This is a genomic window from Rhodocyclus purpureus (genome assembly GCF_016653115.1).
Taxonomy (GTDB): domain Bacteria; phylum Pseudomonadota; class Gammaproteobacteria; order Burkholderiales; family Rhodocyclaceae; genus Rhodocyclus; species Rhodocyclus purpureus.
Map to the genome: position 1 here is coordinate 81,820 of NZ_NHRX01000038.1, position 57,671 is coordinate 139,490.

A 57,671-nucleotide genomic window follows, 5' to 3' on the forward strand; every position below is an offset into this window, starting at 1 on the left:
GTTATTAACCCGGCCCTTAAATACACTGGTTCGCATAGGCCGCAGCCGGGTGCCTGAAATATGACATTACGTGTGCCGGCAAGGCCTGCAGCTTGTTCATGAAGGCGGTGGTCTTGGCGAGCAAGGATGCCTTGTCGCAACTGACCGGACCGGTACGCAGGGCGGTCTTGAAATCCCGGTTGAGATACTCGTCCGGATTCGACTCGGGTGCATAAGGCGGCAGGAAGACAAGCTCGATCTTGTCTTTCTTGTCGGCCAGCCATTCGGTGACCTGCTTGGTGTGATGCACACGCAGGTTATCGACAACCAGAAAAATCTTCTGCTGCGCACTTTGCAGCAGCGCTTCAAGGAACTCGATGAAGCGCTCAGTGTTGATGCTCCCCTCGACGATCTTGAAGGCCACCTGGCCGCGCGCCGAGATGGCTGAGATCATCGACAGTTTCTCCCAGCGGGTCCGCGTTCCGAGTACCGGCGTTTTGCCGCGCGGCGCGAAGCCGCGTACCCAGTTCGCGTCCTCCTTGACCGCCATCTCATCGCCCCAGAGGATCGTCGCCCCCTCGGCACGCGCGCGCGCCAGTAACTGCGGCCAGGTCTCCTCCAGCCATGTTTGCACCTTGACCGGGTCTTGCTCCAACGCCCGCTTGACCGGACGTTGCGGGGTGAAGCCCCACCGTTTGAGATACTTGCCGATCAAGCGGTCTTGCATCACGAACCCAAAACGCTGCTCGACCAGCGCCTTGATCGCAGGGCGAGTCCACAAGGCAAATGGCAGCTCCAGCTGCGCCGGCGACAGTCCGACGATCTGTTCGCGCAACCACACCTCGTCGGTCATCGTCAGCTTGCGCCCACTCCCAACCGGGCGACCCCGCTTCTTTTCCGAATCCAGCGACCCCTCTCCGGCGTGACGTGCTTGCGCCAACCATGTCTCCACGGTCCGGAAATGCACTCCCGCCATCGCCGCCAGTTCCTTGACCGGCATCTTCGACTGCTGACGCAGCCGAATCACCATCCTGCGCAATGTCGCGCGACTGTCCGCCGATAGCCTGCGTGCATCTGTCTTTTTCATCCCATTATTCTACAACAACCAGCTTATTTTTGGGCCGGATTAATAAACTGCTCGACCGCCAGAATGACGCCGTTCTGGCCGGCCTGGCCGTTGTCCGAGTTGCGATCGCTGAGGCCGCCGATGAAGCCGACGCGGATCGGCTGCTCCTGAGCACAGGCAGCCAGCAAGGCGCAGAGCATGGCCGCCAGGATCTTCACCAAAATCGTCTTCATGAGTCCAGTCACCGTCGAAAACCAGGATTTTCAGGCAGTCCGGCAGGCAAAGGCAATGGAAGCTGCGTCGCGCACGGCGCCTTCTGCTCCGGCAGTGGCATGAAGCTGCTTGCGCAGGCTGGCTGGCTTGGCAGACTGAGGCGCGCGTGGAAGGTTTCGCTGCGTTTCCGTCTGATCGTACTCGGCCTGATGCCGGTGTTGCTGGCGTTTCCGCTGGTGATCGGCGTGCTGGTCGTGGTCGGCGGTCAGCGTGCCGATGCGCTGCTCTCGGCGCAGATCAACGGCGAACTCTCCGGCGTCCGTAATTTCCTGGAGGCGGCCAAGTCCGATACGCAGACGCGAATCGGCGAGATGGTCCGCTCCGGGCGTCTGGACGCCCTGTCGAATGGTCGGGGCGATGCGGCCGCACTCGGCGAGGCGCTTGCCACCCTGGCCCGTGGCAGCGGACTCGACTACCTGCTGGTCGCCGGCGCCGATGGCACGGTGCTCGCCTCCAGCAGCGGCGTTCTCCCCGGAGTCAAGCTGCCCGACTCGCACGTCATCCGCCAGGCGCGCATCGGTGTCGCCAGCGCTGCCTTCGAGCGCTTCGAGGCGAGCGAGCTCAAGGCGTTTTCTCCCCGCTTCCGGCAACAGCTCGGCATTGCAGCGGGCAGCGATGCCGATCTCGTCGCTGCGACCGAAACGCGCGGCCTCTTCATCAACGCCGCCGTGCATTTTCCGCTGTCGATCGACGCGCCCGACCGGATCCTGGTCGGCGGCATCGTGCTCAACAAGAATTCGGCGCTGATCGAGCGCATGCGCGACGTCATTTTTCCGGTCGGCGCGCTGCCCGACCAGGGCGAAGGGATGACCGCGATCTTCCTCGACGACGTCAGCGTCGCCGCCAGCCGGCAACGGCTGCAGGGGATGCGTCCGCTCGGCCTGCGCGCGCCGACGGCCGTTGCCTCCATGGCGGCGAACCCATCCGCTTCCTGGATCGGCGTACAGCGCTTCGGCGGCGTCGATTACATGACGGGTTACGCGCCGCTCGTCGATGGCGACGGCCGGAACATCGGCCTGGTCAGCGTCGGCTTTCCCGATGCGCCGTACCGGCGCATGATCGATGACCTTTTGGCAGCGATCGGCGCCCTGCTCGGACTGACCCTGCTCGGGGTTTCGATCGTCTTCCTGCGCGCCGGCGACGACCTGACGCAGCGGCTGGCACAGATGGCCGCGACGATGTCGGCGGTACGCCGGGGCGATCGCCTGGCGCGCGTCGGCAGGACGCAGCGTCCGGACGAGATCGGCATCCTGGGCAAACACTTCGACCGCCTGCTCGACACCATCTCCCGACAGGATGCGCGCCACCTGGCGGCACAACGGGTGATTGCCGACGAGGCCTCGCGCTGGCGGGCGCTGTTCGAGAATACCAGCGTCGGCGTGGTGATCATCGACGCCGACGGCAGCGTGTTCGCGCTCAACCCCAAATTCGCCGCGATGCTCGGCTACGACGACGTCGATGCGGTGAAGCGGCTGCGCCTTGAGGATTGGGACGAGCTCTTTTCGCTCGAAGAACTGGTCCGGCGCCTGGAAAACTCGGCGGAGCCGCTGGTCGAAACGCGGCACCGGCGGCGCGACGGCAGCACCTATCCTGCCTTGGTCTCGCTGAGCCGTGCGCACTGGCAGGGGCGGCTGCTGGCGCTGCTGACGATGCGCGACATCAGCCAGCAGAAGATCGCCGACGCCGAGCTGGAGCGGCGCACCGCCGCGCTGCGGCAGAGCGAGGCGCGCGCCCGCGCCTTCCTCGATACCGCCCTCGACGCGGTGGTGGTGCTCGACGAACAGGCGCGCATCGTCGAATTCAACCCCGCCGCCGAGCGCATGTTCGGGCGAGCCAGCGACGAAGTGCGTGGACAAGCGCTGGCGCTGCTGGTCACTCTTCAGGCGGATTCGGCGACGCTGGCCGAGCTCGGCGAGGGCAGCCACGAGGGCATCGGAACAGACGGGGACGGGAGGACCTTCCCGATCGAGCTGACCCTCGGCAGCATGGACGACGACGAGCATTCCTGGCACGTCGCGATCATCCGCGACGTCACCGAGCGTAAGGCGGCCGAGCAGGAGATGCAGCGTCTGGCCAACGTCGACGGGCTGACGCAGGTGCTCAACCGGCGCGCCTGGAGCGACGGCGCGAAGATCCTGCTGGCGCAGGCCAATCGCACGCTCGCCCCGATGTCGCTCTTGAGCATCGACGCCGACCACTTCAAGCAGATCAACGACACCTGGGGACATCTCGGCGGTGACGCGGTCCTGCGTGCGCTCGCGCAAACGCTCTCCGCCTGCCTGCGCGAGAGCGACCTGCTTGGCCGCCTCGGCGGCGAGGAATTCGCCATCCTCCTGCCCGACACCGACGCGCTCGGCACGAAAGCGCTGATCGAGCGGCTGCTGCAGGCGGTGCGTGCCTGCCGCGTCGATTACGAGGGACAAACGCTCAGCTTCACGGTCAGCATCGGCGTCACCCTGCTCGATCCGGCGCGCGACGATGAACTGCGCAGCGCCTTCAAGCGTGCCGACGATGCCCTCTACCGGGCCAAGCGCGAGGGGCGCGACCGTGCCTGCTGGGGCTGACGCGCGCCGCCGGTTCAGCTTGGCGGGAGCAAGGGCGGCAAGCCGATGCCGGCGCGCAGGCGCTGGCATTCAGGACTCGGTGATCCGTCTTCCAGCCCGTTGGCGAACTCGCGACAGGTCGAGGGGCGATTCGCGTAGATCGCGCAGCCGATTCCGGGCTGGCCCAACTCCCCCTGCAGGGCGATGCACCTGCCGTTGCCGGCCTCGGTGCCCTTCATGCAGGCGATGAAGGCATTGACCTTGCTCGTCAGTTCGACCGGGACGACGCCGCCTGAACCGTCCGACAGTTCGCCGCAATGCGGTACCTGGCGCAACACGCGCCACAAGCGGTGCAGGGATTGTCCGGCATGTCGATGAAGACCCGGTCGCCGTCCCGAATGCGCCGCAGCGGAGTTGTCTTTGTCATTATTAACCCGGCCCTTAAATACACTGGTTCGCATAGGCCGCAGCCGGGTGCCTGAAATATGACATTACGTGTGCCGGCAAGGCCTGCAGCTTGTTCATGAAGGCGGTGGTCTTGGCGAGCAAGGATGCCTTGTCGCAACTGACCGGACCGGTACGCAGGGCGGTCTTGAAATCCCGGTTGAGATACTCGTCCGGATTCGACTCGGGTGCATAAGGCGGCAGGAAGACAAGCTCGATCTTGTCTTTCTTGTCGGCCAGCCATTCGGTGACCTGCTTGGTGTGATGCACACGCAGGTTATCGACAACCAGAAAAATCTTCTGCTGCGCACTTTGCAGCAGCGCTTCAAGGAACTCGATGAAGCGCTCAGTGTTGATGCTCCCCTCGACGATCTTGAAGGCCACCTGGCCGCGCGCCGAGATGGCTGAGATCATCGACAGTTTCTCCCAGCGGGTCCGCGTTCCGAGTACCGGCGTTTTGCCGCGCGGCGCGAAGCCGCGTACCCAGTTCGCGTCCTCCTTGACCGCCATCTCATCGCCCCAGAGGATCGTCGCCCCCTCGGCACGCGCGCGCGCCAGTAACTGCGGCCAGGTCTCCTCCAGCCATGTTTGCACCTTGACCGGGTCTTGCTCCAACGCCCGCTTGACCGGACGTTGCGGGGTGAAGCCCCACCGTTTGAGATACTTGCCGATCAAGCGGTCTTGCATCACGAACCCAAAACGCTGCTCGACCAGCGCCTTGATCGCAGGGCGAGTCCACAAGGCAAATGGCAGCTCCAGCTGCGCCGGCGACAGTCCGACGATCTGTTCGCGCAACCACACCTCGTCGGTCATCGTCAGCTTGCGCCCACTCCCAACCGGGCGACCCCGCTTCTTTTCCGAATCCAGCGACCCCTCTCCGGCGTGACGTGCTTGCGCCAACCATGTCTCCACGGTCCGGAAATGCACTCCCGCCATCGCCGCCAGTTCCTTGACCGGCATCTTCGACTGCTGACGCAGCCGAATCACCATCCTGCGCAATGTCGCGCGACTGTCCGCCGATAGCCTGCGTGCATCTGTCTTTTTCATCCCATTATTCTACAACAACCAGCTTATTTTTGGGCCGGATTAATAAACTCGGGTTAACGGCGAGCTCTCGACGCCGCCAAAAAACGCCACCAGATTTCTGCGGATTTAGGCAGCCGGTAATAGTTAATGCCGTTTGAAAATTCCGGGCGGTTATCGACTTATTTTCGTATGACAAATCCCTGTATAAATCGCAAAGTCATTTTTGGGTTTTTTTGGCTTCGAGCGGACGGTTTTTGTACTCTTATGTGAGTTTTTGAAAACAAATGTTATCCATTGATCTGAAAAGGCAAGAAAGCGCTGGTTTTAATCGGTTTTTACAATCAGGTTGCGTGCTCCCCGATGATTTTCAGGGCGGCTCATACCTTGATTGAATGAGTCGGCGGTTTTTGGCAAAGCCTTGCTTTGATCGAACCCGCCCGACAAGTGCCATCGGCGCCTTGAGACCCTCATGGCGCGAAGCATAGAGCGAAGCATTGATGCCTTCCTTCCGTTCTTCCCTTTCTGCTCTCCCTGCTCCTCGCCGCCGGCCCAGTCCACCTCTCAGGCCGCAGCGCCGACCGCTGTCCTGGCCAGCCTGCCGGTCAATGCCGTCACGCAGGCAGCCTTGCAGCAGGGGGTGCTCAACTGCGCCGTGCGCATCAACCAAGGTGAGCACTTTCTCTGCTTCAACGCGCAGGCCGGCGCCGTGCTGATGACGCCGTCGGCGCAGCCCGACCGGCAGCTCGTCGATGCGGCGGCGAGCGAGCAACATCCGTTGCGCTGGAAGCGGCGCCCCCGCGCTTGGACGGCGCCTGAGCACGTCTGGCTCAACCCGCCGGCGAAGGCTGACGAGGCCGCTCAGACGAGAAAAGCTGCATGAGCGCGCCGGGGTCAAGGGCGCGGCCCCGGCGGCGGCGAACGCCGGCCCCGGCTGCCTCACGGCGAGTGCGTGGTTTGCGGCAGCGCCCCAAGGTGCTTGGAAAATGACGTGGGTTTTTAAAGAGCAGCAACGTTTTTAGCGACATCTATCTTGACAACGACCGCGAGGAACTCCTCACCATGAACATAACCCACCGCACCGTTTGCTCGCAGGCGCGCATAGCCATCGCGGCAAGCATGTTGGGCGCGACGCCCGTGACGTATGCTGATACGGCCGTGAAGCTCGTGGCAAACGATAACGTAACTGCCAGCGGCACCATTGCAGGGGATGTTCTGTTTGGTGGAAACAATGCGACTTACCGCGTACCCAGCAGCGCAACCGTAACCGGCGACTTCGTCGTTGCAAGCGGAGTGACCGGTTCCACCTTGTTGTTCCAGGACAGCAGCAACTATGCGGGAAAGATAGGCAGCGAATCCTCGCCGCTGGCAACCGTAACATTCAATTCCCAAGGCAACGGCGCCAACGTGGTCTTGCCGACGAGTGTTTGGGCTGCCACCACCAATCTCGGTAACGGCGTCAGCAATGCAACCAACGCGATCATTCAAGGCAATGGCATAACATTTGGTGGCGACCTGGTGTTCGTGAACGCCAATACCCGCCTCGACGCAGGCGTGAGCCGCGACACCGTCAATGGCCGACTGAATACCAATGGCGGCGATCTCGCCTTCACTTTGCGACCCCTGGCAACGTCAGTCACCACCACTTACGCCGCCGATAATTTCCAGTTTCTGGATGCCGCGGGGTCAGGAAAGCTGACCGTGGGCTCTCTCGTCATGACCGGTGGCGAACGCCTGAACCTGAGCTATCAAGGCAGCTTGAAAGACGGCGCCAGCTACACGCTGATCTCCAACCCCGGAACGCTGACTGGCTCATACAGCCAGACAGAGGCTTCCACGCGCGTTGTCGACAACAGCTATGTGATGAACAGTACGGCCAGCACGGTGGGAAAGGATCTGGTGCTGACTGTTTCGCGAGCCAACGACGAGTACATCACCAAGTCGAACACTCAGGGACATTTCTCCAATAACGCGGCCTTGGCGCTGGGTAGCATTGCGGCAGGGGGCCGGCAGTTGGGTGATCTGGTCACTGCCATCAATACCCTCGAACTCGATCAAAACGGCTACGGCAACAACCAGATCAATCTGGCCCGTGAGGTCAAGCGCCTGGCCCCGATTGCCAATAACGCGTATTCATCCGCCATGTTTTCCGCCAACGACGCGGCCATGGCGCAAGTGGAGCACCGCTTGATTGCCCGCAGCGGTGACAACTTTTCCGGTTTTGGCCACAACCGCGGCGCCTTGTGGAGCAAAGCCTATATGCAAAAGGCCCGTCAAAGTGGCGTGGATGACTACGACGGATACCAGACGCACACCACTGGCTTGGTCGTAGGGGCGGATGCCAACTATGACTTCGCGCGTGTCGGTGTCGCGTTTGCCTACGGCCGCACCGATATCGATCAGGACGATTTCCGCCAGGGCGATTCCGCCACGCTGAACAATTATCTCTTCAGCCTTTATGGAACCAGACAATTTGGTTCCGCCTTCGTTGATGTCTCCCTTGGTGCCGGCAAAGGCCAACTCAATGGATCACGCGCCACGGCCATTGGCCGGCGGGCCACCACGGACATTGACTACGATTTCCGCCGCGCAGGATTCACTGTCGGCTACCGCCTGAAACTGATCGACGGCAAGAGCGCCATCACCCCCGTCGCCGGCATCGAATCGGCGCGTATCGATCAGCCCGCATACACGGAAACCGGCGCGGGCGATCTTGGGCTGAACGTGGATGCCCAAAGCTTTCATCGCGTGCGCAGCAAACTGGGTGCGTATTTCACTACCACCGGACAAATCGGCACGCGCAGATCCCTCCTTTCCCTTTATGCCTTCACCTTGCGCGACAAAGGACTCGACGGTCACGACATCAAAGCCCGCTATACCGGTCCCACCGGCGCCGCTGATCCCTCGCTCGTCACCTTCACCACGCCGACCAGTGCCCCCCAGGACCAACGTATACAGCTGGGGGCCGACCTGACGCTGGTCAGCGGCAAATTTTCCACTTGGCAGTTCGGCTACCAGCTCGAGCACGCGGTTTCCTACAACATCCATCTGGCCAATATGAGAGTTTTGTGGAAATTCTGACGCAGCAAGTTGCGCCAGCTCCCCTCCACACAAGCACGAGATGATTATGACCAAGACATTGACAAGCGCGCTGGTTAGTGCATCTTTACTACTCCCGTTTGCCGCCATTGGGCAAGTGAGCGGTCTGGATGCGGCAAAACGCCAAGCCGAAATTCTTCTGCGGCAGGAGCAACTCCGCTTGCAGGAAGACCAGGAACGGCTGCGCCAGACACAACCCCCGTCCGGAATGGATCTGAACGAGGTGCGTCCCTCAGAAGGCGTGGGACGACTGCCCGGAACCTGCGTCGACATCAAGGAAATCGACATCAAGGGCGCCGACCTGATCGATGAAGAAGACAAGATGTCGATCATCGAAAAGTATCTCAACCGATGCCTTACGGTACGCGATATCGAAGAGCTGCTGGGCGAGGTCAACCAGCACTACATCGGACGCGGTTTCATCACCACTCGGGTTTATCTGCCCAATCAAGACCTGAAGTCCGGCACCTTGACCATCATCGTCCTTGAAGGCCGCATCGAGTCACTCAAGATTGAGGGCGACCCGGAGGGTCGAATCAATCTGGCAATGGCGGTTCCTGCCCAGGCGGGTGACCTGCTGAACATCCGCGACCTGGAACAAGCCGTGGACCAGATCAACAGCGCCCAGGGCAACAAGGTCAAGCTCGACATCATGCCTGGCGCCGAGCCGGGGCGAAGTGTCGTCGTGTTTCGCAACAGCGCCTCGCGTCCCTACAAGGCCACTGTCTCCGTTGACAACCAGGGAACCGAATTCACCGGCCGTAATGGCATGAGCGCCTCGCTCCGCAGCGGTATCGGATTGGGCTTGGGTGAAACCCTGAGCGTCACGGCGCGCACCTCCTTGCCGGATCGCGCCGAAAAGCGCTCCCGCAGCGCCTCGGTCGACCTGAGCATTCCCGTTGGCTACGCCACGTATGGCGCGGGCTATTCGGAATCCGACTACACCAGCGCTCTGACCCTTCCTCACGGCAATACCATTGTGCCCAGCGGGCACTCCAGCAACTGGAACCTCAGCGCGGAACGCATCGTTGCCCGTGACCAATCGAGCCGCCATTCCGTTTTTGCCAAATTTTCCAACAGCGACTCGAAAAACTACATCAACGACAGTCTGGTGACGGTCAACAGCCGTCGTATCAACAGCCTCGCCATGGGGATGAACAGCATCATGTTTGTTGGCGCCGGTACTCTGGTGCTTCGACCCGAAGTCTCGGTCGGGCTGAGCGACCTCGACAACCGGCCTGCCGGCGTCAATGGCGCCAGCACAGGGCCGCAAGCGGAGTTCACCAAATACGCTCTCTTCGGTCATTTCAACCTGCCCTTTACCCTCGGCCGCCAACAATTCAGCTGGACCAGCCAACTCCAGATGCAGAGCAGCAGGGAAGCCCTGTTCGGATCACAGCAGATATTGATCGGCGGGCTTTCCTCCGTGCGCGGCTTCTACAACACCTCTCTGGTGGGCGACAGCGGTTACTACTGGCGCAACGAACTGGCCTGGCACAGGCAATTCGAATGGGCCGGCATGCCGGTCAGGGGGCGACTCTACGTGGGCTATGACACAGGCGAGGTTCGCAACCACTTGGCGGGCGCGGCCGAGGGGCAGCTGTCCGGCTATGTGGTGGGGGCGAACGCCAAAGTGGATGACGCTGAAATCGATGTCTTCTGGACGCGCGCCGATCGTGTCGCCGCAAGCATGAAGCGCGAGCCGGACCAAGTCTGGATGCGCATGGGTCTGGATTTCTGAGGTGCCTGCCATGAATCGAATTTATCGCGTAGTCAAGAACAAAAAGACCGGCTTGTGGGTCGTCGCTTCCGAGATCGCGCGCAGCGCATCGGGCGGCGCCAGGACGGTACTCGGCGTGGCCTTGCTGGGAATTCCGCTGGCGACCGGTGCGCAGACTCCTACTGTGCTTGCGGGGGGAACGAGTGCGCCGACGGTCAACACGCAGGCATACACTTCAGGTTCGGTGACGACAAATCCCACGGTGGTGAATATCGTCGCCCCCAACAGCAACGGGCTTTCACACAACACCTATAGCCGCTTCAACGTCGGCGCGGACGGTGTCGTGCTGAACAACGTCGTCAGTGGCGCCTCGGCCGAAACCGTCGTGGCGGGCACGGTTGCGCGCAATACCAATCTGTCGAGCGCCGCATCGGTGATCCTCAACGAAGTGCTCTCCGGCGGCAGCGCCTCGTCCTTGATTGGGCAGATGGAAGTCGCTGGCGCCAAGGCGGATGTCATCCTCGCCAACCCTTATGGAATCACCTGTGACGGCTGCGGCTTTATCAACGTCGATCGGCTGACGCTCACCACGGGGACGCCAACGGTGACCAATGGAAGCCTGGCATCGTTTGCCGTGAACGGTGATGGAACGATCACAGTGGGAAGCAAGGGGCTGAATGCCACCGGGACCACGCTGCTGGATCTGGTGGCGCGCGGGATCACGGTGAACGGTCCGGTCAATGGCTCGATTGCCAGTGCCGCCGGTACAAATGGCATCCGTGTCGTCACCGGGGCAGGCACTTGGGATTACGCCAGCGGCGAGCTAACTACCACCGCCGGCACTGGAACAAAGCCGACCTACGCCATCGACGTCGCCGCGCTGGGGGGCATGTACGCCCAGACCATCAAACTGGTGGCCACCGAGGCGGGGGTCGGGGTGAGGATGTTGGGCAACATGGCCGCTTCGACGGGCGACTTCATCTTGACCTCGGAAGGCAAGATCGAAGTGGGCGGCACCGCGACAGCGGGACGCGATCTCGCCATCACCACGACCGCCAGCGACAGTGGCACGGGAACTGACGCCGCACTCTATGCAAACGCCGCAGTCCTCAAGGCCAGCCGGGATATCGCCGTCACCGCCGCCAGCGGAACCCTGAACAGCGTCGGAGGGCAACTCACCGCCGCAGGAAACTTGACAGTCATTGCCAATAAGCTGGTCGATGCGAGCACGGCCGGCGTGCCGCCGAACAATTTGCGCAGCGCCAATGGCAACCTGAGCATCACGGTGACAGACGACAGTTCGCTTGCCGGCACCGACTGGCAGGCAGGCAAGGCGATGAGCGTGAGCGCGACGGGAAAGGCGTTCTCGATCGACGACAAAGCGCGGGTGCTGGCGACCGACCAGACGACCGTCTCGGTGGGAACCCTGAGCAATGCGGGCACCCTGCAACTCTCGTCAAATACCTCGGCCCACGACAGCGTCACCGCCACCAGCCTCATCGACAACAGCGGAACGATCAGCAGCAGCGGGACGGCGGCGCTGACTGCCGGCACGCTGACCAACAGCGGCAAGGTGACCGGTAGCGGCGACCTCACCGTCACCGCCGACAACCTGAGCATGACCGAAGCGGCCGAAATCCAGGGGGCGACCTCGGGCACGGGAACCCTCAAGGTCACGCTTGCGAATGCCCTGACCAACCCGGGCAAAATCGATTCGGGGAACGACCTCTCGATTGGCGCAGCGTCGATCAGCAACACCGGCAGCATCACGGCCCAAAGCGATCTCGCCCTCACCGCCACGGGCGCGATTGAAAACAAGGTGGTGTTGGGCAGTCCTGGTACCGGGCGCAGCCTCGGCAAGCTGTGGAATGGCACGAGCGCAGCGACGGACGAGACCATCGAGCAGAATCAGACCGTCACGAAATCAGGGACGATCGACGCGGGTGCTGCGGTATCGCTCAGTGGCGCCAGCGTGCTCAACGAGGGCGTCATCAACGCTGGCACGACGCTGGGCGTTGCGGCGGCTTTCATCAGCAATCAGGTACAGGGCGGCGACACGCGCAGTTCCGTCCTGAAATTCGATCACCAGAATACGGGCACCATCGAAAGCTGGTACGAAGACCGCTATTTCAGCGGCGGCCGGCCGGCCAATGCCCCGTCAATGACGGCGGGCACCTCCGTCACCTTCTCCGACAATACAAGCGCAAAGAACATCGGTGGCAGCATTACCGCGCCGACGCTGAACCTCGGCAGCGGTTTTGCGGACACGCCCCTGACCACCACGCGCGTTTATCAGGAAATCGTCACCGCTCCGACGCCGATCCCCACCCCACCCAGTACGCCGGGCGAGCTGACCGTCAAGGTCAAGGACACGCCGACCACCGTCGAGCTGGCGCCCAACGGCAAGGTCAATGTGGTCAACATCGCCGCGCCAGACCGTGCTGGCGGCTTGTCGCGCAACACCTATACGCGTTTCGACGTCAATCCGTACGGGCTGATCCTGAACAACGCCGATTCCGCCAAGTACCTCACGGTACAGACCGAACAGGCGGGCCAGATCCTGTTCAACCCGAATCTGCCCTATGCCGCCGGCGTCATCCTCAACGAAGTGTTTTCGCTTTCGTCGCTGTATGGCTTCATCGAGGTCGCCGGCACCCGCGCCGACGTGGTGATCGCCAACCCCTACGGCATTACCTGCGGCAATTGCGGCTTCATCAACGTAGACCGGCTGACCCTGGCGACCGGCACGCCGACGGTGGCGAATGGAAGCCTGTCGGGTATCGGCATCACCTCGGGGACGATCACCGTGCAGGGCAGCGGCCTGAATGCCCTCGGCGCCAACCAGACCGACTTGCTGGCACGGAGCATTTCGCTCGATGGTCCGGTGAACGCGCACGACCTGTCCATGGCGGCAGGCGTGAACACCTGGAACTACGCCAACCGGGTGGCCAGCGCCGGCGGAACGCCGAACGGCAACGCTCCGGCGTTCTCCATCTATACCTCCGTGCCCGGCGGCATGTATGCGGACACGATCCGCCTGGTGTCCACCGAAGCGGGAGCAGGCGTTCGCCTGATGGGCGAGGCAGCGGCGAGCGCGGGCGATTTTGTCCTCGATTCCAACGGCGTCGTCGCACTGAGCGGCAAGACCTCGGCCAGCCGCGACCTCAAGGTGAGCACCACTTCGACGGCCACGGGCAGCGATTTCGCCAAGGCCGCCCTGCAGATCAATGACGCTGCGGTCAGCGCCGGCAGAGACGTGGACATCGCAGCGTCCTCGGGCAAGGTGGCCATTCGCGGCGGACAGTTGTATGCCGCGCAGGACGTGAAAATTTCCGCCAGGACGCTGACCGACGAAAGCACCACGCATCCCCAGGTCAGCAACAACCAGCGCTACGCCGCCCGCGACCTGAGCCTGACGCTTGGCGACTCCGGCCGGCTGGCAGGCACCAACTGGCAAGCGGCTGACAATCTTCTGGTCAACGCCTCGGCATCGGGCAACGCGGGCAGTCTCTTGATCGATTCGTCCGCACTGCTCTCGGCGGCCAACGGCACCACCATGAAACTCGCCGCCCTGGACAACTACGGCAAGCTGCAAACGTCGACCGGCGCGGGCACGGCAAGCACCTTGTCGGTGACCAAGCTGACCAACCGCAGCGGCGGCAAGATCGCCAGCGAGGGCGACATCACCTACGACGTCAGCGACACCTTGTTGAACGACAGCACCTTGCAGGGCCAGTCCAACATGACGCTCAACGTCGGCACACTGACACTGGGCGATACGAGCGACCAGATTCTCGGTGCACAGTCGGGGAGCGGCACACTCACGATCAAGGTCGCCAATGATTACAGCAACATCGGCCTGGTGCACTCAGGCCAGGATTTGCGCATCTCGGCGCCGGGTATTACCAACGAAACCACCGGCGGCATGGTTGCCTCGCGCGACATGAGCCTCACCGCAAACACCTCGAACATCAACAACTACGGCGCCTGGTATGCCGGCCAAGAGCTGAAGGCGACCGCCACCAAGGGCGCAATCTCGAACAACCGCACCTATCACCTGGTGCGAGGGCGCTTTCTGGGCGTGGACGACAGTGGCACCGGCGTCTATGAGCAGAACCAGGTGACCGATACGCGCGCCACGATCGACGCGGCACGCGACCTCAGCCTGTCCGCAGAACAGATCGTCAACAGCAGCCTGATCAATGTCGGCGGCAACGCGACATTCGCCGCGCCGACCATCCTGAACCAGGTACAAGGCGGGGATACCCGCGTCATGACGGGGAATCTCGACACCGCTGTCGCGAGGAGCACCAACTGGGGTTATTCATTTCCCGACGCTTACGACGCGATCACCACGGTGACAACCTGGCATGTGGAACAGTATTTCGCCGGCGGCAAGCCGGATGAGCAGGCCAAGCCGCAAATCAACGCCGGGAACACGCTGACCTGGTCCGGTTTCACTGACGCCGGGAATCTCGGCGGCCTGTTGCAGGCGCCCACCATCAACATTGACGCATCGGGCAGCGCGACCTTTACCAATGACGCCCTCGCGACCATCAGCGAAGCCTGGAAATGGGAAACCCTGCAGAAGATCAAATATATCGCCCTTGGCCCCCTGAAGTACTCTGACACGACGACCGGGGACTATCCCACGGCGCCAGATTCCACGACGACCAGTTCCTCCTTTGGCGCCACGGTGACGGCGAACACACTGACGATTACCGGCCCCAAGGTGGTTAACAATGGTAGTCCGTGGGCGAGCAATCCTGCTTCCGTCAGCGTAGGCGGCAAACCTAACGCACTGGGCTTTACGATCAGTCTGCCCTCCAATCCCAACGGCTATTTCGTCACCAATCGCGATCCCTCCGCGCTGTTCCTGATCGAGGCCAATCCCAAGTTCAATGTCGGCGTTTCGACCCTGGGCTCGGATTATCTGGCCAGCCAACTCGGGCTCGATGTCGGCACCACCCAGAAGCGCCTGGGCGATGCCAGCTACGAAGCCTATCTGGTGCAGCAGCAGCTGGTCCAGCAAACCGGAGCCGGCTTGCTGAGCGGCTTTGTCAACATGGCGGAATTGATGCAGGGCATGTTCAACAATGCCGCCGCCGAGGCCGGCAGCCTCGGCCTGACCTATGGCCAGGCCCCGACGGCGGCGCAGTTGGCCAATTTGTCCGAGCCCATCGTCTGGATGGTGGAGACGGTGGTCGATGGCCAGAAGGTACTGGCGCCGGTCGTCTATTTGCCGGAAAACCTGAAACAGGAAATCGACAGCAAATCGGCCGTGCTTTCGGCGAAAGACATGACCCTGAATGTCGCTTCGCTCAGCAACACCGGCGGCACCCTCGCGGGCAAGGACAAGCTGGACATCACCTCCAAGGGCGACGTCGAAAATCTCTCGGGCAGCATCACCGGCGGCAATGTCAGCGTGACGTCAACCGAGGGCAGCATCGTCAACAAGACCGTGTCGCAGGGCGGCGGCAATGAGCTGAGCTACAGCACGACCATCGGCAAGGAGGCCTCGATTTCATCGACGGGCGACCTGTCGCTCGACGCGAAGAAGAACATCGAGAACATCGGCGCGCAAATGTCCGCCGGCGGCAACGCCACGCTCAACGCCGGCGAGAACATCGTTTTCGACACCATCGAGGACAAGACGACCCGATCGTCGGTATCCACGGTCAGCGATGGCAATGCCTCGGGGCTGGAAACCTCGACCACCACGACCGTCAACCAGGTCAAGTCGGGGCTGACGGTGGGCGGCAATCTCGATGCCAAGGCAGGCAAGGACATCAAGCTGGCAGGCACCGATGTCAATGTCGCCGGCAGCGGAAGTCTCGACGCGGGCGGCGATCTCAACATCCTCGCGCGCGAAAACACGGTCGAGACCAACACCAGTTCCTCGATCTCGGGCATGGGCGTGGGCGGCGGCGTGTATGGGACGACCGAGACCACCACCAACAGTTTCTCCAGCCGCAACGTGGGCACCGAGCTGAACATCGGCGGCGACGCCAAACTGGCGGCCGGCAATACGCTGACCGTGCAGGGCTCCAAGCTCAATGTCGGTGGCGATACCGATATCTCCGCAACCGATATCAAGGTGCTTGCCGGCAAGGATGTGGACCGGACGACCACCACGACCCGGACCACCTCGTATCTGCAGGCCGAATCCGTCGGCGATGATGCAGACAGCAGTGCGGACAGTGCCGAAGACTCAACGGATTCGGGCGGCGAGCCGGAAAGCAGCGCCGAAGGCAGCCGCGCGGAGGCGAAGGCTTCGGTCGGCACTTCGGCCGAGGGCGAAGCGAATGTATCCGCCTCGAAATCCGCCGGACTGACCCTGGCCAAGACGAAGACCACCGAAACCTCGTCGCTCTCGCAGCGCAGCGTGGGTTCGGAGCTGAACCTGGGCGGCAACGTCAGGATCAACGCCAAGAACAAGGTCACCTTGCAGGGTTCCGATCTCAATGCCGGCGGCGATCTGGATTTGCAGGCGAAGAATGTCGAACTGCTCGCCGCTCAGAACATCGAGCGCACGACCAGCACCACCACGACGACGCGCCTTGGCCTGTATGCGACCACCGAAAACGAGGCGGGAGCAGGGGGCTCGGCGGGTTCGGGCGCGGAGGCCGGCGCGGAAGCCTCCGCCAAGCGAGGGGGCGGTCAGAAAAACGATGCCGAGGCATCCGCCGCCGCCGGTTCTCAGGCAGGGGCAGAGGGTCAAGCCTCCGCGTCGAGCAAAAACACCGTCGATGTGATGCGGGTGGACAGCCAGTCCTCGGAGTCGCTCAACATCACGAATACGGGTTCCAACATCCGCGCGGGCGGCAACACCAGGATTACCGCGCAGGAGAAACTGCGGCTGCAAGGCTCTTCGATCGAATCCGAAGGCGATATCGACCTCAAGGCCAAGGACATGACTTTCGAGGCCGCGCAGGACATCAGCTACACCAAGGAGACCAGCAGCACAACCCGTGTCGGCCTCTATCTGGACGCCAACGCCAACGCGGAAGGCAAGGCGGGAGCAGAAAGCAAGGCCAGTGCGGACGCCCAGGCCGGCAATTCCGGTCTGGCCGGATCGGCCCAGGCCGGCGGAAGCGCGGAAGCTTCCGCCGAGGCCGAGGGTTCGGCCGAGGCGAAGATCGGCGCCGGTATCCAGGTGAAGGTCAATACGACGACCACCGAATCGGGCAGCAGCACGGCCGTGACCTCGGCGATCAAGTCAAGATCCGGCAGCATCAGCCGAACCGCCGAGGGCAAGATCCTCGATGTGGGCACTTCGATCGAGGCTGCCGGCGACTTCAACCAGTCGGCCAACTCGATCGTCAGTCTGGCTGCCGAAAATTCGCAGTTCTCGAAGACCACGACCGAGGAAACCACGGCACGCCTCGGCATTTATGCCGAGGCTGGCGCCAAAGGCGAGGCCGGCGCCAAGGCTGGCGCCAACGCCGGGGCCTCAGGCGGCACCGGAGCGCTGGATGCCGATGCCGAGGCCAAAGCGGAAGCCGGAGCTTCCGTCGAGGCATCGGCCAAGCAGGGTATCGAGACGACGGTCGATCGCACCGTCGACACGGAAACCACCGAGGCGACGCAGGCAGTCGTTTCGAATATCAAGGTGGGCGGCAACTTCAACAGCAAGTCGAAAGAGAAAACCGTACTTCAGGGAACTTCGATCGATGCCGGCGGGGATTTGAACATCGCCGCCAAGGAGCTTGAAATTCAGGCTGCGCGTGATACGGAAAAGACCACGTCGTCGAGCGAGTCGATCTCCACGCGCCTGGCGGTGAATGTCGGCGTCGGTGCCGAGGCCAAGGCCGAAGCAAGCGCATCCTCCAAGGATGGCGCATCCGCCGAGGCCAAGGCCGAAGCCGGGGTGAATGTAGGCGTCGAGGCCAAGGCCGAGTACGAAAAGACGAATAGCGAACAGCAATCGAGCACCGCGGTGGTCGCCAATCTTTCTGGCGGCAAGAAGATCAACATCAACACCGAGGGCAAGACGACGATGGAGGGCACCAACTTGAACGCCGGCGAGGGCGGAGTCAACATTGACGCCCAGAGCCTGGACTACAAGGCGGCCCAGGACACCTACAGTTCCCGTGAAAGCTCGACGAAAGTCGCCGTCGAAGCCGAAGGCAGCATTTCGATCATCGGCAACGACAACAGCATGGCGGCGCAGGCCGATGTCGGCGTGGCCAGCGCCCAGTCATCGGGCAGCAACGCCGTGGTGGGCAGCATCAGTTCGGCAGGCGGCTTGAACATTCGCACCAAGGACGATACGCGGCTGGAAGGAACCCAGATCGATGTGGCTGGCGATACCAATATTTCCGCCGGCGGCAATGTGGCTTTCGATGCGGCGAGGAACACCTATCAAGCGAGTTCGGAGAGCGTCGACGTGGGCGCCGGTTTCGATACCGGCGAATCGTCCTTCAACGCCAGCGTCGATGTCAAAACCTCGCGTGAAAACTCCAGCGAGGCCGTCACCGGCACGTTGAATACCGGCGGTTCCCTCAATATCTCGGCGGGCAAGAACGCAAGCTTCGAGGGCACCCAGATTGCCGCGGGCGGCGACGCCCAGGTGGTGGCCGGCAACAATGTCGAGTTCAAGGAAGCGCGCAACACGTCGTTCTCCGAATCGACCTCGGTGGCTGTCGAGGTCGGCGTGGGCGCGTCGGAAGACACCGACGACGAAGGCACCACATCGAAGTCCAAGTCTTTCCGCGCCGACGCCAGTGTGGACTATGAGCGGTCCAGCTCGTCAGAAGCCGTGACCGGCTCGATCAAGGCGGGCAACAACCTGAACGTCGTTGCCGGCAACGACGTCACTTTTGTCGGCACCGAGATCGGCGCGGGCAACGGTGCGGCGGTGTCGGCGGGAGGCGACGTCAACTTCAAGGCGGCGGAGAGCTCCAGCGAAGAGATCAAGGTGGGCGTTTCGGCCGGCTTTGGCGCGGAGACCACGACGGAAACCAGGGCGAAGCCGGAAGCGGACGACGAGAAGGACGGCGCGAAGGACGACGCAAAGCAGGCGGCTGAGAAAGGCAAGTCCCCGTCCGGAGCGGGCGAAAAGACCGACGATGCAGAGCTCAGCAAGACCGACTCGTCGGCCGAAGCAGAGGTGGGTGTCGATTTCGGAATGAGCAGCAGCCAGACTCAGCAGGGCTCGAAGATATCTGCTGGTGCGGGCGGGATACAAGTCAACGCGGGGCGGAACGTCAATCTGCAAGGCACGCAGATGAAGACCGACGGCGCCGCGGAGATCAACGCTGGCGGCAGCGTCAATCGAACCGCCGCGGTGAGTAGTTCCACTTCGTTCGGCATCAGCGCCGGTGTGGGTGTCAAGAACGAGAAATCCGTGGGGACTCTGGACGAGCCCGAAAAGGCCGACGACGCCGCTAAGGCCGAAGGCGGTGACAAGGCTGACGGCGGCGCCAAGACTGATGATTCGGCCAAGGACGCCAAACCCGCAACCAAGGATGGCGCAGCCGCGCAAGCCGGTGCCACAGACGAAAAGGCCGGGGACCAGGCCGAGGACGGGGCGGATGGTCAGTGGGCAAAATCGGAGGACCAACCGGACAACCAGTTGGGCAGCCTGACCCTGGAAGCGAGCCGCACCACCACCAGGACGAACATCGAGGCCGCGGGCGGCACGCGCATCCGGTCGGGAGCCGCGCCTGCACAGCCGATTCCCGGCGTGAGCATGACGCTGCGTTCGACCACCCAGTCCGACGGCACATTGAAGACGTTGATTCCCCTGCCTGGAAACCTGCCCGCCGGCACCAAGGTCAATCTGACCCAGCCGGACGGCAGCGCACTGCCTTCGTGGGTGCAGTTCGATGCGGCCACCGGAACGATCAGCGGCACGCCGCCGTCAGATTTCGAGGGTGGCTTGAGTATCCTGGTCGCGGTGCCGCAGCCGGACGGAACGACACGAAAGATCGGCGTTCAGTTTGGTTCCTGATCGAATGCAGGGCAAGCGGCGCTTGACGCCGATTGCCCTGCGCCTCAGTTTTCCGGGCTAATCGAGGTGGTTTCCCGGATGATTTTCCAGCCGTCGCGGAGGTGCTGCAACTCCAGCACCTTGCCGCCGGTGTGGCGATAGTCGTCTGCAGCCAGCCGTTCGACGAATGCCACCGTGACCGTGTTGCCGTCTTTGGCGAACCTCAGTTGCACGTCCTCCAATACGACCTGAACGGTACGGGCGGCCTTGAGGCGTTGGCGGCGCTGGGCGCGCCAGGCATCCGGAGACAGTCCGTTCTGTGATTTAAAATCGGGAGCATAGGCATTCAGGTAACGGACAACATCGCGTCCCTGCCAAGCATTTCGCCAATGCTCTATCGCCGACATGACTTCGTTTTCCGGCAGCGAGAACAGGCTGCGCACGGTGGCCAGCTTTCCGCTCAGACGGGGGGATGCTCGCGTGCGCTCTGCCTGCCCATAGGCGCGTTCAGCCAGACCGACGTAGACGTCGCCCAACGTTTCCCTTGCCTGGTCGAAGTTTTCATCAAGCGAGAGCGCCCGTTCAAGATAGACCCGGGCCGCCTCGTATCGGCCCTGACGAGCCTCTGTAATAGCCAGCAGATTCAAAGCCGACAAGCGCTGCGCCAGCGGCGCTTCTACATCATCAGACACGCCTTGCAACAGTTGCCGGGCATCTTCCCAGCGTTCACTTCCCATCGCCAAACGCGCCGACTGGATCGCTGCCTCGGGGTCCTTGATCGTGGCATCCGGAGCCGCCAAGGACGGCGAGGACATCGTGAACAGGATCGAGACGATTACGATGGTGCGTGCCGTAAATGCCTTAAGCATGGACGTTGGTTCCCGATCTGGTGTGCTTTCAAACCGCCCCGACGCAAGGGCGTGCTTTCCTCTGTTTTTCGTCTTCCAAGCCGACTGGATTATGCCGCAAATTTCCGTTCATGCTGAGCGCTGAGCCAGTTCGCCAGGAGTTTCATCGGCCAGGCGGAGAGCTACCGGTCGTGCGAGGTGACGGGCGGTGTAAACGGGAACGGCAGAGAACGCAGTCATGCTTCCTTCTGGTCGCGCATGCAATGGCTTGATCCCTGGATGACGAACGTCTCGGCGTGGTGCATCAGTCGATCGAGCATGGCTGAGGTCATGGTGCTGTCGTGGCTACTGGGCTTGCTGCTCGATACCGTTGAAAAACACAGCGACCCGGCATGGCGAAGGGAACGGCGGCATGTGTGACGTCACCGCGCCGCGGTTGGCCGCGCCCATCTTTTGCCACAGGCTGACTCCGGCGCGCGGGTCGAAGCCGGCGCGGGCGACCAGGTCGAGGCCGACGAGGTTGGCTTCGCTCTCGTCGTCGGCGGCGAGGGCGCCTTTTTCGGCAGCTTGGCGCTTCAACCGCGCGTATTGCTGCGCGGCCTGCTGTTCGAGTTGAGTCGCGGGAACGAGCTTGCGCAGCGCCGAGGGTTTCCCGACATCGACCCCGTCCTCGGCCAAGCAGGGATTGACGGCCAGACCGGTGGTGATGAGGCAGCAAACGATCAGGGAGGGAAAGGATTTCATTGGAAATTCCTGCGAACGGACGAAAGCCGGACGAAGCAGTTGCATGGACGGTACGGCGTGGGGGGGGCTATCGTCTTTCCATCGGCTTGGCAACTCCGGGGACAGTACACTTGATTCATTCCGCCGGAGCTCGTTTCAAGTCCGGGTTGGCCAAGCTCGCCCTGCAAGGCGATGCACCTGCCGTTGCCGGCCTCGGTGCCTTTCATGCAGGCGATGAAGGCATTGACCTTGCTCGTCAGTTCGACCGGGACGACGCCGCCTGAACCGTCCGACAGTTCGCCGCAGTAGAAGGAGACGCGGTACCTGGCGCAGCACGCGCCGCAGGCAGTGCATGGGTTGTCCGGGCTGTCGCCCATGTCGATGAAGAACCGGTCGTCGTCCCGGATGCGCCGCAGCGGGATGCTTGTCGTCATGAATGTCGTTCGGCAGTGGCTAGGGGGCGCGTTTTTATCACGACCGGGTAGCTGCCGGCGAGTGGCGCTGCGCGTCGCCGGAAGTGGCGGCATGCACTTGAACTTCTGCCGCTCGCGCCCATATCGGTCGGTGTGTGCCTGACCCGGGCACTTTCGCGCCCAAGGAGAAGACTTCATGATCTATCGTTCCCTCTTCCCCCGCGATTTCCTCTCCGAACTGGAACGCCTGCAGAGCGAGATCCGGCAGAACCTTGATTTCTCACCGAGCATTCGCGGCATCAGCCGCGGCGGCTTTCCGGCGATCAACGTCGGCAGCACGCCGAAGTCGGTCGAAATCTACGCCTTTGCCCCCGGCGTAGACCCGGCGAGCATCGACGTGCAGCTGGAAAAAGGCGTCCTCACCGTCGCCGGCGAGCGCAGGAGCGTGCTGCCGCCGCCCGAGGCGAAGGCGACCGCGCATATCGACGAGCGCTTCAGCGGCCGTTTCCGCCGCGTCGTCACCCTGCCCGACGACATCGACGCCAATTCGGTCGCGGCCAGGTACCGCGACGGCGTGCTGCACATCAGCATCCAGCGCCGCGCGGCCGCCGAGCCCCGTCGCATCACCGTTCAGTAAGGAGCCCGAGATGAGCGAAACCGTCAGCAAGGAAAACCCGTCCGCCCGCGAAGCTGCGACGCTGGTGCCGCCGGTCGATGTGATCGAGGATCAGGGCGGAATCACCCTCTACGCCGACCTGCCCGGTGTGCCCAAGGACGGGATCAACGTCCATGTCGACGCCGACACCCTGAGCATCGAGGGCGAGATCGCGCTCGATCTGCCCGAGGGCGTCGAATCGACGCACGCCGAAGTGAGCCTGCCGCGCTACCGCCGCTCGTTCACGCTGTCGCGCGAGCTCGACGCCGACAAGGTCAATGCCGAGTTCACCCACGGCGTGCTCAAGCTGCGCATCCCGAAGGCCGAACACGCGCTACCGCGGAAGATCCAGATCGCGGTCGAGTGATCGCCGGCGCAGGGCCGGATGCAGCGCGCGCCCGGCCCGCTGGCGCTGCGCTGCAGCAGTTCAGACTCCGGGCTGCAGCGTCACGCTGACTTCGCGACTCCTGCCGTCGCGTTCGACGCCGAGCGCGACGACATCACCGACCTTGAACTCGTCGAGGCGCAGCAGCAGTTCCTGCAGCGAGCGGATCGGCTTGCCGGCGACCGCGGTGATGACGTCGCCGGGAACGATGCCGCCATTGCCGCGGCTGACGCCGCTGAGGCCCGCCTGGTCGGCGGCCGATCCCGGCTCGACGCGCAGCACGAACACGCCTTGCGTTCCGCTCATCGCCACCAGTTGCCGGTTGATCCGCTCGTCGGCCTCGATGCCGAGCCCCGGCCGGATGTACTTGCCTTGGCTGATGATCTGCGGCACCACGCGCATCACGGTGTCCACCGGCACCGCGAAGCCGATCCCCGCCGAGGCGCCGCTCGGGCTGTAGATCGCCGTTGTGATGCCGATCAGCCGCCCGGCCGAGTCGAGCAGCGGTCCGCCCGAGTTGCCGGGGTTGATCGCCGCGTCGGTCTGGATCAGGTGCTGGATCGCCTGGCCATCGCGTTCGCCGGCGAGCGTACGGTCGAGTGCCGAGACGATGCCGCTGGTCAGCGTCCAGTCGAGGCCGAAGGGGTTGCCGATGGCGAACACCTTCTGCCCGACCTTGAGGTCGGCGCTGGTTCCTACCGGTACCGGCGGCGGCCGCTTGAAGCCGACGCCGATCTTCAGCACCGCGATGTCGTGGTCGGGGCTGGCGCCGACCAACGCGGCCTTGTAGTCGCGACCGTCGGCGAGCTTCACCGTCGCCGCCGACGCGTTCTCGATCACGTGGTAGTTGGTCACCACATGGCCGGCGTCGTCCCAGATGAAGCCGGAGCCGGTGCCGCGCGGGACAGCGAAGACGTTGCGCGTCCATGCGTCGCGCACCAGTGCCGAGGTCGAGATATACACCACCGAGTCGCGCGATCGCTCGAACAGCTCGATCGTCGACTTCTCGTCGGCCGCCAGGTCGCCGCGCGCGCTGACCGTGCGCGGCGTGGCGGTATCCGGCGCCCACAGGGATTCGGCAAACGGCAGCAACTGCCACAGGCCGAGCAGTAGCGCCGCCAGGCTGGCGACGGCGAGCAGGCGGCGCATGAACGAGGGGCGCGCGGAGTTCGAGGTTTTCATTTGCGGACCGGTCGGTGATCTTCCCAGCCCGTGATTTTCCACTCAGGACGCCAGTTCGGGAATAGCCGCGTACTCGGCGAGCGCCTGCGGGTTGGCCAGTGCCTCGATGTTCTTCACCGGCTGGCCATGGACCGTGTTGCGCACTGCCAGCTCGACCAGCTTGCCGCTCTTGGTGCGCGGGATGTCATGCACCTGCAGCACGCGCGCGGGAACGTGGCGCGGCGTCGCGTTGTCGCGGATGGTCTGCCTGATGCGCGACACGAGCGCTTCGTCGAGCGAGAGTCCCTCGCGCAGGCGGACGAAGAGGACCACGCGCACGTCGGTCGGCGCCTGCGGCGGCCAGTCCTGGCCGATCACGATCGACTCGATTACTTCAGGCAGCTTCTCGACCTGGCGGTAGATCTCGGCGGTGCCGATGCGCACGCCACCCGGGTTCAGGGTCGCGTCCGAACGACCGTGGATGATCAGTCCGCCGTGCGCGCTCACCTCGCAGAAGTCGCCGTGGCACCAGACGCCCGGGAAGCGCTCGAAGTAGGCGGCCCGGTACCTGGCGCCGTCGGGGTCGTTCCAGAAGCCGATCGGCATGCTCGGGAAGGGCCGTGTGCACACCAGCTCGCCCTTCTCGCCGGCGATCGGCCGGCCTTCGTCGTCCCACACCTCGACCGCCATGCCGAGGCCGATGCACTGGATCTCGCCGCGCCACACCGGCAGGGTCGGGTTGCCGAGCACGAAACAGGAGATGATGTCGGTGCCGCCCGAGATCGAGGCGAGCTGCAGGTCGGGCTTGATCGCCTCGTAGACGAAGTCGAAGCTCTGCGGCGCCAGCGGGCTGCCGGTGGACATCAGCGCGCGCAGCGCCGACAGGTCGTAGTGCTCGGCCGGGCGCAGGCCGCTCTTGGCCAGCGTCTCGATGTACTTGGCCGAGGTGCCGAAGTGCGTGATGCGTTCCTCCTGCGCGTAGTCCCAGAGGATGTGGCCGTCGTCGACGAAGGGGTTGCCGTCGTAGAGCATCAGCGTCGCGCCCGCGGCAAGGCCCGAGACGAGCCAGTTCCACATCATCCAGCCGCAGGTGGTGAAGTAGAAGAGGCGGTCGCCCTCGTGGATGTCGCTGTGCAGCAGGTGCTCCTTGAGGTGCTGCAAGAGCGTGCCGCCGGCCCCGTGCACGATGCACTTGGGGACGCCGGTGGTTCCCGACGAGTACATCACGTAGAGCGGGTGGTCGAAGGGCAGGCGTACATAGCCGGGGACGCGCTCGCCGATGAAGGGCGCGCCGAAGTCTTCCCAGGCGACGACCTTCGCTGCTGCGCCGATCGCGGCAAGTTCGGCGCCGGGGTCGAGGTAGGGGACGACGACGAGACGCTCGACCGAGGGAAGTTGCGGCAGCAGCTCGGCGAGCTTGCCGCGGATGTCGATCGCCTTGCCGCCGTACCAGTAGCCGTCGCAGGCGACGAGCACCTTCGGCTGCGTCTGGCCGAAGCGGTCGAGCACGCCCTGCACGCCGAAGTCGGGCGAGGCGCTGGTGAACACGGCGCCGATGCTGGCCGCCGCGAGCATCGCGACCAGCGTCTCCGGCAGGTTCGGCATGTAGGCGCCGACGCGGTCGCCGGTGCGGACGCCGGCCGCGCGCAGCGCTGCGGCAAAGCGCGCGACTTCGGCGCGCAGTTCGGCACGCGTCAGCGAACGCTTCACCTTATCCTCGCCGCGGAAGACGAGCGCCTGTTCGTTGCCGCAGTCGCGCAGCAGGTTCTCGGCGAAGTTGAGCCGCGCGTCGGGAAACCAGCGCGCACCGGGCATGCGCTCGCCGTCTTCGAGAATTCTTGCACCCCGCTCGCCGATGACGCCGCCGAAGTCCCAGACCTCGCGCCAGAAGGATGCCGGCGAGTCGATCGACCAGGCGTGCAGTTCGGCATAGTCGGCGATTGCGCGGCCGCTGACGGCGCGCGCGCGCTCGCCGAATTTCGCCAGCGCGCTGGCGGCGATGCGTTCGGGGCTGGGTGTCCACAGGGGATGATTCATTGCTTGGCTCCTTGCAGGGCGAGGGCGACCTTCGAATTCGGCCTGCGGCCCAGTTGTTCGCTGATCCAGTGCGCGCAGTCGACCAGTTGCGTCAGGTCGATGCCGGTCTCGATGCCGAGTCCGTCGAGCAGATAGACGACGTCCTCGGTGGCGACGTTGCCGGCGGCCCCCCTGGCGTAGGGGCAGCCGCCGAGCCCGGCGACCGACGCGTCGAAGACCGCCACTCCGGCCTCCAGCGAGGCGTAGATGTTGGCGATCGCCATCCCGTAAGTGTCGTGGTAGTGGCCGGCGAGCCTGGACAGCGGCACTTTGGCGGCGACGGCGTCGAGCATGCGCCGGATCTTCAGCGGCGTGCCGACGCCGACCGTGTCGCCGAGGCTGATCTCGTTGCAGCCCATCTCGAACAGCGTCGCGGCGACGGCGGCGACTGCGGAAGGCGAGATCTCGCCCTCGTACGGGCAGCCGACGACGCAGGAGACGTAGCCGCGCACGCGCACGCCGGCTTCCCGCGCGGCGGCCATCACCGGCGCGAAGCGGTCCAGCGATTCGGCGATCGAGCAGTTGATGTTCTTGCGGCTGAACGACTCCGAGGCCGCCGCGAATACCGCCACATCCTCGGCGCCGGCCGCGAGCGCGGCCTCGAGGCCCTTGAGGTTGGGCGTCAGCACCGGGTAGGAAACGCCCGCCAGGCGCTCCAGCCCGGCCATCAGTTCGGCGTTGTCGGCCATCTGCGGCACCCACTTCGGCGAGACGAACGAAGTCGCCTCGATCGACTGCAGCCCGGCCGCGCCGAGCCGGGAGATCAGCTCGCGCTTGACCGCGGTCGGGACGAGCTGTTTCTCGTTCTGCAGTCCGTCGCGCGGGCCGACCTCGACGATGCGCACGCTTGCTGGCAGTTTCATTGCCGGAATCCTCACGCCGTCTCCACGTCTTCGAGCCCGAGTTCGCGCTTCATGCGCTGGCGGATCTGGTACTTCTGGATCTTGCCGGTCACGGTCATCGGGAACTCGTCGACGAAGCGGATGTAGCGCGGGATCTTGTAGTGCGCGATCTGGCCCTGGCAGAAGTCCTTCACCTCGGCCTCGCCGAGCTTCTCGCCTTCGCGCACGATGATCAGTGCGCACAGTTCCTCGCCGTACTTCCGGTCGGGAACGCCGACCACCTGCACGTCGCGGACCTTCGGGTGGCGGTAGAGGAATTCCTCGATCTCGCGCGGGTAGATGTTCTCGCCGCCGCGGATCACCATGTCCTTGATGCGGCCGACGATGTTGCAGTAGCCCTCCTCGTCGATCGTCGCCAGGTCGCCGGTGTGCATCCAGCCGGCCTTGTCGATCGCCTCGCTGGTCTTCGCTTCGTCGTTCCAGTAGCCGAGCATCACCGAGTAGCCGCGCGTGCACAGCTCGCCCGGCGTCCCGCGCGGCACGATGCGACCTTCGCTGTCGACGATCTTCACCTCGCAGTGCGGCTGCACGCGGCCGACCGTGGACACGCGGCGTTCGAGCGGGTCGTCGGTGCCGCTCTGGAAGCTGACCGGCGAGGTCTCGGTCATGCCGTAGGCGATCGTCACCTCGCGCATGTTCAGCCGGTCGATGACCCGGCGCATCACCTCGATCGGGCAGGGGCTGCCGGCCATGATGCCGGTACGCAGCTGCGCGTGGTCGTAGCGGTCGAAATCCGGGTGGTCGAGGACGGCGATGAACATGGTCGGCACCCCGTGCAGTGCCGTGCACTTCTCCTCGGCGACCGTCTGCAGCACGGCCAGCGGCTCGAAGGACTCGGCCGGGAAGACCATGGTCGCGCCGTGGGTCAGGCAGGCGAGGTTGCTCATCACCATGCCGAAGCAGTGGTAGAGCGGCACCGGGATGCACAGGCGGTCACCCTCACGCAGCTTGATCGCCTCGCCGACGAAATAGCCGTTGTTGAGGATGTTGTGGTGCGACAGCGTCGCGCCCTTCGGATTGCCGGTCGTCCCCGAGGTGAACTGGATGTTCACCGCGTCGTCGAACTGCAGCGTCTCGCCGATCTCGGCGAGCCAGTCGAGTTCGGCGCGCGTCGGCGCCTTGAGCAGTTCGCCGAAGTTGAACATTCCGCTCGTCTTGTCGTCGCCCATCCGGATCACGGTGTCCAGCCTCGGCAGGCGCGCCGACTTCAGCCTTCCCGGCGCGCAGTGCGCGAGTTCGGGCGCGAGGTCCTGCAGGATCTCGAGGTAGTTGCTGCTCTTGAACGCCGGCGACAGGATCAGTGCGCGGCAGCCGACCTTGTTCAGCGCGTACTCGAGCTCGGCGCGGCGGTAGGCGGGGTTGATCGTCACCAGGACCAGCCCGAGCTTGGCGGTGGCGAACTGCGTCAGTACCCATTCCTCGTTGTTCTGCGACCAGATGCCGATCCGGTCGCCGGGCATCAGCCCGGCGCGCAGCAGGCCGCAGGCCAGCGCGTCGACCTTCTCGCGCAGCAAGGCGTAGGAGAGGCGCACGTTCTGGTGGCGGACGACCAGGGCCTCCTGCTCGGCGTGGCGCGCGCAGGCCTCGTCGAAGAAGCTGCCGATGGTCTGGCCGATCAGCGGTTTGTCGGAGCTGCCATTGACGTAACTGAGCTTGTTCATGTCTGTCTCCTTGTGATCTTGTGCAGGACTGCCCGGCCCCGGAGGCGAGCGCTCCGGAGCAGCTTCTTCAGGCCTTTTCGGGCTCGAACTCGACCAGTTCGGACCCGTCGTTCACCTGGTCGCCGACCGCGAAGCGGAAGGCTTTCAGCGTTCCGGCTGCCGGGGCGTTGATGGTGTGCTCCATCTTCATCGCTTCGAGGATCAGGAGCGGCGTCCCCTTGGCGACGCGCTGGCCGGCTTCGGCGAGCAGCGCGATCACCTTGCCCGGCATCGGCGCCAGCAGGCCACCCTCGGCGCCACCGCCTTCACCCGCGTGGAAGAGCGGATCGACCTGCGCCAGTTGCCAGGTGCGGCCATCGACGAAGACGTGCCGCTTCTCGCCTGCGCTGATCACCGTCGCATCCATGCGCCGGCCGCCGAGTTCGACGCGCATCTGGCCGCGGCTGTCGATCTCGCCGGCGAGCTCGATTTCCTGCCCGTCGAGCAGGAAGCGGTAGCTGCGCGCGAGGTAGGTCACCTGCACGCGCTTCTCGGTCTCGCCGCAGCGCAGGATCAACTCGCGCCTTGCCGCTGCGTTGAGCCGCCAGCCGTCGCGGATGAACCACGGCGAATTCGGTTCGCTGCTCGCCGCCGCGTCGGCACGCGCGTAGCGCCGCTCCTTCTGCAACTCGGCGAGCGCGGCGATCAGCCAGACTTCGCGCGGGACTTCCGCCTGCTCGGGGAAGAGGTAGGCCTTCTCGCGCTCGATCAAGCCGGTGTCGAGGTCGGCACCGGCGAAGGCCGGGCAGGCGACCAGGCGGGCGAGGAAGTCGATGTTGTTGGCGACGCCGACCACCCGGTACTCGGCGAGCGCCTGCAGGAGGCGCACCTGGGCACGTTCGCGGTTCTGGTCCCAGACGATCAGCTTGGCGATCATCGGGTCGTAGTGCGGGCTGATCTCGTCGCCTTCCTCGACGCCGGTGTCGACGCGCACGTGGATGCCTTCGGCCGGCGGCGACAGGTGCAGGAGGCGGCCGGTCGAGGGCAGGAAGCCCTTCGCCGGGTCCTCGGCGTAGATGCGCGCTTCGAGCGCGTGGCCGTGGATCTGCAGCTGCTCCTGCGCCAGCGGCAGCGGCTCGCCGGCGGCGACGCGCAACTGCCATTCGACCAGGTCGAGTCCGGTGATCATCTCGGTCACCGGGTGCTCGACCTGCAGGCGCGTGTTCATCTCCATGAAGTAGAAGCTGCCGTCCTGGTTGGCGATGAACTCGACGGTGCCGGCGCCGACGTAGCCGACCGCCTTCGCCGCATCGACCGCGGCCCGCCCCATCGCCGCGCGCCGCTCGGGCGTCATCCCCGGGGCCGGGGCTTCCTCGAGCACCTTCTGGTGGCGGCGCTGCACCGAGCAGTCGCGCTCGAACAGGTAGACGCAGTTGCCGTGCGTGTCGCCGAAGACCTGGATCTCGATGTGGCGCGGGCGGGTGACGTACTTCTCGACGAGCACGTGGTCGTCACCGAAACTCGACCGCGCCTCGCGCTGGCAGGAGGCGAGCGCATCGATGAAGTCCTCGCTGCGCTCGACCAGGCGCATGCCCTTGCCGCCGCCGCCCGCCGCGGCCTTGATCAGCACCGGGTAGCCGATCGAGTCGGCCTCTTCGCGCAGGAATTCAGGCTCCTGCCGGTCTCCGTGGTAGCCGGGGGTGAGCGGGACGCCGGCCTCTTCCATAAGCTTCTTCGCTGCCGACTTCGAGCCCATGGCGCGGATCGCCGCGACCGGCGGGCCGACGAAGCTGATCCCGGCCGCCTCGCAGGCGTGGCAGAAGTCCTCGTTCTCGGAGAGGAAGCCATAGCCGGGGTGGATCGCCTGCGCGCCGGTGGCCTTGGCCGCGGCGATGATCTTGTCGATGACGAGGTAGGACTCGCGCGCGGCGGCCGGGCCGATCAGCACTGCCTCGTCGGCGAGGCGGACGTGGCGCGCGTTGGCGTCGGCCTCGGAATAGACTGCCACCGTCTTGATGCCGAGCCGGCGCGCGGTCTTGATCACGCGGCAGGCGATTTCGCCGCGGTTGGCGATCAGGATCTTGCTGAACATGTCGGGTTTCCTTTTCATTCGCTGCATTCGGCGGGTCGATCGAGAGTTTGTCGGGTTACGCTGCGTTAACGATCATGGCCAGTCTTGCCACCCCTGAGCATGAAACGCAGCCATTCGCTACCGTCATTGCGAGGCGCGTAGCGCCGTGGCAATCCAGTTCGTTCTTCCAGTTTCGCGGCATCGCCAGTTCGGGCGACAGGATGACAGCCCCACGCACTGGATCGCCACGCCCTTCGGGCTCGCGATGACGGGCTGCTGATCGCGACGGCTGCGGCAGATCAGGTCGGCCGATGTCTCACGAAATTGTTCCACGTTGCACGCTAACCCGATCTACGCGGCGTCAGGCGACCCACGCCGCCGCTCGCTTGCCGAGGAAAGCGGCGAGGCCTTCCTTCGCTTCGGGTGTCGTGCGCAGCGAGGCGATGCGGCGCGCGGTGTCGGCGACGAGCGCGTCGTCCACCGGCCGCTGGGCGACCGCGCGGATCAGTTCCTTGGCCGCGTTCTGCGACCGGGGTCCGCCTTGCAGCAGCGCCTCGACCACCTCACGCACCCTGGCGTCGAGCGCTTCGCTGGTGACGGCTTCGTGCGCGATGCCGAGTTCGGCGGCGCGCCTGGCGTCGATGCGTTCGGCGGTCTGGAAGTAGCGGTAGGCCTGGCGTTCGCCGATGGCGCGGATCACGTAGGGGCTGATCGCGGAGGGGATGATGCCGAACCTGACCTCCGAGGCCGCGAAGACCGCGCGCTCGCCGGCGATGCAGATGTCGCAGGCGCAGGCGAGTCCCATGCCGCCGCCGAGCGCCGCGCCATGGACGCGCGCGACGGTCGGCTTGCTCATCTCGGCGAGCGTGCGCAGCATCGTCGCGAGCTTCATCGCGTCGGCGAAGTTAGCCTCCTCGCTCGCCTCGCCGGCGGCCTTCATCCAGTTGAGGTCGGCGCCGGCGGAGAAGCTCTTGCCCCGTCCGGCGAGGACGACGACGCGCACCGCGGGGTCGGCGTCGAGCTCGCGGCAGCCCGCGGTCAGCTCGCTGATCAGTTGCGCGTTGAAGGCGTTGTGCAGCTCGGGGCGGTTCATCCACAGCGTGGCGACCGCGCCCGCGCGTTCGATGTCGAGGGTCTCGTACATGGCGGGCGTCCTCACATGCGGAAGATGCCGAAGCGGGTCGGCTGGATCGGCGCGTTGAGCGAGGCCGACAGCGACAGGCCGAGGATGCGCCGCGTCTGCGCCGGGTCGACGATGCCGTCGTCCCACAGGCGCGCGCTCGCGTAGTAGGGGTGGCCCTGCTCCTCGTACTGGGCGCGGATCGGCGCCTTGAACGCCTCCTCGTCCTCCTTGCTCCAGGCGCCGCCCTTGGCCTCGATCGCGTCGCGACGTACCGTCGCCAGCACGCTCGCCGCCTGCTCGCCGCCCATCACCGAGATGCGGCTGTTCGGCCACATCCACAGGAAGCGCGGGCTGTAGGCGCGACCGCACATGCCGTAGTTGCCGGCGCCGAAGGAGCCGCCGATCACCATCGTGATCTTCGGCACCTGCGCGGTCGCCACCGCGGTGACCATCTTCGCGCCGTCCTTGGCGATGCCGCCGTTCTCGTACTTGCGGCCGACCATGAAGCCGGTGATGTTCTGCAGGAAGAGCAGCGGGATGCCGCGCTGCGCGCACAGTTCGATGAAGTGCGCGCCCTTCTGCGCCGACTCGCCGAAGAGGATGCCGTTGTTGGCGACGATGCCGACCGGGGTGCCGTGCAACTGCGCGAAGCCGCACACCAGCGTCGTCCCGTAGCGCGACTTGAATTCGTCGAAGCGCGAGCCATCGACGGTGCGCGCGATGATCTCGCGCACGTCGTAGGGCTTGCGCGAGTCGGTCGGGATGATCCCGTAGATTTCCTCGGGGTCGTAGAGCGGTGCCTCGCCGTTGCCGAGCGCCATCTGCGTCGGCTTGACGCGGTTGAGGTTGGCGACGATGCGGCGGGCGATGTTGATCGCGTGCTGGTCGTTCTCGGCGAGGTGGTCGGCGACGCCCGAGATGCGCGTATGCACGTCGCCGCCGCCCAGGTCCTCGCTGCTCACCACCTCGCCGGTCGCCGCCTTGACCAGCGGCGGGCCGCCGAGGAAGATCGTGCCCTGGTTCCTGACGATGACGGTCTCGTCCGACATCGCCGGCACGTAGGCGCCGCCGGCGGTGCACGAGCCCATGACGACGGCGATCTGCGGGATGCCCTTGGCCGACATGTTGGCCTGGTTGTAGAAGATGCGGCCGAAGTGGTCGCGGTCGGGGAAGACCTCGTCCTGCCGCGGCAGGAAGGCGCCGCCCGAGTCGACCAGGTAGATGCACGGCAGGTGGTTCTGCTCGGCGATCTCCTGCGCGCGCAGGTGCTTCTTCACCGTCAGCGGGTAGTAGGTGCCGCCCTTCACCGTCGCGTCGTTGGCGACGATCATGCACTCGACGCCGTTGACCCGGCCGACGCCGGTGACGACGCCGGCCGACGGCGCCTCGCCGTCGTACATGCCATGCGCGGCCAGCTGGCCGACCTCGAGGAAGGCGGTGCCGGGGTCGAGCAGGTGATCGACCCGGTCGCGCGGCAGGAGCTTGCCGCGCGCGACGTGCTTGGCGCGCGCCGCTTCGCCGCCGCCTCTGGCCGCAGCGGCGGCCGTATCGCGCAGGTCCTCGACCAGCGCGCGCATCGCCGCGGCGTTGGCCTGGAAGTCGGCCGCGCGCGGGTTGATCTGGCTCTTGATCACGCTCATCTCAGTTCGTCTCCGCGAACAGTTCGCGACCGATCAGCATGCGCCGGATCTCGCTGGTGCCGGCGCCGATCTCGTAGAGCTTGGCGTCGCGCCACAGGCGGCCGGTCGCGTAGTCGTTGGTGTAGCCGACGCCGCCGAGCGTCTGGATCGCCTCGCCGGCCATCCAGGTCGCCTTCTCGGCCGCGTAGAGGATGGCGCCGGCGGCGTCCTTGCGCAGGCTGCGCGCGTGGTCGGTGTGGTCGCAGGCGCGGCCGAGCGCATAGACGTAGGCGCGCGTCGCCTGCCAGGTCGAGTACATGTCGGCGACCTTGCCCTGCATCAGCTGGAATTCGCCGATCGCCTGGCCGAACTGGCGGCGCTCGTGCAGGTAGGGGACGACGATGTCCATGCACGCGGCCATGATGCCGAGCGGGCCGCCACAGAGCACTGCGCGCTCGTAGTCGAGGCCGGACATCAGCACCTTGACGCCGTTGCCGACGCCGCCGAGCACGTTCTCCTCGGGGATCTCGCAGTCGTCGAAGAAGAGCGGGAAGGTGTTCGAGCCGCGCATGCCGAGCTTGTCGAGGTGCGGGCCGTGCGTGAAGCCCTTGAAGCCCTTCTCGACGATGAATGCGGTGATCCCCTTCGGGCCGGCGTCGGGGTCGGTCTTGGCATAGACGACCAGCGTGTCGGCGTCGCCGCCGTTGGTGATCCACATCTTCGAGCCGTTGAGCACGAAGCGGTCGCCCTTCTTCTCGGCGCGCAGCTTCATCGAGACGACGTCGGAGCCGGCGCCCGGTTCGGACATCGCCAGCGCGCCGACGTGCTCGCCGGAAACGAGCTTGGGCAGGTACTTCTTCTTCTGTGCCTCGTTGCCGTTGCGGCGGATCTGGTTTACGCACAGGTTCGAGTGCGCGCCGTAGGAGAGGCCGACCGAGGCCGACGCGCGTGAGATCTCCTCGAGCGCGACGATGTGCGCGAGGTAGCCCAGGTTGCTGCCGCCGTATTCCTCGCCGACGGTCATGCCGAGCAGGCCCATCTCGCCGAACTTCCGCCACAGGTCGGCGGGGAATTCGTTCACGCGGTCGATCTCGGCGGCGCGCGGTGCGATCTCGGCGTCGGCGAAAGCCTTGACGCTGTCGCGCAGCATGTTGATGTCTTCACCGAGGGCAAAGTCGAGGCTGGGAATGTTCATGCGGGGCACCTGTGGCGGAAGCGTTGGGGAGGCGGCCGGCGTCGCGCTGTCTCACCGCGAGGGCGAGGGCAGGGCGTCCGGCGGCCGCTGCAAGGGACGCCACAGTGTAGTGATCGTCATGGCGCGGCGAGCGCCAAAACGGTTGCAAATCGTGCCAGGCGATTTATAGTGCTGCGCACCATGAGCCGGAGCTACGTTCCCCCTCCCGACCCGCTGCGCGGACCCGCGGCGACGCCGATCGCCTTCATCCGCGCGATCGTCCTCGCGTATCGCCGCTACGGCGCCGATCCCGCCAACTGCCTGCATACGGCACGGATTGCGCCGGAACTCCTCGCCGACCCCGGTGCCCGCGTCACCGCCACGCAGATGGAGATCATGTCGGCGGTGGCGATGCAGGAACTCGACGACGAGGCGCTCGGCTGGTTCTCGCGCAAGCTGCCGTGGGGAAGCTACGGGATGCTGTGTCGCGCTTCGCTGACTTCGCCCGAACTCGGCATCGCCTTGAAACGCTGGTGCCGACATCACCGGCTGCTCACCGACGACATCGTCCTGAGCCTCGAAGTCGCCGGGTCGCTGGCGACGCTCGCGATCGAGACGCGGCGCGAACTCGGGCCGATGCAGGAACTCTGTCTCGTCACCTGCCTGCGCTACATCCTCGGCTACGCCTGCTGGCTGATCGACTCGCGCATCCCGCTGCTGGCCGCCTCCTTCCCCTATCCGGCGCCCGCCCACCAGTCGGCCTACCCGCTGATCTTCCCCGGTCCGGTGCTGTTCGACGCCGCCTGTGCCGGCATCCGCTTCGACGCGCAGTACCTGCGCCTGCCGCTGCGCCGCGATGAGCACGACCTGCAGCAGATGCTCAAACGCGCCTTGCCGCTGACCGTCCTCCAGTACCGCCGCGACCGCCTGCTCGTGCAGCGCGTGCGCCAACTGCTCAAGGCCGAAGCCAATGCCGCGCTCACCGCCGAGAGCATCGCCGGGCGCCTGCATGTGTCTCCGCGCACCCTGCATCGCCAGCTGCGCGAGGAAGGTGCGACGCTGCTGGCGCTCAAGGACGAAGCGCGCCGTGAGCAGGCGATGCGGCTGCTGACACGCAGCAAGCGCCCGCTCAAGCAGGTCGCGCAGGCAGTCGGTTATCGCAACGAGAAGAGTTTCTCGCGCGCGTTCAAGGACTGGACCGGGCAGTCGCCGGGGGCGTTCAGGGAGTCGGCGGGGAAGCCGGAGGGGTGACACAGGACACGCTTGCCTCGGCGAGCGTCCACCGGTCGGTCCGGGAGGTGTCGGCCTGTTCCTCCCGGGCCATGCGGCGGCCTGGACGTGCTGGGAGCTTGACTAAGTAAGGAATAATTCTTACAGTAGATCTGCTGAGAGGAGAATGACCATGCACGCCATCCACGAAGTCGCCACCCTCACCGCCAAGGGCCAGATCACCTTGCCCAAAGCCATCCGTCAGGCATTGGGTGTGGACTACGGTGGCAAGGTTGCCTTCGACCTGCTGGGTTCGCAGGTGGTGGTCTCCCGTGTCGAAGACGAGCCCCACGAAGATCCTGCGATCGGAAGTTTTCTCGCGCTGCTCGAAAAGGACATCCATTCCGGCCGTCACCTCGGCGCCTTGCCGGACGATCTGGCACGCGCGATGTTGGTCGCGAGCGGACAGCCGGTCGACGTGGGTGAAGACATCGAAGGTGACGTGACGCTGTGATCGTGCGTCATGGCTGGAAGCTGCTCTTCCATGACTGCCTGATCGAGCAACTGCAAAAGCTGCACGCTGCGGCCGAGCGTGCGCGGGCACAGGACCCCGTCGGCTTCGCGGAGAACGCCAACTTCAAGCTCTTCAATGCCTTGTCGCAGTTGATCCTGGATACGGTGCCCGGCGACCCCAAGCGCGAGGAGTATCGTCAGGGGAACACGCTGGGGCCTGCGTTCCGGTACTGGCGACGGGCCAAGATCGGTCGGCGCTTCCGCCTGTTTTTCCGCTTCGACTCGAAGAGCAGGATCATCGTCTTTGCCTGGGTCAATGACGAGAATACCTTGCGCTCCTCGGGCAGCAAGTCCGACCCTTACGCGGTCTTCCACAAAATGCTGCAACGCGGCCATCCGCCTGATGACTGGGCGGGACTCGTGTCGGCAAGCAAGCCGGAGTGGAAGTAGTCAGGCCCGGCCAAGGACCCCTTATGTTCGACCGCGCAGCCACCGCTGTGCCGGGTCAGTCGACCTTCAGCCAGATTTCGTTGCGGCGCAGGAACCAGGGCGTCAGCGGCGGGTTGTAGCGGGCGAAGACAGGTTCTCCGCTCGTGCGCAGGCCGGCGGCAGCGACGGCGTTTTGCAGGATGGCCAGGTGCTCCGCATAGTTGGCGTCGGTCCAGCGTCCCGAGTAGCGGATCGCGGCGAAGCGGCCGCCGGCGATCTCCCTGAATGTCACGCGCGGGTCGAGCGGCTCGGGCAGCGTCGCCAGCGTGAATCCCTCGGGCATCCGGAACTGCAGCAGCTGCTCGGCGCCGGCCGGCTCCTGGGTCACCGGCGTCGTCATCGCGATCTTCTTCGGCTCGGCTTCCTGCGTCACCGGAGTGCTCATCGCCAGCTGCCGTTCGCCCTTGTTCTTGCCGAAGATATAGCCGGCGAGGATACGGAAGCCCTGGTTGCCGGCCTCGCTGAACGGGCCGCTGACGCGCACTTCGGCGACGATGTACGGCGCGTACTCGCGCAGCTCGAAGTCCGGGTATTGCGCGACGACGCGGTAGGCGGGGGCCGGGTTGGCATCGGCGCGGGCGCTGCCGCCGGCGAGGAGGACGAGTGCGCTGGCGATGGCAAGAAGAAATTTCATCATGGATTCCTTTCAACCTGAAAAAAGCACTTGGCCACGAAATGCACGAAAAACACGAAATCGTTCATGGGGTTCGACGCAGAGTCGAAACAATCCGATTGGTTAGATGCTGAACGACCGCAACCCTATGTGTTGTTTCGCGGCTTTCGTGTTTTTCGTGGCTGAAAAGAGGTTTTAAGGTTCAATCCAGGGACTGACAGCCGGCTGGCTGCCGGCGCGAATCTGCACGCGTAGTTCGCGCGCAGCGGCTTCCGGGTCGGTGGCCGCGCACAGCGCGCTGACCACGGCCAGGCCGTCGGCGCCGGCTTCGATCACCGCCGCGGCGTTGCCGGCGTCGATGCCGCCGATCGCGACCAGTGGCCGCCGCGTGCGTGCGCGCAGCGCGCGCAGGCCGGCGAGACCGAGCGCCGGCGCCGCGTCCTGCTTGGTCGCGGTCGCGAACACGGGGCTGACGCCGTAGTAGTCGACCGGCGCGCGTTCGGCGGCGGCGAGTTGCTCGATCGACTCGACCGAGAGGCCGATCAGCGCGTGCGGCAGCAGGCGGCGGACGTCCTCGGGGGCCATGTCCCGCTGCCCGACATGGACGCCGTCGGCGCCGCAGGCGAGCGCGACGTCGACGCGGTCATTGACGATCAGCGGAATGCCGAGCGGTGCGAGCAGGGCCTTGAGTGCCCGCGCGCAATCGACGAAGGCGCGCGTGTCGAGCGTCTTCTCGCGCAGCTGGACGCAGCTGACACCACCGCGCACCGCCGCCTCGACCACCGCCAGGATGCCGCGTTCGCCGCACAGCATGCGGTCGGTGACGAGCTGCAGGCGCAGTGCCGCGCGCAGGTCCTCGCGTTCAGGCATGTTCGATCATCGTCAGGCGCTCGGCGAAGGCCTCGCGGTCGAGCAGTTGCAGGCCGTCGAGCAGCTTGATCTGCAGGCGGCCGACGCCGGCGCCCGCCGCCTGCGTGCGTTCGACCGCGAGTTCGCCGACCACGCCAAGGCAGGCCATGGCGGCGACGGTGGCGCGCCAGGGGTCGGGCTGCACCGCGGCGAAGGCGCCGATCAGGGCGCTCGCCGAGCAGCCGACGCCGGTGACGCGCGTCATCCACGGGTGGCCGTTGGACAGCGTCACGTGCCGGCCGCCGGCGTCGACGATGTGGTCGTCGGCGCCGCTGATGCAGACGACGCAGCCCAGCTCGCGCGCCAGCCCGCGGGCGGCGAACACGGCCGCGTCCGACACCGCGCTGCTGTCGACGCCGCGCGTTCCACCGGCCAGCCCACCCATGCTCAGGATCTCGGAAGCGTTGCCGCGCAGCACCGTGGGGCTGCCGGTCTCCAGCAGTTCGACCAGCGCTTGGTCGCGGTAGGGCGTGGCGCCGGCACCGACCGGGTCGAGCACGACCGGAATGGCGCGCGTGAGTGCGCTGCGCAGCGCCAGCTGCATCGCGCGGATCCAGTCGGGTTCCAGCGTGCCGATGTTGAGCACCAGCGCGTCGGCGATGCCGACCATCTCGCGCACCTCCTCGTGCGCGTGCGCCATCACCGGCGACGCGCCGACCGCGAGCAGCGCGTTGGCGTTGAAGTTCATGACCACCAGGTTGGTGATGCTATGCACCAGCGGCGCGCGCTCGCGCACGGCCTCGAGGTCGGACCAGAGCGCTTCGGCATCGAGTTTTTCTTTTGACATGACAAGGCTCCTCTTCGGGAAAGGCCGGCGCGGGCGTATGAGTGGTCGTGGGGCAGCGCCGGCAAGCGCGGATTCAGGGGGAAGGGTAACGGTTTTTCGCCGCGCGGAAACGCCGAACGTTGCTGGTCACTGCCACATCGCCCGCATGCGCGCGGCGAGATCGATACGCGTGCCCGATATCGCGCCCGTTCCGGCGCCGGCATCCGCCTGCGGCCACGAACGCTGCTCGAAGTGGGCCAGCAGGGACTGCGGGATGAAGCGCGTGCGGCTCGCATAGACGTGCCGGTCTCCCGTTCCGGCCTGGCCGGAAACGTGGAAGCGCTGCGGGACGATCAGGTCGAGGTGATCCCTGGCGCGCGTCATCGCGACGTAGAGCAGGCGGCGTTCCTCCTCGATCTCGGCTTCGTTGCCGGTGGCCAGGTCCGAGGGAATGCAGCCGTCGACGACGTTGAGGAGCGAAACCGCCGACCATTCGCGTCCCTTCGCCGAGTGGATCGTCGACAGGATCAGGTAATCCTCGTCGAGCAGCGGGGCGCCCGGCGTGTCGCTGGTCGCGTCGGGCGGGTCGAGCGTCAGTTCGGTGAGGAAGCGCTCGCGCGAGGGGTAGGTCGCGCCGATGCGCGCCATCTGCTCGATGTCGGCCATGCGCACCGAGGCATCCTCGAACAGCCGCTCCATCTGTCCTGCGTACCACTGCGTCGCCCGCTCCAGCGGCGCCGGCCAGTGCGCATCGTCGCCGCCGATCGCTTCCACCAGCGCGGCGAATTCGTGCCACGCTTCCTGCGCCGCCGGCGGCACCGGCTGCTCGGCGAGCAGCGCGCAGCCCGCGGGCGCCGCCTGCAGGTTGTCGAGGATGCGGCCGGCGCCCTTCGGGCCGATTCCCGGCAGCAGCTGCAGCGCGCGGAAACCCGAGACGCGGTCGCGCAGGTTCTGCGCCCAGCGCAGGATCGCCAGCAGGTCCTTGACGTGCGCCGCTTCGAGGAACTTCAGCCCGCCGAATTTCACGAACGGGATGTTGCGACGGGTCAGTTCGATCTCCAGGCGCACGCTGTGCTGCGCCGCGCGGAACAGCACGGCCTGCGCCTTGAGCCGGAGCCCGTTCTCGCGTCGCGCCAGCACCTGCTCGACGACGTAGCCCGCCTGATCGGCATCGTCGCGCACCGCCACCAGCGCCGGCTTCTGGGCGGAGGCGCGTTCGCTCCACAGGTTCTTCGTGAAACGCTCTCGCGCGAGACCGATGACGCCGTTGGCCGCGGCGAGGATAGTTTGCGTCGAGCGGTAGTTGCGCTCCAGTGTCACCCGCCGCGCCGGCGGGTCGAACTGCGTCGGGAAGTCGAGGATGTTGCGTACCGTCGCGCCGCGGAAGCGGTAGATCGACTGCGCGTCGTCGCCGACGACGGTGAGGCCGCGTCCGTCGGGTTTCATCGCCAGCAGCAGGCTCGATTGCAGGCGGTTGGTGTCCTGGTACTCGTCGACCAGCACGTGGCTGAAGCGGCCGCCGACGGCGCGCGCGAGATCGGGGTCGGCGACCATTTGTGTCCAGTAGAGCAGCAGGTCGTCGTAGTCGAGCACCGCCTGCGCCTGCTTGGCCTCGACGTAGGCGAGGAACAGGCGCTGCAACTCGTCCTCCCACTCGGCGCACCATGGGAAGCTCCCTTGCAGGACCTCGGCGAGCTTCGCCTGTGTGTTCACCACCGTCGAGTAGATCGAAAGGCAGGTCGATTTCAACGGGAAACGCTTGCCCTTCGCCGACAGCGCGAGCTCGTGGCGGACGAGGTTCATCAGGTCGGCCGAATCCTCGCGGTCGTGGATGGTGAAGGCGGGGTCGAGCCCGATGTTGCCGGCGTACTCGCGCAGGAGGCGCGCGCCGACGCTGTGGAAGGTTCCCGCCCAGGGAAAGCCGCCTCTGGCGAGCCTGGAATGGCGCGGCGAAAGCTGCGCCGCGATGCGCTGCACGCGTCGCGTCATTTCGTCGGCGGCTCGGCGCGAGAAGGTCAGCAGCAGGATCCGAGCGGGGTCGGCGCCGTGCGCGAGCAGGTGCGCGACGCGATGGGCGAGGGTGTTGGTCTTGCCCGAGCCGGCGCCGGCGATCACCAGCAGCGGTCCGGCTGCGTGGTCCGGGCCGATGCCGTCGGTGACCGCGTCGCGCTGCGCCTCGTTGAGTCCGGCCAGGTAGTCCGGCAGGTCCGTTTCAGGCGAGTGGGAGTGGGTGTCGTCCAGTGCTTCGCTCACCGCGGTCCTTTCCCGGCGTGTGCCTCGCCACTGGCGGCGGCCGTCCACGGATCGACCGGGCTGTGGCAGTGCGGGCAGATGAAGCGGAGGGGCATGGCCGGATTCATGCTGTGATTATATACAGCATCTGGGCTGGATTGATCGCCAGGGTGAGCGCGCCATTTACTTTCATGCCTGCGGGCGTCAGGGTTTAGACTCATGCTCCTGCCGCGAATGCGCTCCGGCGAGAATCGCGGCGTCCCGGGTTTGTTCGCCTGACAAGTCCGCCGCCGATTTACCTGTCACCGAAAGCTGCTGCCATGTCCCCGATTCATGATGTCGATCTCGTCCTCCTGTTGGCAAGCGCACTGGCGAGCAAACGGCGAGCGGCGGAGCTGAGCGAAATCATCGCCGGCATCGAGCTGGTACAACCCATAGCGCTTCCCGCCGTGGCGAAAATCGCTGAGGCATTTGCCAGGCTGTCGGGCCAGGGCCTGCTCGTCGCAGCAGAGGGGCGCTTCGCGCTCAGTCCCGAGGCGCAAACGATGATCGAGGCGCTGCCGAAAAAGGCCGATACTGCCGAACGACTCGTCGCCCTCCGGCCAAAGCTCTCGGCTTTCCGGAGCAATGGCGAATCTGCTTCCATCCTGATCGAAGTCGAACAAGTGAATGCGGCCATTCTTGAATATCGTGCAGCTGCAGCCAGTGCGCGCACTATTTTGGTGCTCGCCAAGCCCAAGACTGAAGAACGCCCCGGCCAGCGCCGGCGCAAGCCCTTCCCGGGATCGAAGAGAGGGCGCTGATTATTTCTCGTAATTATGACCTGCTCCTGCGTGAAAACCACGTCGATGACCGGGGTATGAACATGGGTGTGCTAATGCCCTGTTACTTCGGCGATCGATGCCGTGATTGCCTTCCAAAAACAGCTTCCAGCGTATAGTATTATTACCTATCGGGAAATTGATTCCCGATGTCCACCCAAAAAGAGGAATACTCCATGTCCAAATACGCAGAGCTGCAGCAACAAATCGCCGAACTCCAGAAGCAGGCAGAGGAAGTCCGCCAGCAGGAAACTGCCCAGGTCATCGCCGACATCAAGGCAAAGATGGTCCAGTTCGGCATTACCATCGAGGACCTCTCCGGCCGTACCAAGCGCGGCGGCAGTGTCGTCAAGGCGAAGTATCGCGATCCCGTTTCCGGGAAGGAATGGTCCGGTCGCGGCATTCAGCCGAAATGGCTGCGCGAAGCCATCGCTGCCGGCAGCGCGAAGGAAGATTTCGCGGTTTGACGCGGTTTGGCGCGGTTTGCTATTCGGAGAAATTCCGCGTCTCTCGAAAACGCGGCATGCTGCTTGCTCGATGATCCGCTTCGCTTGAATCCGTGGCGGTGACATGTCGAGTCGCTCGCTTGCCGCGTCGCTCCTCTCCGCGCTGTTGCTGGTCGCCTGCGCGCCTTTGCCTCCCCAGCAGGGAGAGGGCGCACTGTGGCGGCCTTCGCCCAATTACGATCAGCGCAAGCCCAATTTCGTCATCCTGCACCAGACCAGCAACGACAATGTCGAGCGGGCACTGACGACGCTCACCGATCCCTTGCGCAAGGTCAGCGCGCACTACCTCATCGGCCGCGACGGCACACTCCTGCAACTCGTCGACGAGAATTTCCGTGCCTGGCACGCCGGTGAATCGTGGTGGGGCGGCAACACCGATATGAATTCTGCCTCGATCGGCATCGAACTCGACAATACCGGTGAAGAACCTTTTTCCGAGTCGCAGATCCTGGCACTGCTCAAATTGCTCGACGAATTGCGCAGTCGGCACCGCATACCGCCAGCTAATGTACTCGCGCATGGCGACATCGCGCCGACGCGCAAGGTCGATCCCGGTCCCCTCTTTCCCTGGCGGCGACTCGCCAGCCAGGGTTTCGGCCTGTGGTGCGAGGCGCCGCTGACGGGTGCTCCCGAAGGCTTCTCTGCCGACCTGGGTCTGACGGCGCTGGGCTACGATCCGCTGACGCCGACAGCAGCGCGGCTGGCCTTCAGGCGGCATTTCGGCAGCGCGCTGGTGCGGGCAAATGGCGAAAATGCCGGTGGCGAAGACCTGCCCGGCGACGACCGAGCCGAACTGAGCAGCAGCGAGCAGGCGCTGCTCCACTGCCTGCTGCAGGCGAAGGCTGCGTCGCCACGCCGCCTGCCGTCGCCCGTCGCTCCCCTCGTCAACGGTAACGGGCACTGAGCATGCACACCCGCTACAGCGAAATCCCTGCCTACCTGACCAAGGACGGCTCCGAAATCCGCGAGTTGATGCACCCTGCGGTGCATGGCAACCGGCGACAGAGTCTTGCCGAAGCGAGCGTCCTGCCCGGTACGCGCACGCACCTCCATCGTCACCTGTCGAGCGAGGAGCTCTATCACGTCACCGCCGGCAGCGGCGTGATGACGCTCGGCGATCGCCGTTTCGCGGTCGCCGTCGGCGACACGGTCCTGATCGAAGCGGGGACGCCGCACTGCATCGAAGCGACCGGCAGCGAGGCTTTGCGCATCCTCTGTTGCTGCAGCCCCGCGTATTCCCACGCCGACACCGAACTACTGGAAAAGACATGAGCGCCAGCGCAAACCATTCGGCCGATCTTCCGTTCAGCGGCAACCTCTTCGCCGGCCTGGGCGAGCACGGAGGAGCGGCGAGCAGCGAACACTTCGATACCCTGCTCGCCGCTCCCGGCCTGCGCATCGAGCGCATCGTCTCCACCGGTCAGGCGAGTCCGCCCGACTTCTGGTACGACGAGGAAGTCGCCGAATGGGTCGCCCTGCTCAGCGGTAGCGCGCGACTGCGCTTCGCCGACGAAGCCGAAGCGCGCGATCTCGTTCCCGGGGACTGGGTGCATATTGCCCCGCACCGCCGCCACCGCGTCGAATCAACCGCCGCCGACAGCGCGAGCGTCTGGCTGGCCGTGCATTTCGTCTGATCAGGGGGACGGTATGCTTGATTCCTTCGAATCAAGCATACCGTCCCCGTAATGTCAGTCCGCGCCGGACTTCCCCTTCAGCATCCCCGCCAGCGCCGCGAACGGCGAGTGGGTGGCGCCGCCACCGCTTCTGCCATCATTCCTGCCGCCGAGGTTGCCGACCCCGCGCTGCGCGAATTCGAGCTGCTTCTGGTGCTCGTTGTCGTGGCAGTAGAGGCAGAGCAGTTCCCAGTTGCTGCCGTCGGGCGGGTTGTTGTCGTGGTTGTGGTCGCGGTGATGGACGGTCAGTTCGCGCAGGTTGGCGTGCGTGAATTCGCGCGTGCAACGGCCGCAGACCCACGGGTAGATCTTCAGTGCGCGCTCGCGGTAGCCTTGTTCGCGTTTCTCGCGCGCCTGGCGTGCTTCGAGGACGACGCGGTCGAGGCGCTCGTTATTGGGGACCATCATGCAGTCCCCAGCGCCGCGTTCAGGATTTCCTTGGCCTCGGTGACGATCGCGTCGAGGTGTTCGGCGCTCCTGAAGCTTTCGGCGTAGAGCTTGTAGATGTCCTCGGTTCCCGACGGACGCGCGGCGAACCAGCCCTCGGCGGTGGCCACCTTGAGCCCACCGATCGGCGCGTCGTTGCCGGGAGCGCGTGTCTGCCTGGCGACGATCGCGTCGCCGGCCAGCGTCGGCGCGCTGACGCGCTCGGGAGTGAGCTGCTTGAACGCCGCCTTCTGCGCGGCCGAGGCCGGCGCATCGATGCGCAGGTAGTACGGCGTGCCGTAGCGCGCGGCCAGCTCGAGGTAGTGCTGGCCCGGGTCGCGGCCGGTGACCGCGGTGATCTCGGCGGCCAGAAGGCCGAGGATGATCCCGTCCTTGTCGGTGGTCCACACCGTTCCGTCGCGGCGCAGGAAGCTCGCCCCCGCGCTTTCCTCGCCACCGAAGCAGAGACTGCCGTCGACGAGGCCGGCCGAGAACCACTTGAAGCCGACCGGGACTTCGAGCACGCGGCGACCGAGCCCGCCGACGACGCGATCGATCAGCCCGCTGGAGACCAGGGTCTTGCCGACTGCGGCCTGATCCGACCACTGCGGCCGGTGCGTCAGCAGGTAGTTGATCGCGACGGCGAGGTAGTGGTTCGGGTTGAGCAGGCCGAGCGAAGGGGTGACGATGCCGTGGCGGTCGACGTCGGCGTCGTTGCCCCAGGCGATCGCGAAGCGGTCCTTCAGCCCGACCAGGCTGGCCATCGCGTACGGGCTGGAGCAGTCCATGCGGATCTTGCCGTCGTGGTCGAGCGTCATGAAGGCGAAGGCCGGGTCGACGGACGGGTTCACGATCTCGATGTCGAGGCCGTAGCGCTCGGCGATCGGCTGCCAGTAGGCGACCGCGGCGCCACCCAGCGGATCGACGCCGATCTTGAGTCCGGCGCGGCGGATCGCCTCCATGTCGATCACCTGGTCGAGGTCGGCGACGTAGGGAGCGACGAAGTCGGTGGCGACGATATTCGCCGCGGCCAGCGCCTGTTCATACGGCAGGCGCTTCACCTCACGGTTGCCGTCGGCCATCAGCGCGTTGGCGCGCTTCTCGATCCAGCCGGTGACGTCGGTGTCGGCCGGTCCGCCGTTGGGCGGGTTGTACTTGATGCCGCCGTCGCGCGGCGGGTTGTGCGAGGGCGTGATCACCACACCGTCGGCGGTGCCTGCGGCGCCGGCGTGCAGGCGGTTGTGTTCGAGGATCGCGCGCGAGATCACCGGCGTCGGCGTGTAGCCGTCGTTTTCCTGGTAATGGACGAGGACGCCGTTGGCGGCGAGCACCTCGAGCGCCGTGCGCTGCGCCGGTCCGGACAGCGCATGCGTGTCCTTGCCGAGGAAGAGCGGACCCGTGATCCCCTGTTGCGCGCGGTATTCGCACACCGCCTGCGTGATCGCGAGGATGTGCGCCTCGTTGAAGCTGCCGTTGAGCGCGCTGCCGCGGTGGCCGCTGGTGCCGAAGGCGACGCGCTGCGCCGGGTCGCTGCAGTCGGGCGCGTTACGGTAGGCCGCCAGCAGCGCGGGAATGTCGGTGAGAAAATCGGCGGGGGCGGCTTGGCCGGCGAGGGGATGGGTCATTTGGGGCTTCCTGGGCAGGGAGAAATGTTTGGCGTTAACAGCGACGTCGTATATCCGCGTTATCAAAACATCGATCAGTGTGCATCAATGCTAGGCAGTTTCAGACTACTGAAGGGGCAACATCATTTGCAGGCAGGACAGCTTACTTCACCAGCTTGCCGTCCCTGACGACAACCAGGCGCGTCCGCGTCTGTGCGGCGACCGCACGCGCACGCTGCGCGGCGCGAATCAGCGCAGCCTGGACATTGCGTGCGGCTTCATCTGACGCCTGACTCAAGGGCTTGCTGTTCATATTTCTTTCCGATCGAGCAAAGCTGGACCTGACGGAATTGCGACGAATGGGAATATTCTAAGGCAATGAAAAAGAACCCTGCGCACTTGCCGATCAGGCAGGAAACCACGAAGCAGCGAGGATTTCGTCCTGCACCGCCCAGGGACATTCTTCGGGGAAGCAGTCGAGCCCGGTCTCGCTGACCGCTTGCGCCAGCGCCCTTGACCAAACCATGTCGAGCCAGCGCGGTTCCTGCAGCTTAGGGGCCAGGCTCGGCGATTCGTCAAGCACATAGGCGATTTCCTTGCGTTGTGCCCTGATGGTTTTTTCCCAACTGGCTCCCCGGCGCTCCGGCTGATACTGCCACTTGAGCAAGTGCGCCAGCAGTACGGCCATGCGGCTTGCCAGTTCGCGTTGTTCGCTTTTGCCCACGTCCTCGATCTCCCCGGCGATGTGTTCGATGTCCAGCAGATCGAAGCGTCCGGCGCGTAACAGCCGCGCTTGCTCGTTGGCCCAGGCGTTGATGTCTTTTTCGTAAGTTTGCACAGGCTTTCTCCTTCGCGCCGAACGGCTGCCGATGTCGCTGCTGCAATTATGCCGCAGCGCGCAGCGGTCGCATCTTCCCGACATGCTTGACCAGGATCCGGTAGGTGTCGCGGTCGAACGCGGCGTCGCCGTCGGCGAGCAGTTCGGCGAGTTCGCTCTCATCGCGCGCGCTGCCCAGGTGGCACCAGTGGTCGATCACGTGCCAGACCTCGCCTTCGGCAAGCAGCGCCGGGCCGGCGAAGGGCCAGGTCTGCAGGCGCAGTTCGGCGAGCGCCTGCTGCAGGCGCAGGCCGTGCTGCCGGGGCGACTCCTTGCCGGTGCAGGCGCCGCGGCAGCGGCCGATCTGGTGCGCGAAGCAGGGTTTGCCTGGTGTGCCGGATTCGAGGCCGAGCGTCGTCGGGCACAGCGCGTGCTCGCGCACCAGCTTGCGCAGCGCCTCGTTCGCCTGGCGCGAGTTCGAGAACAGTCCGTACAGGCTCTGCTGGCGGCCGCGTTCGAGGTCGCGCGCATGCACGAGTTCGGGCCGCCAGTGGCCGTCGGCGCGCTCGACCAGCCGCCAGGCGCAGCATTCGCGGTTGCGCCTGAGCTGGCGGTTGTGCGTCGGCTGCAGCTCCTTGACCAGCCGCGATTCGCAGAGCAGCGCGTCGATCTCGCCGGCGCACTTGATCGTCTCGATGCGCCGCACCTGCTGCGCGAGGCTCATCTCCTTGCCGTCGCGATGGTCGGCCGCGAAGTGCGCGAGCACGCGCTTGCGCAGGGTCTTGCTCTTGCCGACGTAGAGCGGTAGTTCGTTCTCGCCGAAGAAGAGATAGACGCCGCAGCCGTCGGGAATGTCGTCGACGTCGGTGGCGTCGAGCCACGACGGCAGGCTCGGCTTGCTCGCGGCTTCGTGCAGGGTCGCGGCGAGCAGCTCGGCCGGCTGCTCGGCGGCGACGATCTGCCAGAAATCGTGGATCGCCAGCGCGTCGCCGAGCGCGCGGTGGCGTTCGCGGCGGACGATGCCGTGGCGCTCGATCAGACGGTCGAGGTTGTGCCGCTGATCGTCCGGGTAGAGCCGCCGCGACAGCTTGACCGTGCACAGCACCGGCGCGCGCAGGTCGAGGCCGACGCGGCGGAACTCGTTCTTGAGGAAACCGTAGTCGAAGCGTGCGTTGTGCGCGACGAAGACGCAGCCGTCGAGGCGCTGGCGCACGTCGGCGGCGATCTCGGCGAAGGTCGGCGCTCCCGCGACCATCTCGTCGCTGATTCCGGTCAGGCGGACGATGAACTCGGGGATGCGCCGCTCGGGGTTCACGAGCTGGCTCCAGGCATGGGTTTCGCCGTCGATCAGGGTGACGATGGCGATCTCGGTGATACGGTCGACGCTCGCCCGACTGCCGGTCGTTTCGAGGTCGACGAAGGCGAGCGGGCGGTCGGTGAGCGAGGTCATGATCGGGCGGTGAGGTTCATGTATCGGCGAAAAGTCTTTTAACCCGCTTGCGCCAGCGCGGCAAGTGCCCGCTGCCGACTTCAGGCTGCGCGAAGCCGGCGCAGCTTCACAAGTCCTCGAGTCGTTCCAGCGTGCGCGCCGCCTGCGCGCGCAGCTCGGCGCGGGTGCCTTCCGGCATCTTGTCCCAGTTGCGGTAAACCATCGCCAGCCGGTGGTTGCCGCGCAGGCGCTCTTCGTGGCGGGCGAAGAAGTCCCAGTAGAGCGCGTTGAACGGGCAGGCGCCCTCGCCGGTCCTGGCTTTGGGGTCGTAATGGCAGCCCCGGCAGTGGTCGCCCATGCGTTCGAGGTAGGCGGCGCTGCTGACGTAGGGCTTGGTCGCCAGGCGTCCACCGTCGGCGAACTGGCTCATGCCGAGGGTGTTGGGCGCCTCGACCCACTCGAAGGCGTCGATATAGACGCCGAGGTACCAGCGGTGCAGGGCCTGCGGGTCGATCCCAGCGAGCAGCGCGAAGTTGCCGATGACCATCAGGCGCTGGATGTGGTGCGCGTAGGCGTGCTGCAGCGACTGGCCGATGGCGGCGGCAACGCAGGCCATGCGCGTGTGACCGCTCCAGAACCAATCGGGCAGCGGGCGGCTGTGGCCGAGCGCATTGTTTTCCGTGTAGCCGGGCATGTGCGCCCAGTACACGCCGCGCACGTATTCGCGCCAGCCGAGGATCTGGCGGATGAAACCCTCGGCGGCGGCCAGCGGCACCTCACCGCGCTGCCAGGCGGATTCGGCAGCCTGCACCACCTCGCGCGGGTCGAGCATCTTCACGTTGAGCGCGAAGGAGAGGAGCGAGTGGAACAGGCGCCAGGCCCGCGCAGACAAGGCGTCCTGGTAGTCGCCGAAGTACGGCAGGGCGTCTTTGATGAAGGCGTCGAGTTGGGCCAGCGCCTCGGCGCGGTTCACGGGCCAGCGGAAGGCGTCCGCCTGTGCGTCGCCGCAGTATCCGGCACCGCTGGCGACGATGGTCTGCCACAGCACGCCATGGTCGTGGCGCGGACGCCGGTCGGGCGGCTCGGCCGGCGTTCCGGGCCAGCGCTTGCGGTTGTCGTGGTCGAAATTCCACTGGCCGCCGACCGGCTGGCCGTCGGCTTCCATCAGCACCGCGTGGCGGCGGCGCTGGTGGCGGTAGAAGTGTTCCAGCAGCCATTGCTTGCGACCCTGGAAGAGCGCTGCGACTTCGTCGCGACGCGTGTAGAAGTGTTCGGAGTCCACCCTGCGCACCGGAACCGCGGCGGTTTGGGCCCAGGCGGCGAGCTGCGCGTCGATCCGCCATTCGTCGGGCTCCTGGTATTCGAGCGCGCCGGCGCCGTAGTGCTCGATCAGCGCGTCGAGGTTGGCAGTCAGCTGCTGGCGGTTGGACGGGTCGTCGATGGCCACGTAACGCACGCGGTGGCCGGCGCCCTTCAGCTCGCGCGCCAGCTCGCGCATGGCGGCGAAGATGGCGAGGATCTTCTGCGCGTGGTGGCGCACGTAGTCGGTTTCCTGGCGCAGTTCCATCAGCACATGCACCACGTCCGGACGTACGGTCGCAAACCAGCTGTGCCGGGGGTTGAGCTGGTCGCCGAGGATCAGGCGCACGATGGGGCGCATGATCGGGCCGCCGGCTGCGCTCATCACTCGCACCCCCACAGCCGGCGCCAGGCACCGTCGGCGTCGTAATCGCGGGCCTGCTTGTCGGGGTTGAAGCGGCGGCTAGCGCGCGGGTCGGTACCGCGACCGGCGAGGTAGAGCCAGTTGCCCTGGTTGCTATACACATCGTAGTCGAGCAGTTGCGACTCGAACCAGGCGGCGCCGGCACGCCAGTCGCAGCCAAGGTCGTGGATCAGGTAGCTGGCGACGTTCTGGCGCAGGCGGTTGGACAGGTATCCCGTGGCGGCGAGCTCGCGCATGCCGGCGTCGATGAAGGCGTGGCCCGTCCGACCCTCACACCAGCGCGCGAATGCCGCCGGATCGTGGGGCGGTGGTGGCTGCCGGCTCAGTCCGCCGGCGCGGTAGAGGCGGACGCCATGCTTGCGGTGCAGCCAGCGGAAGTGGTCACGCCACAGCAGTTCGAACCACAGCCAGTAGGTGCCGTCGTTGGCGCCGTGTTCGGCGGCGAAGTCCTCGATCGCCGCCCAGGCCTGGCGCGGCGACAGCGCGCCGGTGGCCAGCCACGGCGACCACTTGCTCGAATAGTCGGTGCCGGAGAGGCAGTTGCGCGTCGCCTTGTAGCTGTGCGGCAGGCGCCGTTCGCAGTAGCGTTGCAGGTGTGCCAGCGCCGCGCGCTCGCCGCCGTGAAAGGCGGGCAGGGTGTAGGGGAAGGATGAGCGCGCGTCGCCCGGATCCCCCGCGCCGGCATCTGCAGCTGGCGCTTGTCCAGCGGCGACGCTGCGCGCGGCGTCCAGCATGATCGCCGCCGGCAGGGGCGGCAACCCGCGTGGCGCCGGCAGCGGCGCCGGGGCCTTCACGCCGGCACGCTCGACCACTTGGCGGAAGGCGGTGAAGGTATCGGGGACCTGTTCGGGCGCGAACGGCAGGCTGGCCGGGTCGAGCAGGGTCGATTGCCAGAGCTCGTGCACCGAAACGCCGGCTGCGCGCAGCGCGTGCACGACGGCCTGTTCCTCGGGCGCAGCGATCTCCTCGCAGACCAGCAGCGGCCGACCCAGGACACGCGTGAGCGAAGCCAGCACGCTGACCGGGTCGCCGTGGCACGCGAAGAGTTCGCTGCCGAGTGCGCGCAGCTGCGCGGACAGGTCGCCCAGGGCCGCGGCCAGCCAGGCGCGGCGATGCCGGCCGCTGCGCGCAAAGCCCCAGGGCGTGACAGCCTGCTGCGCCGGGTCATGCACGAACACCGGCAACAGCCAGCCGCCGACCTGTCGCGCCTGGCGCACGGCTGCGTGCAGTGCAGCCTGGTCGTGCAGGCGCAGGTCGTTGCGGAACCAGAACAGCACCCCGGGCGGGGTGGGCGGGCAGGGGGGCGTCATGCGGCAGCGCGCGTCGCCGTGGAACTGCCGCTGCGGCGGCAGCGTTCGGAGCAGTACCTGACCTGTTCCCAGTCCCGCTCCCATTTCTTCCGCCAGGCAAAGGGCAGGCCGCAGCAGAGGCAGGTCTTGGTCGGCAGGTCGGACTTCTTGCGCATCTTCATATGAACCTCAAAACCTCTTTTCAGCCACGAAAAACACTAAAGTCACGAAAGAAAACATAGGTTTGCCGTCGTTCAGTGTCTAGCCCATCGGGTTGTTTCCACTCAGCGTCAAACCCCATGAATGATTTCGCGTTTTTTCGTGCATTTCGTGGCCAAGTGCTTTTTCCAGGATGGATTTTGTATATCCCTGGCGAACCGCCGTGCAGGTGGCAGCGGGCGGCCATGCGAGCGGTTCCTCGGCGACGGAACTTGCCCGGAGTTTCCGGAGACTGGCTTCCCTCGCCAGCTCTCATTCGGTGGTGCGTTCGCCGATGCAGATGGTGTGCATCGAGATCGGCCGCGGCGATACTATCGTATCCCAAGCTAGCGCTTCTCTCGCAAATCATCCAGGTTGATCCTGCGCGGCCATGAATCCGGAAATCGTCGTCGACGCCAACTCGCAGTTGCCTCAAGCTGCCCTCGCCGCTGTTGCCATCACTCCGCGCTGCCTCTGCCTCGACATCGAGACGCGCCGCGCCGACCGGCTGGCGCTGAAGGAAATCGGCGCCTTCCGCCCGGACAGCGGGCAGCGGCTGCGCATTTCGGGCAAGGATCGGGCGCTGGCGGCCAAGCTCGACGCGATCAGCGAAGGCGCCGATTTCGTCCTCGGCCACAACATCGTCGCCTTCGACGTCCCGGCGCTCGCCGATCTTTTTCCGCAGCTCAGGCTGCATGCGCTGCCGCTGATCGACACCCTGCTGCTGTCGCCGATCGCCTTTCCGCAGAACCCCTATCACCGGCTGGTCAAGGACTACAAGTTGGTGTCGACGGCGCGCAGCGACCCGGTCGCCGACGCCGAGCTGTCGTTCACGCTCTTCGGCGAGCAGTGCGCGGCACTGGCGCAGCGTCAGTCCGAACACCCCGAAGAGATGCTCTGCCTGCACCACCTGCTCGCTGCGGGCAAGGGTTTCGGGCAGCTCTTCGCCAAGCTGCGCGGCTCGCCGCGACCGCCGGTCGCAGCGGCGCGCGCGGCTTTCGTGCGCTGCGTCGAAGACAAGGTCTGCCGCAGCGCGCTGGCGCGCGTTCTTGCTCGGGACTTCGCCGCAGTGACGATGGCTTTGCCGCTCGCCTACGTCCTCGTCTGGCTGCGCGTTGCCGGCGGCAACTCGGTGCTGCCGCCTTGGGTGAGCAAGGAGTTTCCGGCGACCGCCGAACTCCTGCGCGAACTGCGCGACACGCCCTGCGCCGATCCCGATTGCGCGTGGTGCCGCGAGAACCACGATCTCGGCCGGCAACTGGCGCTGTACTTTCCCGGAATCGACCGCTTCCGACCGAACCCAACGACCGCCGACGGGCGTTCGCTGCAGGAGGCGATCGTTCGCAACGGCTACGCGCGCCGGCCGACCTTGGCGATCCTGCCGACCGGCGGCGGCAAGTCGCTGTGCTACCAGTTGCCTGCGTTGTCGCGCTTCTACCGCACCGGCGCGCTGACCGTCGTCGTCTCGCCCTTGCAGTCCTTGATGAAGGATCAGGTCGACAACCTGCTGCAACGCGGCGTGAACAGCGCCGGTTTCCTCAACGGACTCTTGGCGCCGCTCGAACGCAAGGAGATGCTCGACCGTCTGCGCCTGGGCGACCTCGGCATCGTCTTCGTCGCTCCCGAGCAGTTCCGCAGCCCGGCCTTCGCCAACGCGCTGCGCCACCGCGAAGTCGCCGCCTGGGTGTTCGACGAGGCGCACTGCTTCTCGAAGTGGGGACACGACTTCCGCCCCGACTATCTCTACGTCTCGCGCTTCATCCGTCGCCGCTACCGGGACGTTCCGCCGGTGTTCGCCTTCACTGCGACGGCGAAGCCCGACGTTGTCGCCGACATCGTCACGCATTTCCGCGAGCGGCTCGGCATCGAGTTCGAAGTCCGCGCCGGCGGCGTAGCGCGCGACAACCTCGCCTACGAGGTGATTGCCGTCGCCGCGCAGCAGAAGTTCGCGCGGGCGCTGCAACTGATCGAGGATTCGCTCGGCGAACCCGGCGGCGTCATCATCTTCTGCGCACGGCAGAAGGCGACCGAGGAATTCGCCTCCTTCCTGCGCGAGGCCGGCATCGAAGCCGCGCATTTCCACGGCGGGATCGACCCCGACGAGAAGCGCCGCGTGCAGGAGTCGTTCATCCGCGGCGAACTGCGCGTGATCGCCGCGACCAACGCTTTCGGCATGGGCGTCGACAAGCCCGACGTGCGCCTGGTGATCCACCTCGACACGCCCGGTTCGCTCGAAAACTACCTGCAGGAAGCCGGTCGCGCCGGACGCGATCAGGCGCTGGCGCGCTGCGTCCTGCTCTACGACGAGTCCGACCTCGACTTCCAGTTTCGCCTGCTGCGCGACTCGCGCCTGTCGCAGCGCGACATCCGCGCGATCCTCAAGGCCTTGCGCCAGATCGAGCGCAAGTCGCGCGGCGACGGCGAGGTGGTCGCGACGACCGGCGAAATCCTGCTCGAACTTCCCGACGACGCGGGCTTCGACAGCGCTGCGCGCGACGCCGACACCAAGGTCCGCGTGGCCATCGCCTGGTTGGAGGAGGCACAGTTGCTGTGGCGGATGGAAAACGAGACGCGCGTGTTTCCCGGCGCGCTGAAGGTCGCCGGGATCGAAGCTGCGCAGGAGAAGCTGCTGCGCCACGGCGTCGCCGAACCCGATTTCCACCTCAGGCTTCTCTCGGCGCTCTTGCAGGTGCGCGAGGACGAGAGCGTCACCACCGACGAGTTGATGCAGGCGACCGGCGCCGATTCGGCGACGGTGCAGAAGATGCTGCGCGAACTCGACGACGCTGGCATCCTCGCCAACGACCAGGAAATCGCGGTGGTTCTCTTTGCCGGCAAGGATCCGTCGGCGGCGCGCTGCGAACGCCTGCGCCGCATCGAGCCGGAACTGATCGAACTGATGCGCGAGCACGCCCCCGACGCCGTCCCCGGTGAATGGCAGGAAGTGCATCTGCGCCGCCTCTGTCACGAACTGCGCGAGCGCAGCGGCGCCGGGATCGAACCGGCGGGGCTGCGCCGCCTGCTCAAGGCGCTCGCCTTGCCCTTCGGCGAAGGCCAGCAACTGCGCTCGCTGATCGACCTGGCGCCGGCCGGTCCCGAGCGGCTGCGCCTGCGCCTGTCGCGCGACTGGAAGACGATCGAGACGATTGCCCGCCGCCGGATCGACGTCGCCGCCGCTGCGCTTTCCTTCTTCGAGGCGCGGCGAAAAGGCAACGAGACGCTGGTCGTCGTCCGCCAGAATGAACTGCGCGACGCGCTCGCCGCCGACATCACTCTGGCCAGCCACGACATCCGCGACTGGGTGGTCGCCATCGGCGCCGTGCTGATGCACCTGCACCACTGCGAAGTGCTTTCGGTCGCGCGCGGCAAGGGCGTTTTCCGGCCGGCGATGAGCCTGCACTTCAACCCCGACGCCGCTCGCCGGCAGTTCTCGCGCGGCGACTACGCCGGGCTCGAACTGCACTACCACGACCGCATCGTGCAGGTGCATGTGATGGCCGAGTACGCGCGGCTGGCGCTGGAGAAGGTGCAGGCGGCGCTCGGCTTCGTCGGCGATTACTTCTCGCTGCCGCGCGACGAATTCATCGCGCGCCACTTCGCCGGGCGCAAGGAAGTGCTCGAGCTCGCCACCAGCGATTCCGCGTACCGCAGGATTCTCACCGACCTGAAGCACCCGGCGCAGCAGGAAATCGTCGCTGCGCCGACGCAGCGCAGCCAGCTCGTCCTCGCTGGCCCGGGCTCGGGCAAGACGCGCGTCCTCGTCCATCGCATCGCCTGGCTGGTGCGCGTGCAGCAGGTGCCGCCGGCGCAGATCCTCGTTCTCGCCTTCAACCGCAGTGCCGTCGTCGAGGTCCGCCGCCGCCTGTGGGCGCTGATCGGCGAGGACGCCGCGCGCCTCTCCGTGCAGACCCTGCATGGATTCTCGCTGCGCCTGCTCGGCATCAGCTTCGCGCTCCTGGCCGAGCGCGGCGAGGAACCCGACTTCGCCGGCCTGTTCGGGCGCGCGACCGAGTTGCTGAACAACGACGAGGGCGCGGGACGCGACCGGCAACTCGCTGGGATCACGCACATCCTGATCGACGAGTACCAGGACCTCGACGCCGACGCCTACGCGCTGGTCTCGGCGATCGCCGGGCGCACGCAGGCCGACGCCGAGGACCGGCTGTCGATCTTCGCGGTCGGCGACGACGACCAGAACATCTACGCCTTCGGCGGCGCCGAGGTCGGCTACATCCGTCGCTTCGAGTCGGACTACGCGGCGTCGCGCTTCCTGCTGCTCGACAACTTCCGCTCGACGCGCAACATCATCGATGCCGCCAATGCGCTGATCGTGCGCGCACCCAAGCGGCTGAAGGCCGGGTCCGAGCCGCGCATCGACCCGCTGCGCCGCGAGCAGCCTCCCGGCGGACGCCTCGACGCGAGCGACCCGCGCCGCGGTCGCGTCGTCGTCCTCGAAGTCCCGGCCGACCTGCGCAGCGAGGCCCTGCTCGCACTGGAAGAACTGCAGCGCCTCCGGCAAACCGACCGCGAATTCGCCTGGGGCCGCTGCGCGGTCATCGCCCGCCAGTGGCAACAGCTCGAAGCGCTCGCCGCTGCCTGCCGGCTGGCCGGGATTCCGGTGCGGGTCGGCCAGCAGGAGGCGGGCTGCAGGCTGCACCAGACGCGCGAGGGACGCGGACTGCTCGAGCTCCTGCGCCGGCATCGCCGGCCGCTGCTGCGCGCACGCACGCTGTCGCGCTGGCTGCGGCGGCGTCACGCCACGCAGCGCCTCGACGAGATCGACAACCCCTGGCTCGCGGCGCTGGCGCGCTTCATCGCCGAGCTCGAAGCTGCCGGCGACTTTCAGCGCGTCGTCGCCGACGTGATCGAATCCTTCCACGAATTCCGTGAAGAAGCCGCTCACGACGACGCCTCCGGTCCCTTGCGGTTGCTCACCGCGCATGCGGCCAAGGGGCTCGAATTCGACCACGTCGTCATCCTCGACGGCGGCGGCTGGAGCAAGCGCCTGGACGACGAGCGGCGCCTCTACTACGTCGCGATGACGCGGGCGCGCGCCAGCCTGACGCTGTGCGAACGCGTGCGCGGACGGCACGCGTTCATCCCCGACCTGGGCGCGCTGCCGCTGCGTATCCGGCCACCCGAGCCGGAAAGCGAGCAACAGCGCGACCCGCGGCTCGACCGGCGCAGCATGGTCGCCGGCGCCGGGCAGGTCTACCTGTCGTGGGCCGCGCACTTCCCGGCCGATGCGCCGCTGCATGCGGCGCTCGCCGGCCTGTCGGTCGGCGATCCGCTGCTGCTGCGGCAGTGCAGCTTCAATCCTGCGCGTTGGGAACTCGCGACCCGCGCCGGCATCGCCGTCACCCGCATGGCCAAAGCCTTCCGCCCGCCCGCAGGCGAAATCCTCTCCGTCAGCGTCGCCGCGATCCTGGTGCGCGACGAGAAGCAGGAGAAGCTTCCCGATCCGCGGCGCAAGCTAGGTCGCTGGGAACTGGTGCTGCCGCGCATCGACTACCAGCCGCCGGCATAGGATTCAGTGCGCGCGGCGTCAGCCGCGAAGCTCAGCGCGCTGCTTCGCTTTCCGCC

45 protein-coding genes (1 of these 45 running past the window's edge) are annotated in these 57,671 nt (G+C 65.8%); 16 read left to right on the top strand and 29 right to left on the bottom strand.

What is annotated here, in order from left to right; all coding sequences use genetic code 11:
* Positions 1–16: 16 nt before the first annotated feature.
* Both CCR84_RS07830 and CCR84_RS07835 read right to left on the bottom strand, forming a co-directional pair.
* Positions 17–1,066 (bottom strand): IS630 family transposase, encoded by a 1,050-nt coding sequence (locus CCR84_RS07830; RefSeq protein WP_201211140.1) that lies wholly within the window; start codon positions 1,064–1,066, stop codon positions 17–19.
* A gap of 23 nt (positions 1,067–1,089) precedes the next feature.
* Complete coding sequence (locus CCR84_RS07835; protein ID WP_201211142.1) at positions 1,090–1,263, bottom strand: hypothetical protein; 174 nt, start codon at positions 1,261–1,263, stop codon at positions 1,090–1,092.
* 114 nt (positions 1,264–1,377) lie between these two features.
* On the opposite strand from CCR84_RS07835, the gene CCR84_RS07840 reads away from it, so the two are divergent.
* Positions 1,378–3,882: a diguanylate cyclase domain-containing protein gene (locus CCR84_RS07840; RefSeq protein ID WP_201211144.1), complete on the top strand. Its 2,505-nt coding sequence runs from the start codon at positions 1,378–1,380 to the stop codon at positions 3,880–3,882.
* 14 nt (positions 3,883–3,896) lie between these two features.
* On the opposite strand, the gene CCR84_RS07845 is transcribed toward CCR84_RS07840, so the two are convergent.
* Positions 3,897–4,199 (bottom strand): YkgJ family cysteine cluster protein, encoded by a 303-nt coding sequence (locus CCR84_RS07845; protein ID WP_338052587.1) that lies wholly within the window; start codon positions 4,197–4,199, stop codon positions 3,897–3,899.
* 103 nt (positions 4,200–4,302) lie between these two features.
* Entirely contained in the window at positions 4,303–5,352 is a 1,050-nt protein-coding gene (locus tag CCR84_RS07850) for an IS630 family transposase (RefSeq protein WP_201211140.1), read from the bottom strand.
* Between the two features lie 604 nt (positions 5,353–5,956).
* Here CCR84_RS07850 and CCR84_RS16340 point away from each other — a divergent pair.
* The 4 genes from CCR84_RS16340 (at position 5,957) to CCR84_RS07870 (ending at position 20,102) form a co-directional block, all read left to right on the top strand.
* Positions 5,957–6,211 (top strand): hypothetical protein, encoded by a 255-nt coding sequence (locus tag CCR84_RS16340; protein ID WP_207186252.1) that lies wholly within the window; start codon positions 5,957–5,959, stop codon positions 6,209–6,211.
* Positions 6,212–6,390: 179 nt separating this feature from the next.
* Positions 6,391–8,409 carry an autotransporter family protein gene (locus CCR84_RS07860; protein ID WP_201211148.1) on the top strand — a complete coding sequence of 673 codons (2,019 nt, stop codon included), beginning with the start codon at positions 6,391–6,393 and terminating at the stop codon, positions 8,407–8,409.
* 46 nt (positions 8,410–8,455) lie between these two features.
* Positions 8,456–10,168 (top strand): ShlB/FhaC/HecB family hemolysin secretion/activation protein, encoded by a 1,713-nt coding sequence (locus CCR84_RS07865; protein ID WP_201211150.1) that lies wholly within the window; start codon positions 8,456–8,458, stop codon positions 10,166–10,168.
* A 10-nt stretch (positions 10,169–10,178) separates the two neighbouring features.
* Positions 10,179–20,102, top strand: a complete 9,924-nt coding sequence (locus tag CCR84_RS07870; protein WP_201211152.1) for a two-partner secretion domain-containing protein — start codon at positions 10,179–10,181, stop codon at positions 20,100–20,102.
* Positions 20,103–20,146: 44 nt separating this feature from the next.
* Here the strand turns inward: CCR84_RS07870 and CCR84_RS07875 are convergent, their stop codons facing one another.
* From CCR84_RS07875 to CCR84_RS07885, 4 genes are all read right to left on the bottom strand, one after another.
* Positions 20,147–20,950 (bottom strand): tetratricopeptide repeat protein, encoded by an 804-nt coding sequence (locus CCR84_RS07875; RefSeq protein ID WP_201211155.1) that lies wholly within the window; start codon positions 20,948–20,950, stop codon positions 20,147–20,149.
* Between the two features lie 215 nt (positions 20,951–21,165).
* Entirely contained in the window at positions 21,166–21,261 is a 96-nt protein-coding gene (locus CCR84_RS16890) for an ATP-binding protein (RefSeq protein ID WP_420825386.1), read from the bottom strand.
* A 13-nt stretch (positions 21,262–21,274) separates the two neighbouring features.
* Positions 21,275–21,673 (bottom strand): hypothetical protein, encoded by a 399-nt coding sequence (locus CCR84_RS07880; RefSeq protein ID WP_201211157.1) that lies wholly within the window; start codon positions 21,671–21,673, stop codon positions 21,275–21,277.
* The gene (locus tag CCR84_RS07885; RefSeq protein WP_201211158.1) at positions 21,670–22,086 is read right to left on the bottom strand and encodes a YkgJ family cysteine cluster protein; all 417 of its coding nucleotides are present in this window, start codon (positions 22,084–22,086) and stop codon (positions 21,670–21,672) included. Before CCR84_RS07885 ends, CCR84_RS07880 begins: the two co-directional genes overlap by 4 nt.
* Before the next feature lie 175 nt (positions 22,087–22,261).
* On the opposite strand from CCR84_RS07885, the gene CCR84_RS07890 reads away from it, so the two are divergent.
* Positions 22,262–22,702 (top strand): Hsp20/alpha crystallin family protein, encoded by a 441-nt coding sequence (locus CCR84_RS07890; protein WP_201211159.1) that lies wholly within the window; start codon positions 22,262–22,264, stop codon positions 22,700–22,702.
* 10 nt (positions 22,703–22,712) lie between these two features.
* Positions 22,713–23,087 carry an Hsp20/alpha crystallin family protein gene (locus CCR84_RS07895; protein WP_201211160.1) on the top strand — a complete coding sequence of 125 codons (375 nt, stop codon included), beginning with the start codon at positions 22,713–22,715 and terminating at the stop codon, positions 23,085–23,087.
* Between the two features lie 60 nt (positions 23,088–23,147).
* Here the strand turns inward: CCR84_RS07895 and CCR84_RS07900 are convergent, their stop codons facing one another.
* From CCR84_RS07900 to CCR84_RS07935, 8 genes are all read right to left on the bottom strand, one after another.
* A complete protein-coding gene (locus CCR84_RS07900) occupies positions 23,148–24,287 on the bottom strand; it encodes a S1C family serine protease (RefSeq protein ID WP_201211161.1) in 1,140 nt (379 codons plus the stop codon).
* A gap of 42 nt (positions 24,288–24,329) precedes the next feature.
* Positions 24,330–26,303 carry an acetoacetate--CoA ligase gene (locus tag CCR84_RS07905; RefSeq protein WP_201211162.1) on the bottom strand — a complete coding sequence of 658 codons (1,974 nt, stop codon included), beginning with the start codon at positions 26,301–26,303 and terminating at the stop codon, positions 24,330–24,332.
* A complete protein-coding gene (locus CCR84_RS07910; protein WP_201211163.1) occupies positions 26,300–27,205 on the bottom strand; it encodes a hydroxymethylglutaryl-CoA lyase in 906 nt (301 codons plus the stop codon). Before CCR84_RS07910 ends, CCR84_RS07905 begins: the two co-directional genes overlap by 4 nt.
* Positions 27,206–27,216: 11 nt before the next feature.
* On the bottom strand, positions 27,217–28,905 hold the full coding sequence (locus tag CCR84_RS07915) for an AMP-binding protein (RefSeq protein WP_201211165.1): 1,689 nt from the start codon (positions 28,903–28,905) through the stop codon (positions 27,217–27,219).
* A gap of 67 nt (positions 28,906–28,972) precedes the next feature.
* On the bottom strand, positions 28,973–30,976 hold the full coding sequence (locus CCR84_RS07920; protein WP_201211167.1) for an acetyl/propionyl/methylcrotonyl-CoA carboxylase subunit alpha: 2,004 nt from the start codon (positions 30,974–30,976) through the stop codon (positions 28,973–28,975).
* Positions 30,977–31,316: 340 nt separating this feature from the next.
* The gene (locus CCR84_RS07925) at positions 31,317–32,099 is read right to left on the bottom strand and encodes an enoyl-CoA hydratase/isomerase family protein (RefSeq protein WP_201211168.1); all 783 of its coding nucleotides are present in this window, start codon (positions 32,097–32,099) and stop codon (positions 31,317–31,319) included.
* Positions 32,100–32,110: 11 nt separating this feature from the next.
* Positions 32,111–33,718 carry a carboxyl transferase domain-containing protein gene (locus tag CCR84_RS07930; protein ID WP_201211170.1) on the bottom strand — a complete coding sequence of 536 codons (1,608 nt, stop codon included), beginning with the start codon at positions 33,716–33,718 and terminating at the stop codon, positions 32,111–32,113.
* 1 nt (position 33,719) lies between these two features.
* Positions 33,720–34,892 (bottom strand): isovaleryl-CoA dehydrogenase, encoded by a 1,173-nt coding sequence (locus CCR84_RS07935; RefSeq protein WP_201211171.1) that lies wholly within the window; start codon positions 34,890–34,892, stop codon positions 33,720–33,722.
* 180 nt (positions 34,893–35,072) lie between these two features.
* On the opposite strand from CCR84_RS07935, the gene CCR84_RS07940 reads away from it, so the two are divergent.
* The 3 genes from CCR84_RS07940 to CCR84_RS07950 all read left to right on the top strand — a co-directional run bounded on the left by CCR84_RS07940 (position 35,073) and on the right by CCR84_RS07950 (position 37,043).
* Entirely contained in the window at positions 35,073–36,122 is a 1,050-nt protein-coding gene (locus CCR84_RS07940; RefSeq protein ID WP_201211173.1) for an AraC family transcriptional regulator, read from the top strand.
* Positions 36,123–36,273: 151 nt separating this feature from the next.
* Complete coding sequence (locus tag CCR84_RS07945) at positions 36,274–36,594, top strand: type II toxin-antitoxin system PrlF family antitoxin (RefSeq protein WP_201211175.1); 321 nt, start codon at positions 36,274–36,276, stop codon at positions 36,592–36,594.
* The gene (locus CCR84_RS07950; RefSeq protein WP_476705549.1) at positions 36,591–37,043 is read left to right on the top strand and encodes a type II toxin-antitoxin system YhaV family toxin; all 453 of its coding nucleotides are present in this window, start codon (positions 36,591–36,593) and stop codon (positions 37,041–37,043) included. Before CCR84_RS07945 ends, CCR84_RS07950 begins: the two co-directional genes overlap by 4 nt.
* Before the next feature lie 55 nt (positions 37,044–37,098).
* Here the strand turns inward: CCR84_RS07950 and CCR84_RS07955 are convergent, their stop codons facing one another.
* The 4 genes from CCR84_RS07955 to CCR84_RS07970 form a co-directional block, all read right to left on the bottom strand.
* Positions 37,099–37,716, bottom strand: a complete 618-nt coding sequence (locus tag CCR84_RS07955; protein WP_201211177.1) for an SOUL family heme-binding protein — start codon at positions 37,714–37,716, stop codon at positions 37,099–37,101.
* 174 nt (positions 37,717–37,890) lie between these two features.
* Positions 37,891–38,565: a thiamine phosphate synthase gene (thiE, locus tag CCR84_RS07960; RefSeq protein ID WP_201211179.1), complete on the bottom strand. Its 675-nt coding sequence runs from the start codon at positions 38,563–38,565 to the stop codon at positions 37,891–37,893.
* Entirely contained in the window at positions 38,558–39,391 is an 834-nt protein-coding gene (gene thiM, locus CCR84_RS07965; protein WP_201211180.1) for a hydroxyethylthiazole kinase, read from the bottom strand. The genes thiE and thiM overlap by 8 nt, the downstream gene beginning before the upstream one ends.
* 126 nt (positions 39,392–39,517) lie before the next feature.
* Positions 39,518–41,623 (bottom strand): ATP-dependent helicase, encoded by a 2,106-nt coding sequence (locus CCR84_RS07970; protein ID WP_338052585.1) that lies wholly within the window; start codon positions 41,621–41,623, stop codon positions 39,518–39,520.
* Positions 41,624–41,922: 299 nt separating this feature from the next.
* Here CCR84_RS07970 and CCR84_RS07975 point away from each other — a divergent pair, with 299 nt between their 5' ends.
* The 5 genes from CCR84_RS07975 to CCR84_RS07995 all read left to right on the top strand — a co-directional run bounded on the left by CCR84_RS07975 (position 41,923) and on the right by CCR84_RS07995 (position 44,563).
* Positions 41,923–42,405 carry a hypothetical protein gene (locus CCR84_RS07975; RefSeq protein WP_201211182.1) on the top strand — a complete coding sequence of 161 codons (483 nt, stop codon included), beginning with the start codon at positions 41,923–41,925 and terminating at the stop codon, positions 42,403–42,405.
* A 167-nt stretch (positions 42,406–42,572) separates the two neighbouring features.
* Positions 42,573–42,890 carry an H-NS histone family protein gene (locus tag CCR84_RS07980; protein ID WP_242508607.1) on the top strand — a complete coding sequence of 106 codons (318 nt, stop codon included), beginning with the start codon at positions 42,573–42,575 and terminating at the stop codon, positions 42,888–42,890.
* 103 nt (positions 42,891–42,993) lie between these two features.
* Positions 42,994–43,833 (top strand): N-acetylmuramoyl-L-alanine amidase, encoded by an 840-nt coding sequence (locus tag CCR84_RS07985; protein ID WP_201211184.1) that lies wholly within the window; start codon positions 42,994–42,996, stop codon positions 43,831–43,833.
* A 2-nt stretch (positions 43,834–43,835) separates the two neighbouring features.
* Entirely contained in the window at positions 43,836–44,201 is a 366-nt protein-coding gene (locus CCR84_RS07990; RefSeq protein ID WP_201211186.1) for a cupin domain-containing protein, read from the top strand.
* Complete coding sequence (locus tag CCR84_RS07995) at positions 44,198–44,563, top strand: cupin domain-containing protein (protein WP_242508608.1); 366 nt, start codon at positions 44,198–44,200, stop codon at positions 44,561–44,563. The genes CCR84_RS07990 and CCR84_RS07995 overlap by 4 nt, the downstream gene beginning before the upstream one ends.
* Before the next feature lie 54 nt (positions 44,564–44,617).
* On the opposite strand, the gene CCR84_RS08000 is transcribed toward CCR84_RS07995, so the two are convergent.
* From CCR84_RS08000 to CCR84_RS08035, 8 genes are all read right to left on the bottom strand, one after another.
* Positions 44,618–45,010 carry a YajD family HNH nuclease gene (locus CCR84_RS08000; RefSeq protein WP_201211188.1) on the bottom strand — a complete coding sequence of 131 codons (393 nt, stop codon included), beginning with the start codon at positions 45,008–45,010 and terminating at the stop codon, positions 44,618–44,620.
* A complete protein-coding gene (pgm, locus tag CCR84_RS08005; protein WP_201211189.1) occupies positions 45,007–46,653 on the bottom strand; it encodes a phosphoglucomutase (alpha-D-glucose-1,6-bisphosphate-dependent) in 1,647 nt (548 codons plus the stop codon). Before pgm ends, CCR84_RS08000 begins: the two co-directional genes overlap by 4 nt.
* 142 nt (positions 46,654–46,795) lie before the next feature.
* Positions 46,796–46,945, bottom strand: a complete 150-nt coding sequence (locus CCR84_RS08010) for a hypothetical protein (RefSeq protein WP_201211191.1) — start codon at positions 46,943–46,945, stop codon at positions 46,796–46,798.
* 93 nt (positions 46,946–47,038) lie between these two features.
* On the bottom strand, positions 47,039–47,554 hold the full coding sequence (locus tag CCR84_RS08015; protein ID WP_201211192.1) for a DUF29 domain-containing protein: 516 nt from the start codon (positions 47,552–47,554) through the stop codon (positions 47,039–47,041).
* Complete coding sequence (locus CCR84_RS08020; protein ID WP_201211193.1) at positions 47,517–48,899, bottom strand: 3'-5' exonuclease family protein; 1,383 nt, start codon at positions 48,897–48,899, stop codon at positions 47,517–47,519. Before CCR84_RS08020 ends, CCR84_RS08015 begins: the two co-directional genes overlap by 38 nt.
* A 106-nt stretch (positions 48,900–49,005) precedes the next feature.
* Complete coding sequence (locus CCR84_RS08025; RefSeq protein ID WP_274610791.1) at positions 49,006–50,562, bottom strand: cryptochrome/photolyase family protein; 1,557 nt, start codon at positions 50,560–50,562, stop codon at positions 49,006–49,008.
* Positions 50,562–51,911: a DASH family cryptochrome gene (locus tag CCR84_RS08030; protein WP_201211194.1), complete on the bottom strand. Its 1,350-nt coding sequence runs from the start codon at positions 51,909–51,911 to the stop codon at positions 50,562–50,564. The genes CCR84_RS08025 and CCR84_RS08030 overlap by 1 nt, the downstream gene beginning before the upstream one ends.
* Positions 51,908–52,072: a DUF2256 domain-containing protein gene (locus tag CCR84_RS08035; RefSeq protein ID WP_201211195.1), complete on the bottom strand. Its 165-nt coding sequence runs from the start codon at positions 52,070–52,072 to the stop codon at positions 51,908–51,910. The genes CCR84_RS08030 and CCR84_RS08035 overlap by 4 nt, the downstream gene beginning before the upstream one ends.
* A gap of 407 nt (positions 52,073–52,479) precedes the next feature.
* On the opposite strand from CCR84_RS08035, the gene CCR84_RS08040 reads away from it, so the two are divergent.
* Entirely contained in the window at positions 52,480–57,615 is a 5,136-nt protein-coding gene (locus tag CCR84_RS08040; RefSeq protein ID WP_201211196.1) for a RecQ family ATP-dependent DNA helicase, read from the top strand.
* A gap of 31 nt (positions 57,616–57,646) precedes the next feature.
* Here the strand turns inward: CCR84_RS08040 and CCR84_RS08045 are convergent, their stop codons facing one another.
* Positions 57,647–57,671, bottom strand: the 3' portion of a protein-coding gene (locus CCR84_RS08045) for a lipocalin family protein (protein WP_201211197.1). 569 nt of this gene lie beyond the right edge of the window; 25 of the gene's 594 nt are visible here — the last part of the coding sequence; its start codon lies off the right edge, out of view; the stop codon is at positions 57,647–57,649.

Excerpts from the sequence above, each read along its gene's own strand:
- CCR84_RS08025 (WP_274610791.1), bottom strand. The coding sequence starts at position 50,562 with ATGAGCGCAGCCGGCGGCCCGATCATGCGCCCCATCGTGCGCCTGATC.
- CCR84_RS08010 (WP_201211191.1), bottom strand. The coding sequence starts at position 46,945 with ATGAACAGCAAGCCCTTGAGTCAGGCGTCAGATGAAGCCGCACGCAAT.
- CCR84_RS07875 (WP_201211155.1), bottom strand. The coding sequence starts at position 20,950 with ATGCTTAAGGCATTTACGGCACGCACCATCGTAATCGTCTCGATCCTG.
- CCR84_RS07885 (WP_201211158.1), bottom strand. The coding sequence starts at position 22,086 with ATGACGACAAGCATCCCGCTGCGGCGCATCCGGGACGACGACCGGTTC.
- CCR84_RS07840 (WP_201211144.1), top strand. The coding sequence starts at position 1,378 with ATGAAGCTGCTTGCGCAGGCTGGCTGGCTTGGCAGACTGAGGCGCGCG.
- CCR84_RS08030 (WP_201211194.1), bottom strand. The coding sequence starts at position 51,911 with ATGACGCCCCCCTGCCCGCCCACCCCGCCCGGGGTGCTGTTCTGGTTC.
- CCR84_RS07930 (WP_201211170.1), bottom strand. The coding sequence starts at position 33,718 with ATGAGCGTGATCAAGAGCCAGATCAACCCGCGCGCGGCCGACTTCCAG.
- CCR84_RS07905 (WP_201211162.1), bottom strand. The coding sequence starts at position 26,303 with ATGAATCATCCCCTGTGGACACCCAGCCCCGAACGCATCGCCGCCAGC.
- CCR84_RS07880 (WP_201211157.1), bottom strand. The coding sequence starts at position 21,673 with ATGAAATCCTTTCCCTCCCTGATCGTTTGCTGCCTCATCACCACCGGT.
- CCR84_RS07985 (WP_201211184.1), top strand. The coding sequence starts at position 42,994 with ATGTCGAGTCGCTCGCTTGCCGCGTCGCTCCTCTCCGCGCTGTTGCTG.
- CCR84_RS07925 (WP_201211168.1), bottom strand. The coding sequence starts at position 32,099 with ATGTACGAGACCCTCGACATCGAACGCGCGGGCGCGGTCGCCACGCTG.
- CCR84_RS08020 (WP_201211193.1), bottom strand. The coding sequence starts at position 48,899 with ATGACCTCGCTCACCGACCGCCCGCTCGCCTTCGTCGACCTCGAAACG.
- thiM (WP_201211180.1), bottom strand. The coding sequence starts at position 39,391 with ATGTCAAAAGAAAAACTCGATGCCGAAGCGCTCTGGTCCGACCTCGAG.
- thiE (WP_201211179.1), bottom strand. The coding sequence starts at position 38,565 with ATGCCTGAACGCGAGGACCTGCGCGCGGCACTGCGCCTGCAGCTCGTC.
- CCR84_RS07920 (WP_201211167.1), bottom strand. The coding sequence starts at position 30,976 with ATGTTCAGCAAGATCCTGATCGCCAACCGCGGCGAAATCGCCTGCCGC.
- CCR84_RS07890 (WP_201211159.1), top strand. The coding sequence starts at position 22,262 with ATGATCTATCGTTCCCTCTTCCCCCGCGATTTCCTCTCCGAACTGGAA.
- CCR84_RS07850 (WP_201211140.1), bottom strand. The coding sequence starts at position 5,352 with ATGAAAAAGACAGATGCACGCAGGCTATCGGCGGACAGTCGCGCGACA.
- CCR84_RS07860 (WP_201211148.1), top strand. The coding sequence starts at position 6,391 with ATGAACATAACCCACCGCACCGTTTGCTCGCAGGCGCGCATAGCCATC.
- CCR84_RS07830 (WP_201211140.1), bottom strand. The coding sequence starts at position 1,066 with ATGAAAAAGACAGATGCACGCAGGCTATCGGCGGACAGTCGCGCGACA.
- CCR84_RS08035 (WP_201211195.1), bottom strand. The coding sequence starts at position 52,072 with ATGAAGATGCGCAAGAAGTCCGACCTGCCGACCAAGACCTGCCTCTGC.
- pgm (WP_201211189.1), bottom strand. The coding sequence starts at position 46,653 with ATGACCCATCCCCTCGCCGGCCAAGCCGCCCCCGCCGATTTTCTCACC.
- CCR84_RS08040 (WP_201211196.1), top strand. The coding sequence starts at position 52,480 with ATGAATCCGGAAATCGTCGTCGACGCCAACTCGCAGTTGCCTCAAGCT.
- CCR84_RS07935 (WP_201211171.1), bottom strand. The coding sequence starts at position 34,892 with ATGAACATTCCCAGCCTCGACTTTGCCCTCGGTGAAGACATCAACATG.
- CCR84_RS08015 (WP_201211192.1), bottom strand. The coding sequence starts at position 47,554 with ATGTCGGGAAGATGCGACCGCTGCGCGCTGCGGCATAATTGCAGCAGC.
- CCR84_RS07915 (WP_201211165.1), bottom strand. The coding sequence starts at position 28,905 with ATGAACAAGCTCAGTTACGTCAATGGCAGCTCCGACAAACCGCTGATC.
- CCR84_RS07980 (WP_242508607.1), top strand. The coding sequence starts at position 42,573 with ATGTCCACCCAAAAAGAGGAATACTCCATGTCCAAATACGCAGAGCTG.
- CCR84_RS07865 (WP_201211150.1), top strand. The coding sequence starts at position 8,456 with ATGACCAAGACATTGACAAGCGCGCTGGTTAGTGCATCTTTACTACTC.
- CCR84_RS07940 (WP_201211173.1), top strand. The coding sequence starts at position 35,073 with ATGAGCCGGAGCTACGTTCCCCCTCCCGACCCGCTGCGCGGACCCGCG.
- CCR84_RS07995 (WP_242508608.1), top strand. The coding sequence starts at position 44,198 with ATGAGCGCCAGCGCAAACCATTCGGCCGATCTTCCGTTCAGCGGCAAC.
- CCR84_RS07900 (WP_201211161.1), bottom strand. The coding sequence starts at position 24,287 with ATGAAAACCTCGAACTCCGCGCGCCCCTCGTTCATGCGCCGCCTGCTC.
- CCR84_RS07910 (WP_201211163.1), bottom strand. The coding sequence starts at position 27,205 with ATGAAACTGCCAGCAAGCGTGCGCATCGTCGAGGTCGGCCCGCGCGAC.
- CCR84_RS07945 (WP_201211175.1), top strand. The coding sequence starts at position 36,274 with ATGCACGCCATCCACGAAGTCGCCACCCTCACCGCCAAGGGCCAGATC.
- CCR84_RS16890 (WP_420825386.1), bottom strand. The coding sequence starts at position 21,261 with ATGACCTCAGCCATGCTCGATCGACTGATGCACCACGCCGAGACGTTC.
- CCR84_RS07955 (WP_201211177.1), bottom strand. The coding sequence starts at position 37,716 with ATGAAATTTCTTCTTGCCATCGCCAGCGCACTCGTCCTCCTCGCCGGC.
- CCR84_RS08000 (WP_201211188.1), bottom strand. The coding sequence starts at position 45,010 with ATGATGGTCCCCAATAACGAGCGCCTCGACCGCGTCGTCCTCGAAGCA.
- CCR84_RS07895 (WP_201211160.1), top strand. The coding sequence starts at position 22,713 with ATGAGCGAAACCGTCAGCAAGGAAAACCCGTCCGCCCGCGAAGCTGCG.
- CCR84_RS07990 (WP_201211186.1), top strand. The coding sequence starts at position 43,836 with ATGCACACCCGCTACAGCGAAATCCCTGCCTACCTGACCAAGGACGGC.
- CCR84_RS07870 (WP_201211152.1), top strand. The coding sequence starts at position 10,179 with ATGAATCGAATTTATCGCGTAGTCAAGAACAAAAAGACCGGCTTGTGG.
- CCR84_RS07975 (WP_201211182.1), top strand. The coding sequence starts at position 41,923 with ATGTCCCCGATTCATGATGTCGATCTCGTCCTCCTGTTGGCAAGCGCA.